Genomic DNA, 56,224 nt, shown 5'->3' with positions numbered 1-56,224 from the left:
CCGATGGTGGGGACGTGGTCGTAGAGGTAGTGGAAATCCTTGAGCGACTGGTGGTTGATGGCCTGCCAGCGCAATTGGTTGTCGACCACCTGTACGCAGGCCACGCTGTGGTCCACCAGCATGGCGAACAGTTCGCGCTCGGCGACGGCGGCCACAATGCGCTGTTCCAGTTCACTGTTCAGGCGTTGCAGGGACAACTCGGCGCGACGGCGTTCGGTGACGTCCTTGAACAGCACGGCCACCTGGCGGCGCTCGGCGGGTTCGATGCGAAAGGTGGTGACCGAGAGCACCCGGCCGGTGGCCACCAGTTCCTGCTCGAAATGCAATGGCTGGCCGGTGCGCAGCACGGCGCCGTAGCGGGCGACCCATTGGTCCGCCTCATCGGCGACCATTTCCCGCAGTTTCTGTCCGACCACGTCGGGAATGCCGGCGTGGCGCGCATAGGCCGCGTTGGCCAGGACATGCACATAGTCGCTCAGCGGGCCATGGGGGCCGTCGAAGAACTCGATGACGCAGAAGCCTTCGTCCATGGTGTCGAACAGCGAACGGTAGAAGTTATCGTCCCGTCCCCGTTGCTGCTGCAACTCCAGTTCCAGCGCGGCATTGCGCTGTTGCAGTTCATGCAGTTGCAGGCGCAGGGCGTTCAGTTCGCTGGGGGGCATGGCGGTATCCGGAGGTGAGGCATGGCGGCACTTTAGCCTGACCGACGGATGACGGCTAGAAGGAGCGCATGATCCTTCCGAGGGTCTCCATGGCTTTTTCCGACTGCTCGTTCCACGGGCTGCCATAGTTCAGGCGGATGCAGTGGCGAAAGCGCCGGGTCGGCGAAAAGATCGGGCCTGGCGCGATGCTGATGCCTTGTGCCAGGGCCATCTGGAACAGCTTCAGCGAATCCATGCGTTCCGGCAGCTCCAGCCACAGGAAGTAGCCGCCGGACGGATGACTGACCCGCACCTGCTCGGGAAAATGCCGGGCGATGGCACCGAGCATGGCGTTCTTCTGCTCTTCCAGGGCGTAGCGCAGGCGCCGCAGGTGGCGGTCGTAGCCGCCGTGTTGCAGGTAGTCAGCGATGGCCGCCTGGGCCGGCATCGAGGCGCACAGCGAGGTCATCAGTTTCAGCCGTTCGATCTTCTGCGCGAAGCGCCCGGCGGCAACCCAGCCGATGCGATAGCCGGGGGCAAGGCTCTTGGCGAAGGAGCCGCAGTGCATCACCAGGCCTTCGGTGTCGAAGGCCTTGGCCGGCTTCGGCGCCTGCTGCGCGTAGTACAGCTCGGCGTAGACATCGTCCTCGATCAGCGGCACCTGGTGCTCGCGCAACAGCGCGACCAGCGCCTGCTTTTTCTCTTCCGGCATGCTTGCGCCCACCGGGTTCTGGAAGTTGGTCATGCACCACACGGCCTTGACCGGGTGCCGCTCCAGGGTCTGCGCCAGCACGCCGAGGTCGAGGCCTTCCCGTGGGTGCACGGGGATCTCCACGGCCTTGAGCTTGAGCCGCTCCAGCACCTGCAGGCAGGCGTAGAACGCCGGTGACTCGATGGCCACCAGGTCGCCCGGTTCGGTTACCGCCTGCAGGCACAGGTTCAGCGCCTCGAGAGCGCCGTTGGTGATCAGCAGTTCCTCCATCGGCAGCATCAGGCCGCCGACCATGTAGCGCAGGGCGATCTGCCGGCGCAGTTGCGGATTGCCCGGCGACAGGTCGGTGACCACCATGCGCGGGTCCATGTCGCGGCTGGCGCTGGCCAGCGAGCGGGCCAGGCGCGGCAGGGGGAACAGCTCCGGGCTGGGGAACGCCGAGCCGAACGGCACGGTGTGCGGGTCCTTGATGGACTGCAGGATGGAGAACACCAGTTCGCTGACATCGACCTCGGTGGATTCGCTGGCCGAGTCACTGATCCGTGGCTCGCTGAACGGCTGCGGTGCGTGGGCGTTGACGAAATAGCCGGAGCGCGGTCGGGCGCGGATCAGGCCACGGCGCTCCAGTAGGTAGTAGGCCTGGAACACCGTGGACGGGCTGACGCCGTAGGTCTGGCTGGCATAGCGCACCGACGGCACCCGCTGGCCGGGGCCCAGGACCCCGGAATAGATCAGTTCGGCAATGTCGTCGGCGAATTTCTCGTAGCGTTTCATCAGGGGCCTGCAGGTTCGAAGTGCGACGCAGTGTAGGTGATCAGCGGTTCAGTGGCGCGACGAAACGGCTGCGGGCCACGGCGCGGATGGCCGGCTCGTCGTCTTCCACCAGCTCGAAGTCCAGTTCCAGCGAACCGCTGCTGGCGCGATCATCCAGCCTGGCCACCGAGACCGGCACTTCGGCCATCTCGCCGGCGGCGATGTCGAGGCGGGTCTTGCCGTGCAGCTCGAACCCTTCGGCGTCGACCAGGCGCAGGGTATAGCGCTGCTGTTCCTGGGTCTTGTTGATGACTTTGAGGATGTAGATGTTCTCGATCTGGCCCAGGGCATTCTCGCGGAACAGACCGCGGTCCTTGATCACGTCCATCGACACCATCGGCCGCTGGTGCAGAGCGATCGCCAGGGCGCCGATCATCACCACCAGCACGGCGACGTAGCCCAGCAGGCGCGGGCGCATCCAGTGCGTATGGCCGCCTTGCAGGCTGTGCTCGGACTTGTAGCCGATCAGGCCGCGGGGGTAGTTCATCCTGTCCATGATGCTGTCGCAGGCGTCGATGCAGGCGGCGCAGCCGATGCACTCCATCTGCAGGCCGTCGCGGATGTCGATACCGGTGGGGCAGACCTGCACGCACATCGTGCAGTCGATGCAGTCGCCGAGGCCGCTGCTCTTGTAGTCGGTGTCCTTCTTGCGCGGCCCGCGGGATTCGCCGCGACGCGGGTCGTAGGCCACGGCCAGGGTGTCCTTGTCGAACATCACGCTCTGGAAGCGGGCGTAAGGGCACATGTGCATGCACACCGCCTCGCGCATCCAGCCGGCGTTGATGTAGGTGGCGCCGGTGAAGAACAGGATCCAGAACAGGCTGACCCCGCCGGCCTGCAAGGTGAACAGCTCGGCGGCCAGGGGGCGGATCGGCGTGAAGTAGCCGACGAAGGTCAGGCCGGTGAGCAGGCTGATGGCCAGCCACAAGGTGTGCTTGGTGGCGCGGCGGGCCAGCTTGTTCGGGCCCCAGGCGGCCTTGTCCAGCTTCATGCGCTGGTTGCGGTCGCCTTCGGTGACTTTCTCGCACCACATGAACAGCCAGGTCCAGGTGCTCTGCGGGCAGGTGTAGCCGCACCAGACGCGGCCGGCGAACACCGTGATGGCGAACAGGCCGAAGGCACAGATGATCAACAGCGCCGACAGCAGGATGAAGTCCTGCGGCCAGAAGGTCGCGCCGAAGATATGGAACTTGCTTTCCGCCAGGTCCCAGAGCACGGCCTGGCGGCCGTCCCAGGTCAACCAGGCCGTGCAGAAGAACAGCAGGAACAGGAAGCCTGCGCCACCCAGGCGCAGGTTGCGGTACAGACCGGTAAAACTGCGGGTGAAGATCTGTCCGTCGCTGGTGGTGGCCTTCTTCTTGTGAGAGGGCTCGGTAATTTCAACGATCTGGACGGGGATAGGTTCGCTCATGGTTCGTCGCTCATCAGGCCTCGATCAGGCCAGAGCACTATGGCGACCCATCTGTTTGCATAACAGGCTCAGGTATTTCTATAAAAACCGTATCAGATCGTCCTTGAAAAGCCTCGGGGCCCTAGATTATCGAGCCCGGGGCGCTGCTCTTCAGATGCCTGCGACCATCCACCGCACCGGCCACGGTGAGCGCATCGGCCTCGGCTTCAGTAATCGGCACGCGCTTGCCGGCGAGTTCGGCGACGGACATGCGCAGGTCTTCGTCGGTGAGTACCTGCACTTCGCTGGCGGCGCCTTCGATGTTCAGGTCTTCGCCGATCAGGGTGCAGCGTTGGGTCTGTTCGTTGATTTCCACGGGCATGGTTGTGTCCTCGATGTTCCTCTGTGGGAGCGAGCCTGCTCGCGAAGGTCGCGACGCAGCCCATACTGTCAATGACCCCGCGCCCGTCGCGGTTACTGGCCCGGCCCGATCAGCGGTCATTTCGCACTTTGCCGTCCCGCTCGTTGTCCATCCCTTAACTTCCCTGACGATGGACATGGCCATGGACGCTTGGTTGCACGAGGTGTGGCTGACCCTGGTGGCGGAATTCGCCGACATCACCGATGCCAAGCAACTGACGCAGGTATCGGTACGGCTGGTGATGGCCGCGCTGCTCGGCGCGGTACTGGGTTTCGAGCGTGAAATGAAGGGCAAGGCCGCCGGAGTACGTACCCACATGCTGGTGGCGATCGGCGCGGCGCTGTTCGTGCTGGTGCCGCGCATGGCCGGGGCCGACGATGCGGCGCTGAGCCGGGTGGTGCAGGGTATCGTTGCCGGGATCGGCTTTCTCGGTGCGGGCACCATTCTCAAGGGCCACGATCAGGACGCCAGCCATGTCAAAGGGCTCACCACGGCGGCAGGCTTGTGGATGACGGCTGCCATCGGTGTCGCCGCCGGCATGGGGCGCGAGGCCACGGCGCTGTTCAGCACGGTGCTGGCGCTGGTGGTGCTGGGGCTGATGCCCTTGGTGGTGAATCGCCTGGAAGGCAAGGACGAGGAGCAGGAAGGGAAAAACTGAAGGGCCGGAATGCACTGAGGGGGAGCCGAAGCTCCCCTCAAAGATTGTCGCGTGCTCTTTTTTTATTGTTGGAGGGCGGCCTGTTGTTGTTTTTGGCAGCCGTTGCCTCTTTGGTGCTTGTGCGATCCCCATCCGGGATCAAGAGCAAACGTATTTTTTTGAGCGCTGATCGACCTTCATCATTGCTGATCCAACCGTGACGGGCGCTACCTTGAGGTAGTTTTATTGTTCTCTGTCTGGTTGCGGGGCACGCCCCCGAAAAGCCATCCACTCCAAAAAAATCAGTTAGCCTCGCCTCTACCGTTTTGTTCTTGTTGTTCGAGAGCCGTTACGTCTTATTTTTATTGGGTTTGCCGCATTTCTTATTGTTGTTGTGCCAGAGATATAGCAGGTGCCGTGCCAACTTTTGAAAACTCAATAAAATCAATGGTTTGCTGGTTTTCGCGAAAAAGCTGGCACGGGGAAATCCGCTGATTTGTTTCCGTGTTACCCGGAATTTCCCTGGGAAGTGTGAAGGCGGTAACACTTTGTGTCAGCGAGGACGCTGTTACCGCCAGGGTGTCAGCAGGCGTTACGGGCGCGGGCCACACGCGAGCCATTGGCTCGGCCGAGCACCGAACTGATGCGCTGGCCGGCGTCGATGAGCTTTTCCAGGTCGATGCCGGTCTCGATGCCCAGGCCCTGGAGCATGTACAGCACGTCCTCGCTGGCGACATTGCCGCTCGCGCCTTTGGCGTAGGGGCAGCCGCCGAGGCCGGCGACCGAACTGTCGAACACGTTGATCCCTTCCAGCAGGCTGGCGTACACGTTGGCCAGGGCCTGGCCATAGGTGTCGTGGAAGTGCCCGGCCAGTTGCGGGCGTGGCACCTGGGCGCCCACCACGTTGAACAGATGACGGGTGGCGCCCGGCGTGCCAGTACCGATGGTGTCGCCCAGGGACACCTCATAGCAGCCCATCTCATACAACTCGCGGGCCACGGCCGCAACCTGGCTGGCGTCGACCTGGCCTTCGTATGGGCAACCCAGCACGCAGGACACGTAGCCGCGCACCCGCACGCCGTGCTTGCGCGCCGCGTCCATGATCGGCACGAAGCGCTGCAGGCTTTCGCTGATGGAACAGTTGATATTGCGCTGGGAGAAGGCCTCCGACGCGGCGGCGAACACCGCCACTTCCTTGACCTGGGCGGCGAGGGCATCCTCGAAGCCGCGCAGGTTCGGGGCCAGCGCGGCGTAGGTGACGCCGGGCTGTTGGCGGATGCCGGCGAACACCTCGGCGGAGCCAGCCATTTGCGGCACCCACTTGGGCGAAACGAAACTGCCGACTTCGACGTAGGACAGGCCGGCGGCGGTCAGGTCGTCCACCAGCCGCACCTTGTCGGCGACGCTGATGGGTTGGGCTTCATTCTGCAGTCCGTCGCGGGGACCGACTTCGACCAGACGAACGGTGGTGGGCAATGGCATGGCTCGGGGTTCCTGTTGGGGCTCAGTGGCCGTTTTTCTGATTGTTCAGGGTGATGTCCAGCGCCTGCTTGCAGCGCTCTTCGGCGGTGTCCAGTTCCAGTTGCATCTGCTGGATGTCGAGCAACTGCTGTTCAAGTTGGGCGCGGCGCTCGGCGATCTTGGCCAGCATGCTGTTGAGCTGCTTGGTGTTACCGCCGGAGGGGTCGTAGAGCTCGATCAGTTCGCGGCATTCGGCGAGGGAGAAGCCGATGCGCTTGCCCCGCAGGATCAGCTTCAGGCTGACCTTGTCGCGGGCCGAATAGATGCGTTCGAGGCCACGGCGCTCGGGGCTCAACAGCCCCTGTTCCTCGTAGAAGCGGATCGCCCGGGTGGTGATGTCCAGCTCGCGGGACAGGTCGGAAATGCTGTAGGTCTGGCTGCTCATTGCGCGGGGCTCGATGATGAAGGCAATGGGCCTAAGCTACTGGCAGGTTGACGTTTACGTCAAGGTCGGGGTGTTGGGCATGGCGATAACTCTGTAGCGCCCTGGAGATCGAGCGCCGCCCGCGCGGCGCATCGCTGGCAACGCCAGCTTGTGTCTTCAAGGCCTCTTAAACTCAGAAGGGTGAGAGCGGTGGATGGCAGACTGAATGCCAGCGGTGCTTAAAGCACGAGTGGGAGCCAAGTCGCCATCCACCTCTCACTCTGACCAGAAGCCCGAACAGTTGGATGAGCGGCAAAACTCGAAATCACAAGCTAGGGATAGGTCAGAGCGCTCTCACTTCTTGAGTGTAAGAGGGCTTGGCGATGATTTCCTACTTTGTTGGTCTCGATGTTTCGAAAGCGACTGTGGATGTGGGGTTTCTTCCTGCGAATTACCCGCAGTTCCAGATCAGTAACGACTCTGATGGCTTCGCTCAGCTGATTGCATGCCTGAACGGGCTTGAAGTCGAGCGAGTACTGCTTGAGGCCACCGGTGGTTATGAGAGGGCTTTGCTCAAGGCCCTGCAGCTAAGCGGTCTTAATGTGGTTCGCGTCAATCCCAAGCGCGCTCGTGACTATGCCAGATCCATGAACAAGCTTGCCAAGACCGACAAAATCGACGCTCGGATGCTGGCGAAGTTTGCCCGAGATATCGAGGACTTGCCGCCGGTTGAGCCTAACCAGGCTCGGGATGAGCTGGGGGAGTTGATCAAGCTGCGAGGCAATCTGGTCAAGGATCGAGACAGCAGCAAGCGCCGGATACAACAAACCACTCAGGCCATAGCTATATCCACCTACACCGATCTCATCGCTTATCTGAACCAGAAAATCAAAGCACTGGATGAGGCGATTGAGAAGGCCTCGAACGCCCTGAATCAGGAGAAAGCCAGTCAGTTGAGATCGGTGAAAGGGATTGGAGTCATTGCGTGCGGCACGCTCATGGCATCGCTGCCTGAGCTCGGAGCCGTGACAGGGCGCAAGATCGCGGCCCTGGTAGGGTTAGCCCCTTACAACAACGACAGCGGCAAGAAGAGCGGCCCCAGATCGATCGAAGGCGGGCGCTATGCAGTGCGCCGTGTGCTCTATATGTCGACCTGGTCAATGGTTCGCCACGATCCGGAAGTCAAAGCCGAATATGAGGCTCTGCGAGCGCGAGGCAAACTTGCCAAGGTCGTTATTGTGGCCTGCATGCGCAAGATCCTGGTACGTCTTAACGCGATGCTGCGAGACGGCACGAAGTGGAAAGAACCGAAATCTCAGATACCCGCAACCTGACAGCAAGCGAGGGCTGATTTACTGAAAAGCGGGCTTCGCCAGCGAAACCGCAATGCGGTATCGCTGGCGAAGCCATGCCTGAAGGGGGCGTTTGAAAAAAATCCTTAAAGACAGTTGCTCCCACATTTGTTGCAACGCGCCATGGCCTGTGGGATTTGAGTTGCTAGCCTTTGGTGCTTGGCGATCTATTGCGGGGAGGCTATTGGGTTCGACTCGATATCGCGTCGTACAAACAAAGCGATCAACCATGGCCTGACAGACATAGGTACGTTGCAACCCATGTGGGAGCGAGCTTGCTCGCGAAGCGCCGCGTGGGCGGCGCTCGATCTCCAGGGCGCAGAAAGCCTCCCGGCTAGCACATGGTCGCTCAATTACCCGACCCGCATCCCCCCGATCACCTCCCACAACCGCGCATCGGCAAAGTCCGCCACCACCAGTTGCGCCCCCGCCTCCAGCAACGCTTCGGGCCGCTGGCTGGTCGCCAGCCCCACGGTAAAGATCCCCGCGCCACTGGCCGCCCGTACCCCTGGCAGCGAGTCCTCGAACGCCAGCGCGTTGCCGGCCTGGGCACCCAGTCGCTCCAGGCCGGTCAGGTAGGGCAGGGGATCGGGCTTGGCCCGAGCCAGTTCCTCGGCGACCAGCACATGCTCGAAACGCCCGCTCAGCCCCAGCGCTTTCAGCATGTGCTCGGCATTGGCCCGCGGTGCATTGGTTACCACGGCCATGCCGATCCGCTGTTGCCCGGCGTACTCCAGCAATTCCAGCAAGCCAGCGGTGGCCTGCAGGGTGGGCGACAGCGCCCGGAAGCGGGCCTCCTTGCGATCGGCAAAGTCCAGGTGTTCGCTAAGCGGGCGGTCGGGGAACAGGTAACGGCACAGATCGGCATTGGCCCGGCCACTGATATGGGCGTCGAATTCGGCTTCGGTGAGGGTGCGGCCTTCTTCGTGCAGCAGTTGCTGCATGGCCAGCAGGTGCAGTTTGTCGGTATCGGCGAGGGTGCCGTCGAGGTCGAACAGCAGGGCATCGAGCATGGAACACATCCGTGGATCAGTGGCCGGCCATGATAACCGCAATGGCACGCCGATCAGTGGGGCTGGTCAGCTTCGCGGGAAAAGAGTACAAATGTGCTCCATGACCACACTCTCTCCAAAACGCGCTGCCATCCTCACCTTCATCCGCGACCGCATCGCCGATAAAGGGCAGCCACCCAGCCTCGCGGACATCGCCCAGGCCTTCGGCTTCGCTTCGCGCAGCGTGGCGCGCAAGCACATCGTGGCCCTCACCGAGGCCGGCTTCATCGAGGTCACCCCCAACCAGGCGCGGAGCATCCGCCTCGCCGGCACACTGCGCCGCCCCGAGGTGCTGGAAATTCCGGTGCTGGGCCAGGTCGCCGCTGGCCGGCCCATCGGCCCGGACGTGGACATCCACGAACAACTGATGCTCGACGCCCACCTGTTCAGCCGTACCCCGGATTACCTGCTGAAAGTCCGTGGCGACTCGATGATCGACGACGGCATCCTCGACGGCGACCTGGTCGGTATCCGCCAGCAGTCCGGTCCCCGCGACGGCCAGATCGTGGTCGCCCGCCTCGATGGCGAGGTGACCATCAAGCGCTTCGAAAAGGCCAACGGTCATTATCGGCTGCTGCCCCGCAACCCGGCTTATCAGCCGATCCTGGTCGGCCCGGATCGCGACTTCGTCATCGAAGGCGTGTTCTGCGGGCTGGTGAGGCGCGACTGATGGGCGCGGTGGTCAGTCTCGACGGGCTGCTCGACACCCGACGGGTGTGGAAGGGCCGGCCGGTCGCCGAGCCCCAGGGCCTGCAGCCCACCGGCCATGCCGCGCTGGATGCGCTGCTGCCCGGCGGCGGCTGGCCAGCGGCGGCGCTCAGCGAGTTGCTGCTGAGCGAAGAGGGCGCAGGCGAACTGCATCTGCTCTGGCCCAGCCTGGCGCGGTTGAGCGCGGCGGGCGAACGCATCGTTCTGGTCTCGCCACCCTTCATTCCCTATCCCCCGGCCTGGCAGGCGGCGGGGGTCGATCTGCGCTGGCTGTCGGTGGTCCAGGCCGACAGGACGCAAAGCTTGTGGGCCGCCGAACAGTGCCTGCGCTCCGGCAGTTGCGGCGCGGTGCTGTGCTGGCCGCAGCGCGCCGATGACCGCGCCCTGCGGCGCCTGCAAGTGGCCGCCGAGACCGGCCAGACCCTGGCCTTTGCCTGCCGCGACCAGGCGGCTGCGCTCAACCCGTCGCCCGCCGCCCTGCGCATCGCCATCGACGCCCGTCCGGCCCAGTGGCGAGTGCTCAAGTGCCGTGGCGGACTGGCACCCAACCGGCCGATCGCCGCACCCGGGCTCGTGGGGTGAGCCATGCTCTGGGCCTGTATCCTGTTGCCACAACTGGCGCTCGACAGCGTCCTGCGCGGGCGTGACGATGCCGACCAGCCGCTGGTATTGCTCAGTGGTCCGGGCAATCGCCGGGTGCTGCAAGCGGTCAACCCGGCCGCCCGCGACCTCGGCCTGCGCGCCGGGCAGACCCTGACCGCCGCCCAGGCGCTGGCCCAGGGTTTCCACACCGCCGAGTTCGACTCCGTCGCCACCGAGCGCCAGCAACAGCTGCTCGCCGCCTGGGCCTACCGGTTCAGCTCCCAGGTCAGCCTGCATTACCCGCGGGCCCTGCTGCTGGAGGTGCAATCGAGCCTCGGCCTGTTCGGGCCCTGGCCACAGTTCGAGGCCCGCTTGCGGGCCGAATTGGCCGCCCTGGGTTTTCGTCACCGTATCGTCCTGGCCAGCAACCCGGTGGCGGCACGCATGTTGGCCAATGCCCATGACGGCCTGGCCGTTACCGACCCCGACGCCACCCGCGCCGCCCTGTCCGCCATGCCCATCGACCGCCTCGGCCTGCCGCCGGAGGCCGCCACGGCGTTCAACCGCATGGGCTTGCGCCAGCTTCACCAGGTGCTGGCGCTGCCACGGGACACCCTGGCCCGGCGTTTCGCGGCACCGGTGCAATTGCATCTGGATCGCCTGCTGGGCCTGCGCGCCATGGCCCTGGACTGCTACCTGCCACCTGACCGTTTCGAGACACGGCTGGAACTGAATTTCGACGTCGAATCCAGTCAGGCGCTGCTGTTCCCGCTGCGGCGGATGATCGACGACCTGGCCGCCTTTCTTGCCGGGCGCGATGCCGGCGTGCAGCGCTTCAACCTGGCCCTGGAACATGCCGAGGGCGCCGATACCCTGATGCCGGTCGGCCTGCTGGCCGCCGAGCGTGATGCCGGGCGCTTGCTGGAGCTGGCTCGCGGGCGGCTCGAGCAGCTCACCCTGCGTGCTCCGGTCCGTACCCTGCGCCTGACCGCCGAAGAGTTGCCGACCTTCGTGCCCCTGGCCGGCGAGCTGTTTACGGCGCGCCCGCAACAGCAGCAAAGCTGGGAACAGTTGCGCGAGCGCCTGCGGGCACGGCTGGGCGACGAGGCGGTGCGCGGCGTGGGCGTGGTGGCCGATCACCGTCCGGAATGTGCCTGGGGCAGCGAGAGCGTGCTGGCGCCGGGTGCGATCCTCAATCCGGTACCGCGTCCCGGCTGGCTGCTGGCCGAGCCCCGCGCCGTGGCGCCAGACAGCGTGCGCCTGCTGGCCGGCCCCGAGCGCATCGAGTCGGGCTGGTGGGACGGTGGTGATGTGCGGCGTGACTATTACCGGGTCGAAACCGACAGCGGTCAGTGCGGCTGGGCCTATTTCCAGGGCGGCGAGCGTGATGTGCTATGGCTGCAGGGCTGGTTTGCATGAGTGCCCCATACGCTGAGCTGCACTGCCTGTCGAACTTCAGTTTCCAGCGCGGTGCCTCCAGTGCCGAAGAGCTGTTCGGACGGGCGAAGCAGCAGGGCTACCAGGCTCTGGCGATCACCGACGAATGCACCCTGGCCGGCATCGTCCGCGCCTGGCAGGCGTCGCTGAAAGTGGAGCTGCCACTGATCGTCGGCAGCGAAGTGCGGATCGAGAACGGTCCGAAACTGGTGCTGCTGGTGGAGAACCTGCGCGGCTACCAGCAATTGTGCGGCCTCATCACCCGAGCGCGGCGGCGGGCGGAGAAGGGCAGCTATCAACTGCTGCGTGAAGATTTCGCCACGCCACCGGACGGTCTGCTGGCGCTGTGGATTCCGGATGACCTCGACGACCCGGCGTCTGGCCAATGGCTGCGTGAGGTGTTCCCCGAGCGCCTGTGGCTGACGGTGCAACTGCACCATGGCCATGACGACCGCCAGCGCCTGGAAAAACTGCTGGCGCTGGCCGCCACCCTGGCGATCCCGGCGGTGGCCAGCGGCGATGTGCACATGCACGCCCGTGGTCGCCGGGCCTTGCAGGACTGCATGACCGCCATCCGTCACCACACCACCGTTGCCGAAGCCGGCCATCGCCTGTTCGCCAACGGCGAGCGGCACCTGCGCAGCCTGGCGCAACTGACCGCGCTGTATCCGCCGCAACTGCTGGAAGAAAGCACGCGTATCGCCACCCGTTGCCGGTTCGATCTCAAGGGTGACCTGAACTACCAGTACCCCCGGGAAGTGGTGCCCGAGGGGCGTACCGCCGCCAGTTGGCTGCGGGAACTCTGCGAGCGACGCATTCCCGAGCGCTGGCCGGACGGCATCAGCGACGCCAACCGCGCCTCGCTGAACAAGGAACTGGACCTGATCACCGAGCTTGAATACGAGTCCTATTTCCTCACGGTTCACGATATCGTCCGTTTCGCCCGCGAGCAGGGCATCCTCTGCCAGGGGCGCGGTTCGGCGGCCAACTCGGTGGTGTGTTTCGTCCTTGGCATCACCGAACTCGACCCCGGCAAGAGCGAGCTGCTGTTCGAGCGCTTCCTGTCCCGGGAGCGCAACGAGCCGCCGGACATCGACGTGGATTTCGAACACGACCGCCGCGAGGAAGTCCTGCAGTACGTGTTCAACCGCTATGGCCGCCACCGTGCGGCGTTGACTGCGGTGGTCAGCAGTTACCACGCCAGCGGCGCGGTGCGGGATATCGGCCGGGTGCTTGGCCTGCCGCCGGACCAGCTCGGTGCCCTGGCCGACTGCTGCGGGCGCTGGAGCGACCGCGTGCCCAGCGCCGAGCGCCTGGTGGAAGCCGGCTTCGACCCGGACAGCCCGCTGCTGCACCGGGTGCTGACCCTCACCGGCGACCTGATGGGTTTCCCCCGGCACCTGTCCCAGCACCCTGGCGGCTTCGTCATCAGCGAGCAGCCGCTGGACACCCTGGTCCCGGTGGAGAACGCGGCGATGGACGAGCGCACGGTGATCCAGTGGGACAAGGACGACCTCGACGCGGTCGGCCTGCTCAAGGTCGATGTGCTGGCCCTCGGCATGCTCAGCGCCTTGCGCCGCTGCTTCGACCTGTACCAGCTGCATCGCGGCCGGCAGCTGACCCTCGCCAGCATTCCCGCCGAGGACAAGCCGACCTACGACATGATCAGTCGCGCCGACACCATCGGCGTGTTCCAGATCGAGTCGCGGGCGCAGATGGCGATGTTGCCGCGGCTGCGGCCAGAAACCTTCTACGACCTGGTGATCCAGGTGGCGATCGTGCGGCCGGGGCCGATCCAGGGCGATATGGTTCATCCGTACTTGCGTCGCCGGAACAATGAAGAGCCGGTGGACTACCCGTCGAAAGCACTCGAGGCGGTATTCAAGCGCACCCTCGGCGTTCCGCTGTTCCAGGAGCAGGTGATGTCCCTGGCCATTGTCGCCGCCGACTTCACCCCCGGCGAGGCCGACGAACTGCGCCGCTCCATGGCCGCCTGGAAACGCCATGGCGGCCTTGAACCCCACCGTATCCGCCTGACCGAAGGCATGTTGCGCAACGGCTACGACCTGGCGTTCGCCGAGCGCATCTTCGAGCAGATCAAGGGTTTCGGCAGCTACGGCTTCCCGGAATCCCATGCGGCCAGTTTCGCCCTGCTGACCTACGCCAGTTGCTGGCTCAAGTGCCATGAGCCGGCGATCTTTGCCTGCGCCCTGATCAACAGTTGGCCCATGGGTTTCTACAGCCCGGACCAGATCCTTCAGGACGCCCGCCGCCATCGTATCGAGATCCGCCCGGTGGACGTGCACCACAGCCATTGGGAGTGCAGCCTGGAGCCGCGGGCGGATGGCGAGCTGGCGCTGCGCATGGGCTTGCGCCAGGTTCGGGGCTTTCGTGAGGAGGACGCCCGGCGCCTGGCGCGGGTGCGGGACGAGCGCGGGTTTCGCGATGTCGCCGACCTGTGCCTGCGGGCCAGCCTCGATACCCGCGCCCGTGACCTGCTGGCCGATTCCGGCGCCCTGGCGGCGCTGGCCGGACACCGCTTCCAGGCACGCTGGGAAGTGGCGGCGGTGCAGTCGCAGTTGCCGCTGTTCGCGGCGCTCGAGCCGACTCCGGAAGTGGCGGTAGACCTGCCCGCGCCGAGTGTCGGCGAAAACCTGTTCGCCGATTACCAGACGGTCGGCACCACCCTTGGCCCGCATCCGCTGACGCTGCTGCGTCGCCGCTTGACGGCCTTGGGTTGTCGCAGTTCCGCGGCGCTGGCGGACGTCGCACACGGTGACCCGATCAGCGTGGCGGGGCTGGTGGTGGGACGGCAGCGGCCGCAGACCGCCAGTGGCGTGACCTTCGTCACCCTGGAAGACGAGTTCGGCATGGTCAACGTGGTGGTCTGGCGCGAACTGGCCGAGCGTCAGCGCCGGGTGCTGGTGGGGTCGCAACTGATGCGGGTGATGGGCCGGCTGGAATTCGCCGATGGCGTGCGCCACCTGATCGCTCGACGCCTGGAAGATCTCAGCCCGCTGTTACACGGGCTGGATGTGCGCAGCCGGGACTTCCACTGATCGCTCAGACCACGGCCAGGCGCTGCTTGCGGGCGGGCGGCGGGAAGGCTTCGTCGAGGGCGCGCAGGTCGTCGTCGCGCAGTTGCAACCGGGCGGCACCGGCATTGAGTTGCACATGGCGCGGCTCAACTGCCTTGGGAATGGCGATCACACCGTCCTGTCGGGTGACCCAGGCCAGGCTCACCTGGGCCGGGGTGGCACCGTGGGCCTCGGCGATCCGGGTCAGCACTGGATGGCGCAGCAGGCGTCCGGCCTGGGCCAGCGGACAGTAGGCCATCACCGGCACGCTGTGCTCGCGGCACCAGGGCAGCAGGTCGAACTCGATGCCCCGCTGTTCGGGGTTGTACAGCACCTGGTTGGTGGCGCAGGCCGGATCGTTCAGTTCCTGCAGGTCGTCGGTGTCGAAGTTGGACACGCCCCAGCGGCCGATCTTGCCGGCGTCGCGCAGGCGTTCGAAGGCTTCGACGGTTTCCTCCAGCGGGTACTGGCCGCGCCAGTGCAGCAGGTACAGGTCGATATGCTCGGTGCCGAGGCGTTGCAGGCTGCGTTCGCAGGCGGCGATGGCGCCTTTGCGGCTGGCGTTGTGCGGGTACACCTTGCTGACCAGGAACACCTCGTCGCGACGACCGACCAGTGCCTGGCCGACGACTTTTTCCGCGCCACCCTCGGCATACATCTCCGCCGTGTCGATCAGGGTCAGGCCGAGGTCGATACCCTGTTGCAGGGCGGCGACCTCACGCTGGCGCAGGCCGGGGTCCTCGCCCATGTACCAGGTGCCCTGGCCGATGACCGGGACCTGTTGGTTGCCGAGTGTCGTAGTGCGCATGAATGTCTCCTTATTCGAATTTGTCGGGGCCGCTGTGCGGCCCTTCGCGAGCAAGCTCGCTCCCACCGGTCAACTCGGTTGTGGGAGCGAGCTTGCTCGCGAAGGGCTGCAAAGCAGCCCCGGTCACAGCAACGCCGGATCGCGGATCCGTTCCAGCAGCACCTCCAGCACCGCTTGCGCCGCCGCCGACAGCTTGTGGTCGGCCAGCAGTATCACCCCGATCCGTCGTTCGATGCTCGGCGCTACCAGTGGCACGCACTGTGCCCCCAGTTCACGCATCTGGCCGATGCACAGCGCCGGCACCGCACTGACGCCCAGGCCGTTGGCGACCATCCGCCCGATGGTGGACAGCTGATGGCTTTCGAACGCCACCGCCAGTTTGCCGTGGTCCGCCGCCACATGCCGCTCCAGCAGCAGACGCACCGCCGACGGGCGTTGCAGGGCGATGAAGTCCTGTTTCAGCAGTTCTTCCCAACTCACTCGAGCCTGCCGGGCCAGGGGCGAGTCGGTCGGTACCACCGCGACGAAACGGTCCAGGTACAACGGCTTGAACTGCAGCGGCTCGCTGGCCTCGGGCTCGAAACCGATACCCAACTCGACCCGCCGGTGACGCACCAGTTCCAGCACCTGTTCGTTGATCACGTCGTGCACCGTGACATTGACCCTTGGGTAACGCTCGCGAAACACCTTGAGCACCGGTGGCAGCAGGTTGCCGGCGAAGGCCGGCATGGCCGCCACCGATACCCGTCCCAGTTGCAGGGTGAAGCGCTGGCGCAGCAGTTCCTCGGTGTTGTCCCAGTCCGCCAGTAGCTGCCGCGCCAGGGGCAGCAGCACTTCGCCCTCCGGGGTCAGGCTGACGCTGCGGGTGGTGCGCGCGAGCAGGGCGCCGCCCAGGTGTTCTTCCAGGCCCTTGATAGTCAGGCTCAGGGCCGGCTGCGACAGGTGCAGGTGCTCGCCGGCCTGGGCGAAGCTCTGGTACGTGGCGACGGCGACGAAGGCCCGCAGTTGCTTGAGATTCATGGATTGTTTTGAATTCCAAATCAATCAATCAGAAAAACAAAATTAACAAATCAGTCGTGCAGGAGGAAGATCGGCTCAACGCTTCCCGACACGCCGTCGGGTTCCTACAACGACAACAAGGCGGATCACATGGCCGGACTGGACAAGCGCGTAGCAACCTATGAACAGGCCCTCGAAGGCCTGACCGACAACATGACGGTACTGGCCGGCGGCTTCGGCCTGTGCGGCATCCCCGAGAACCTCATCGCCGAAATCAAGCGCCGTGGCGTGAGCGGCCTGACGGTGGTGTCGAACAACTGCGGCGTCGACGGGTTCGGCCTGGGCGTGCTGCTGGAAGACCGGCAGATCCGCAAGATGATTGCCTCCTACGTGGGCGAGAACGCCGAGTTCGAACGTCAGTTGCTCAGCGGCGAGCTGGAAGTGGAACTGACCCCGCAGGGCACCCTGGCCGAGAAAATGCGCGCTGGCGGCGCCGGCATCCCGGCCTTCTACACCGCCACCGGCTACGGTACGCCGGTCGCCGAAGGCAAGGAAGTGCGTCAGTTCAACGGTCGCAACTACATTCTCGAAGAAGCCATCACCGGTGACTTCGCCATCGTCAAGGGCTGGAAAGCCGACCACTACGGCAACGTGGTCTATCGCAACACCGCGCAGAACTTCAATCCGCTGGCCGCCACCGCCGGCAGGATCACCGTGGTCGAGGTCGAGGAAATCGTCGAGCCGGGCGTGCTGCTGCCGACCGAGATCCACACCCCGGGCATCTATGTCGACCGGGTCATCGTCGGCACCTTCGAGAAGCGCATCGAAAAACGCACGGTCAAAGCCTGACCCGTCCTTGCACAGAACAATAAAGAGATCCTGACCATGGCACTTACCCGCGAACAAATGGCCCAGCGCGTCGCCCGCGAACTCAAGGACGGCTACTACGTCAACCTCGGCATCGGCATTCCGACCCTGGTGGCCAACTATGTCCCGGCGGACATGGACGTGATGCTGCAATCGGAAAACGGCTTGCTCGGCATGGGCGAATTCCCCACCGAAGGCCAGCTCGATGCCGACATGATCAACGCCGGCAAGCAGACCGTGACCGCCCGCCGCGGCGCGTCGATCTTCAACTCGGCCGAATCCTTCGCCATGATCCGCGGCGGCCATGTCGACCTGACCGTGCTCGGTGCGTTCGAGGTGGACGTGGAAGGCAACATCGCCTCCTGGATGATCCCCGGCAAGCTGGTCAAGGGCATGGGCGGCGCGATGGACCTGGTGGCCGGTGCCGAGAACATCATCGTCACCATGACCCACGCGTCCAAGGACGGTGAGTCCAAGCTGCTGCCGCGTTGCAGCCTGCCGCTGACCGGTGCCGGCTGCATCCGCAAGGTGCTGACCGACCTGGCTTACCTGGAGATCGAGAACGGCGCCTTCATCCTGCGCGAGACGGCGCCGGGGGTGAGTGTCGAAGAGATCATCGAGAAGACCGCCGGGAAACTGATCGTGGCCGATGATGTGAAGGAAATGACTTTCTGATCGTGCCGGGCCTCATCGCTGGCAAGCCAGCTCCCACACCACAGCGCTGTTCTGACGATCCGCGATTGCTTGTGGGAGCTGGCTTGCCAGCGATGAGGCCCGACACGCCCTGAATATACCGAGTTGTAAATGCATTCGCGGGACCGGCCCGGGACAAGGAACCACGCACTCCTTGCTCCGGATCGGTCCCGCGATTGTCTTTTCCTAGGCTTTCACGTCCCGCTCATCCTGCGCCACCACCGCCTGGCACAACTCGATCATCTGCTCGCGCATCCAGCGGTTGGCCGGGTCCTGGTCGGTGCTTTCGTGCCAGTACAGGTGGGTTTCCAGCGGCGGCACGTCGGTCACCGGCAGCGCCGCGTAGTTGAGGTTGTGCCGGCGGGCGAAACGCTCCGGCACGGTCATCACCATGTCGGTCTGCTGCAACACCTGCGACGCCATCAGGTAGTGCTGCGAACGCAGCGCGATGCGCCGCTGCAGGCCCATCTTGCCCAGCGCCAGGTCCACGTAGCCCAGGCCATTGCGCCGGCTGGAAATGTGGATGTGGGTCAGGCTCATGTAGTCGTCGAGGCTGATCTTGTCCTTGGCCATGGGATGGCCCTGGCGCATGGCGCAGACATATTTGTCCTGGATCAGCTTGACGTGGCGTACCTGCGGGTCGGTGTTGAGCGGTGCGTCGACGGCGAAGTCGAGGCGGCCGGCGGCCAGCTCCTTGGTGGTCTCGCGGCGCTTGCACAGGAAGCTCTCGATCACCACCGCCGGAGCCAGGCGGCGCAAACGCTGGAACAGCGGCGGCAGGATCACCGCCTCGGTGAGGTCGGTCATGCTGATGCGGAAGGTCTTGTTGGCCTGCAGCGGGTTGAAGATCCGGCTTTCCTGCACCGACACCCGCAGCAGCGACAGCGCATTGCGCACCGGGCCGATGATGTTCTGCGCCATGGGCGTGGGCACCATGCCCTGGGCAGTACGCACGAACAGCGGGTCGTTGAAGGTTTCGCGCAGGCGGGCGAGGGCGTTGGACACCGCCGGCTGGGTGATGCCGACGATCTGCCCGGCGCGGGTCAGGTTGGCTTCGGTGTAGATGGCGTCGAAGACGATGAACAGATTGAGATCGACCTTGCTCAAGTTCATGGGCACTGCTCTTGTTGGCGTTATGGCGAGATCATATATCGGTTATGAATGTTTATACACGCCGAAAATAGACTAGGTGGATTTTGGCCGGTGATCTAGCATCCGTTTCAGATCCCTTTCACGAAGAAGGTACTGCTCATGGATTTCGCTTACTCCCCCAAGGTCCAGGCCCTGCGCGAACGCGTCACCGCGTTCATGGACGCCTACGTCTACCCGGCAGAGCCTGTGTTCGAGCAGCAGGTCGCCGAGGGTGACCGCTGGCAGCCGACGGCGATCATGGAAGAACTGAAGAACAAGGCCAAGGCCGAAGGGCTGTGGAACCTGTTCCTGCCCGAATCGGAACTGGGCGCCGGCCTGACCAACCTGGAGTACGCGCCGCTTGCAGAAATCATGGGCCGTTCGCTGCTGGGGCCGGAGCCATTTAACTGCTCGGCGCCGGACACCGGCAACATGGAAGTGCTGGTGCGCTACGGCAGCGCCGAGCAGAAACGCCAGTGGCTGGAACCACTGCTGCGGGGCGAGATCCGTTCGGCCTTCGCCATGACCGAGCCCGACGTGGCCTCGTCCGACGCCACCAACATGGCCGCCCGTGCCGAGCGCGACGGTGACGAGTGGGTGATCAACGGCCGCAAATGGTGGACCTCCGGTGCCTGCGACCCGCGCTGCAAGGTGATGATCTTCATGGGCCTGAGCAACCCGGAGAATCCGCGTCACCAGCAGCACTCGATGATCCTTGTGCCCACCGATGCGCCGGGGGTGAAGATCGTTCGTCCGCTTCCGGTGTTCGGCTACGACGACGCGCCCCATGGCCACGCCGAAGTGCTGTTCGAGAACGTGCGGGTGCCTTACGAAAACGTGATTCTGGGCGAGGGCCGTGGTTTCGAGATCGCCCAGGGGCGACTCGGCCCGGGGCGTATCCACCACTGCATGCGTTCGATCGGCATGGCCGAGCGGGCGCTGGAACTGATGTGCAAGCGCTCGGTGGAGCGTACGGCCTTCGGCCGGCCGCTGGCACGGTTGGGCGGTAACGTCGACAAGATCGCCGACTCGCGGATGGAGATCGACATGGCGCGCCTGCTGACCCTGAAGGCGGCCTACATGATGGACACCGTGGGCAACAAGGTGGCCCGCAGCGAGATTGCCCAGATCAAGGTAGTGGCGCCGAACGTGGCCCTGAAAGTGATCGACCGGGCGATCCAGATCCACGGCGGCGCCGGGGTTTCCGGGGACTTCCCGCTGGCCTACATGTACGCCATGCAACGCACCCTGCGCCTGGCCGATGGCCCGGACGAAGTGCACCGCGCGGCGATCGGCAAGTACGAGATCGGCAAGTACGTGCCGAAGGAAATGCTGCGCAGCGGTCACTGATCGTCAGGTTCTGGGGGGAACTGGCGAACCAGTTCCCCCCAGGCTGCAGTGATCAGTTCTCCTTCTGCGCGACCTTCTCATCCCGCGTCTTGAACAACGACAACACCACCCCGCCCGCCAGCAAGCCGAAGGTCACGCCCAGCGACAGCAACGCCGGCACCTTGCCGATGAAACCGTGCAGGAAGATCTTGCCGCCGATGAAGATCAGCACCAGCGCCAGCGCGTACTTGAGGTAGACGAAACGGTGCATCAGCGCCGCCAGGGCGAAATACAGCGCCCGCAGGCCGAGGATGGCGAAGATGTTCGAGGTGTAGACGATGAACGGGTCCTGGGTGATGGAGAAGATCGCCGGCACGCTGTCCACGGCGAACACCAGGTCGGCCAGCTCGATCAGCACCAGGGCGAGAAACAGCGGCGTGGCATAGCGGATCGCCTTCGATTGTCCGGCCGGCACCAGGCGTACGAAGAAATGCGCGCCGTGCAACTGGTCGGTCACCCGCATGTGCCGGCGGATGAACTTGATGAAGGGGTTGTTGGCCAGGTCCGGGTGGGCGTCCTCGCGGCTGAACAGCATCTTCACCCCGGTGACCAGCAGGAAGGCGCCGAACACGTAGAGAATCCAGTCGAACTCCTTCACCAGCGCACTGCCGACACCGATCATGATCGCCCGCAGCACCACCACGCCGAGGATGCCCCAGAACAGCACGCGGTGCTGGTAGCGCCGGGGAATGCCGAAGAAACCGAAGATCATCGCCATGACGAACACGTTGTCCATCGACAGCGACTGTTCCACCAGCAGGCCGGTGTAGAACTCCAGCGCGCTCTGGGCGCCGAGTTCGTACCAGATCCAGCCGCCGAACAGGATCCCCACGCTGAAGTAGCCGGCATACAGCAGCAGGCTTTCGCGCATTTCGATTTCGCGCTGGTCGCGGTGCAGCACCCCGAGGTCGAAGACCAGCAGGGCGATGACGATCAGGATGAAGGCCAGCCAGAGCAGGCTGCTGGTGCCGAGGAACTCGGCGCTGAAAAAATCGTATAGAGCTGTCATGAGCCCCTCCGAAGTCGTAGTTGACGAGCAACTGTGACTCCGACATGGCGGTTGGCTGACCGTCAGAGGGGCCCGGCGTCACATCCTCAAGGCTAGTAGCGGATCGGGCGGCGGGACGGACGAGAGCGTTACAAGTTCTTACAGGGCCTTCGGATATTTCCCTCAATACGCTTCTTCAATAGACCCAGGCTTCCACCCGGCGATTGCGGATGCGGCCCTGGGTGTCGGTGTTGGCGGCCACCGGCAGCTCGGCGCCGAGGCCGATGACGTCACGCAGGGTGACGTCGTGCTTCGCCAGTTCGCGACGTACCGCCATGGCCCGCAGGCGCGACAGCAGATCGGCGCGGCGAGCATCGTCCTTGGCGTCGCCGAAGCCCACCAGCACCACTTTGCGGTCGAGCTTGCGGTGCTGTTGCAGGTAGTCCACCAGCCGCTGGATATCCCGCAGCGCCTTGTTGTCGAGGGTGGCGCTGCCTTCCTGGAAACGGAAGTTCACCGACAGCCGCCGCGCCTCGCCGAGCAGGTGGCGATAGCGTGGCGGCAGGTCGGCCTGGGGTTGTTCGCTGAGCGGGCGTACCTGCTGGCCGATGAAGCCGGTGGCGGTGACGATGGCCTGGCCGCGAGGGCTCTGGGTGAACTCCAGCAGGGCTTTGGCCAATGGGTTGTGCTGCGCCGGCGGCAGGTAGAAATACAGGCGGCGGGACAGTGGATAGTCCTCGCTGGCGATCTGCTCCGGGCTGGGCAGCATGGCCCGTGATGCGCCGTCGGCCACTGCCAGCACCCGCGCACCGTGGACGGTGGCCAGGCTGCTGAAACCGATGGCCCCGCGATCGTTGCGCACTGCGTCGGCCAGCTGCTCGCCGGACTCGAAGCGCCGGGCGCTGCCGGCCAGGGCCTGATGGTGGGGATCGAGCACCAGGGTCTTGAAGGTTTCCCAGGTGCCGGAGCGGTCGTCGCGGGCATAGAGCTGGATCGGCCCGCCGCCCACGCCGAGTTCATCCCAGGTGGTGATGCGTCCGGCAAAAATCTGTGCCAGTTGTTCGGTGGTCAGTTGCGGCAGCGGATTGTCCGGGTGCACCAGCACCGCCACGCCATCGAGGCCGATGACCTGCTCGGCCTCGGCGCTGGTGAGGTTCCCCAGGGCCTGGAGTTCGGCCTGCTCGCTGTCCTTGATCGGCCGCGAGGCGGCGGCGAGGTCGGCGGTGCCGTTCTTCAGTGCGGCAAAGCCGGTGCTGGTGCCGTGGGCCGCGATATCGACGCGCTGCACCTGGCCGTGCTGGTCGCTGCCCTGGACCCGCACTTCATTGGCGATTTCTGTGGGCAAAACCTCGATGTCGTGCAGGCCACGCTCTTCCAGCAGACCGCGAACCAGCGCCGGTGCCAGTGCCGCGCCAATGGTGTTGGAACCCTGGATACGCAAGGTGTCGGCGAACGCCTGTGGCGTGAGCAGCAGCAGGAGAAGGGCGCAGAGGCGGGTCATTGCCGGCAGAGACTCTGGAAACAAAGGTGTCGGCAGATTAAGACAGGCAGGTGACCGAAAGATGACAGTCTGGAGGGCGGGGGACCGCGTGGCGATCCCCCGAATGGATCAGCTCAGCTCAAGCCAGATCGGCGCATGGTCCGACGGCTTTTCCATCCCGCGCAGCTCGTAGTCCACGCCTGCGGCCTTCACCCGCGGCAACAGCCCGTGGGAGGCGAGGATCAGGTCGATCCGCAGGCCGCGCTTGGGCGCGTCCTCGAAGCCGCGGCTGCGGTAGTCGAACCAGCTGAACTGATCCACCACTTCCGGGTACAGGTGGCGGAAGCTGTCGGTCAGGCCCCAGTTCTTCAGGCGGGCCATCCACTCGCGCTCCTCGGGCAGGAAACTGCACTTGCCGGTTTTCAGCCAGCGCTTGGCGTTGTCCGGGCCGATGCCGATATCGCAGTCTTCCGGCGAGATGTTCACATCGCCCATGACCACCAGCGGCTGGTCGTTCTTGAACTGGTTTTCCAGCAGCGCCTGCAGGTCGGCGTAGAAACGCTGCTTGGCAGGGAACTTGGTGGGGTGGTCGCGGCTTTCACCCTGGGGGAAGTAGCCGTTCATAATGGTGATGGGGTTGCCCTCAGCGTCGGCGAAGGTGCCCCAGATGAAGCGGCGCTGGGCGTCTTCTTCGTCGGTGGAAAAGCCCTTGAACAGGCTCAGCGGTGCCTGGCGCGAGAGCAGGGCAACGCCGTAGTGGCCTTTCTGGCCGTGGAAGTGCACGTGATAGCCCAGGGCCTGGACTTCGGCCAGCGGGAACTGCTCGTCCGAGACCTTGGTTTCCTGCAGGCCGATGACGTCGGGCTGGTGCTTGTCGATCAACGCCGCCAGTTGATGGGGCCGGGCGCGCAGGCCGTTGATGTTGAACGAGACGATCTTCATGGAAACGGGGTCCTGGGTAAAAGGCTGGATGCTAGCCGACATCGGGGGAGCAGGCCAACCGGTGATGTGGTTGGCGGTGGTCTCATGGCTGCGGTCCGGCTCCAGCGAGCAGTGTCTATACTCCAGCCCAATCAAGAAGGAACGTTGGCGCCGCTCGCGATTCAAAGAGCCATGCCCGACTGCCATCAGGAGATCCGTGTCCATGCCTGAATCCACCCCCGCACCGGCCGAAGTCCGTCTGCTCGACAGCGGCTACAGCCGCGAGGCACGTTCGCTGCTCTATCACGCCTACCGTCACGAACCCACCTACGGCTATCTGTTCGAGTCCGAGCGCGCCGGCTTCGACCAGCGCATCCGGGCGCTGGTGCGCGAGCGGGTACGTCAGCATTTCTTCCAGGAGCAACCGGCAATCGGCCTGCTGGTGGATGATCGGCTGATCGGTATTGCCCTGATCTCGCCGCCGGTGCGCCGGCTGGGGGTTACCGAAAGCTGGGCCTGGCGCATGCGCATGGTGCTTTCCACCGGTTTTCGCTGCACCCGTCGCTACCTCGACTACCGAGCCGCGCTCATTGCCTGCCTGCCCGGCGATGCCGTGCACGTATTGCCGATGCTGGGTATCCACCCGCAATTCCAGGGCCGGCACTACGGCGAGCAACTGCTGGCAGCGGTGCACGATTGGTGCGCCGAGGACGAAAACTCCCACGGTGTGGTGCTGGACACCGGCAACGAGCATTACCTGGCGTTCTACCAGCGTCAGGGTTATGAGGAGATCGGCGAGATCGCCGTCGGGCCGATCCGCGAGCATGTGTTCTTTCACCCGGGCCCGCAGCGGCTCGATCTGGCCCGGGCGTGACGCAGGCTTGATCCAGACGGTTTTCGGGTTCCAGCCTTTCGCCCGGCTCTGGTAGCATCCGCGCCTATGACGTATTCAGGACGCTTCACCTGCGGTTTGATCCTGTGCCTGGCCAGCAGCTTCGCGGCTGCGGCGCCCAGTGAACTGGTCATCCGCATCAAACCCGCCAACAACGACCTCAAGGCCAACGTCGAGGGCTATATCGGCAGCCTCGGCGAGCGTGACGAAGAAGCGCTGTTGCGCTTCAGCCGCGGTGCCGAGGAACAGGCGCGCAAGGCCGCCCAGGCGCTGGGTTACTACCAGGCGCAGATCGACAGCGAGGTGCTGCCACCCCGCGCCGACGACAAGGGCCCGCGCCTGCGCCTGAACATCGAGCCCGGCGAGCCGATCCGGTTGCGCAATGTCAGCGTGCGCATCGAAGGCCCGGCCAGCCAGCTCAAGTCCTTCCGGATCCCCGACAGCCGCGCGCTGCGCAGCGGCGAAGTGCTCAACCACGGGCACTACGAAGACGCCAAGCGACTGATCCAGAACCAGGCCTCGCGCTACGGTTTCTTCAAGGGGCATTTCACCCGCAATCGCCTGGCCGTGGACCCGGCCGCCGGGGTTGCGGACATCGAACTGGTCTACGACAGCGGCCCGCGCTACAGCCTGGGCCGCGTGCAGTTCGAAGGCGACGCGCCGTTCGACGATGACCTGCTGCAGCGCATGGTGCCATTCAAGGAAGGTACCCCCTACGATTCCGAACTGATCGCCGAACTCAACAACGCCCTGCAGTCCAGCGGCTACTTCGAAGGCGTGCGCGTCGATGCCGCGCCGACCGCCGCAGTGGGGCAGAGCATCCCCGTGGATGTCCAGTTGCAGACCCGCAAGCCGCGGACCATGAGCCTGGGCCTCGGCTTCTCGACCGACGTCGGTCCTCGTGGCAAGGCCGGCTGGACCCGCCACTGGGTCAATCCCCAGGGGCACAGCTACGGCATCGAGACCGAGCTGTCGGCGCCCCGGCAGAACGTCGGCCTGTGGTACGACGTGCCCCTCGATCCGCCGCTTACCGACAAGCTGCGCTACGCCGGTGGCTATCAATATGAAGAGATCGCCGGCACCGATACCCTCAGCAAGCTGCTGACGGTCGGCCCGGAGTGGCACAGCAAGTTGCCCAGCGGCTGGCAGCGGGTGGTGTCGCTGAAATGGCAGCGCGAGGAGTATCGCCTCGGCGACGACTCCGGCCTCAGCACCCTGTTGATGCCGGGCGTCAGCTACACCTACCTGCGCAGCGACAACCGCATTGACCCGCACAACGGCTACCGCCTGCAATTCGACGTGCGGGTGGCCAAGGAAGGACTGTTGTCCGACACCAACCTGCTCAACGGCACGGTGCTGCTCAAGGGCCTCACCACCGTGGCGCAGAATCATCGTTTCCTCGGCCGGGTGCAATTCGGCGGCAGTGCCACCAACGGCTACAAGTCGGTACCGCCGTCGCTGCGCTTCTTCGCCGGTGGCGACCAGAGCGTGCGTGGCTACGATTACCAGACCCTGTCGCCGACCAACAGCGATGGCGACCGCATCGGCGGCCGCTACATGGTTGCCGGCAGTGCCGAGTACCAGTACCAGATCGCCGACAAGTGGCGGCTGGCGACCTTCGTCGACCAGGGCAACGCCTTCAACAACCTCGAATTCCCCAGTCTCAAGACCGGCGTCGGTTTTGGCGTGCGCTGGGTGTCGCCGGTGGGCCCGCTGCGCCTGGACCTGGCCAAGGCGCTGGATGACGACGGCGGAATTCGCTTGCACTTCTCGATGGGGCCGGAGCTTTGAAGCAGGTATCGAAATGGATTGCGATCAGCCTGTTCGCGTTGCTGGTTCTGCTGCTCGTGACGCTGGGGCTGGTGCTCGGCACCCAGGCCGGCAGCCGCTGGGCGCTGGGGCTGGTACCGGGTCTGGAGGTGGACGGCTTCCAGGGTACCCTCGCCGGACAATGGCAGGCAAAGACCCTGGTCTGGCAGAGCGGCGGCGACCGCGTCGAACTGGTGGCGCCGCTGCTGGAGTGGACGCCGGGTTGTCTGCTGCGCCGTACCCTGTGCGTGGACAAACTGCATGCCGCCCAGGTCGAACTGACCTTCGCTCCGACTGAAACCGACCCGGACAGCGGCCCGCTGAAACTCCCCGAACTGGACCTGCCACTGGCCATCGAGCTGGGCGAAGTGCAGGTCGGCACGTTGCGCCTGGACGGTGCCGAACAGCTAAGCGGCCTGACGCTCGCCGCCCACTGGACCCGCGACGGGCTGAAGATCGACAGCCTCGACCTCAAGCGTGAAGACATCCACCTGACGCTCCAGGGGCTGCTGCAACCGGGCGGCGACTGGCCGGTGCAAGCCGAAGGGCAGTTGCAACTGCCACCCGTGGACGGTCAGCCCTGGCAACTGGCATTGCAGGTCAAGGGCGAGTTGCAGAACAGCCTCGATCTGCTGGCCGACAGCAGCGGTTATCTGCAAGGTCGTCTCAGCGGTCAGTTGCAGCCGCTGGCCGAAAACCTGCCGGCGCAGGTGCGCCTGAGCGCCACCGGCTTCAAGGCGGCGGACAGCCTGCCGGATACCCTGCGTTTCGAACAGCTTGAACTCACCGCCCATGGCGACCTCAAGGCCGGCTATCAACTGATCGGCGCCGGTAACCTGGCGGCAGAGCAGGGGCCTGTCAACCTGGCCTTGCGCGGGAAGGTCGATGCCAGGGGCGCCGAGGTGGCCGGCCTCGACCTGACCGCCACCCCCGAGCAACGCCTGGCCCTGACCGCCAGTGCCAACTGGGAACAGGCGCTGACCGCCAAGGCCACCCTGGATTGGCAGGACTTCCCCTGGCTGCGCCTTTATCCGCTGGAGCAACCGCCACAGGTTCAGTTACGTCGGCTCAAGGCCCAGGTGCAGTACAACGACGGCAACTACGAAGGCGATTTCGCCGGAGACCTCGATGGCCCGGCCGGTGCGTTCAAACTGAGCAGCCCGTTCAAGGGCGATCTGGGCAAGGTCAGCCTGCCGCAACTGGTGCTGGAAGCCGGGCAGGGCAAGGCGGCCGGCAGTGTCAGTGTCGCCTTCGCCGACGGCGTGGCCTGGGACGCGGCACTGGATCTGTCGCAACTGAACCCGGCCTACTGGCTGGCAGAGATGCCCGGCACGCTCGCCGGACCGCTGCGCAGCAAGGGCGAAGTGAAGAACGAAAAGCTCAGCCTGAATGCCGATCTCGACCTCAAGGGCCGTCTGCGCGGCCAGCCGGCAGTGCTCCAGCTCAAGGCCGAAGGCGCCGGCGAGCAATGGACCCTGGGGACGCTTCAGGTACGCCTGGGCGACAACCAGATTGTCGGCAGCGGCAGCCTGCAACAACGCCTCGCCGGGCAGATCGACCTCAACCTGCCACGTCTCGGTCAGCTCTGGCCGCAATTGCAGGGCCAGATCAAGGGCCGGCTCGACGTGGCCGGGACGCTCCAGGCGCCACAAGGCCAGTTGAAACTGCAAGGGCAGCAACTGATCCAGGCAGACAATCGCCTGCAGGCACTTACTCTCGACGCCCGTCTCGATGGCAACCAGAAAGCCCTGATCGACCTCACGGCCAGCGGTATCCGCGCTGGCGAGACCGCCCTGGGCACGCTGACGGCCAAGGGGCAGGGCGATATCCGCCAGCAGCAACTGGACCTGGCGCTGGAGGGGCCGCAACTCAAGCTCGACCTTGGCCTCGACGGTCAGTGGGACAAGGTCAAGGGCAACTGGCGTGGCCGTCTGGCCAAGGGCGAGGTCCAGGCCGGTGGCCAGGACTGGCGTCTGCAGGCTCCGGCCACGCTGCAACGGCTGGCCAATGGGCAGATCGACTTTGGTGCCCACTGCTGGCGCTCCGGCCCTGCCAGTCTGTGCGGCGACGAGCAGCGTCTGGCACCCGACCCGCGCATCCGCTACCACCTCAAGCAATTCCCGCTGCAGAGCCTGGCGCAATGGCTGCCCAAGGACTTCGCCTGGCAGGGCCAGCTCAATGCCGATATCAATCTCGATCTGCCGGCCAATGGCCCGAAAGGTACGGTGCAGGTGGATGCCAGTGGCGGCACCCTGCGTATCCGCGAGAAAGGCCAGTGGGTTGATTTCCCTTATCAAACCCTGCGTCTGGACAGCACCCTGGGCCCGCGCCGTGTCGATACCCGCGTCGATTTTCGCGGCGGGCGGCTGGGTGAGTTGAGCCTGTTCGCACGTATCGATCCGGTGGCGCGCAACAAGCCCCTGAGCGGCGACTTCCGCCTCAGCGGTCTGGACGTGGCGGTGGCCCGTCCGTTTCTGCCGATGGTCGAGCGGCTGGCCGGGCAACTGAATGGCAGCGGGCAGATTTCCGGTACGCTGCTGGCGCCACTGGTCAATGGCAATCTGGTGCTGTCGGGCGGCGAGGTGGCGGGCGCCGAATTGCCGGTCAGTCTGGAAGGCCTGACGCTGCGGGCGCTGATCGCCGGTGAGCAGGTGCAACTTTCCGGTGACTGGCGCAGCGGCGAGGCGGGGCAAGGGCACTTGAGCGGCGAGATCGGCTGGGGCCGGGCACTGGCGGTGGACCTGGCGCTGCAAGGCCAGCGCCTGCCGGTCAACGTCGAACCCTACGCCGCGCTGGAAGTGGCGCCGGACCTGAAGATCAGCCTGCAGGGCGAGCGCCTGGCGGTGACCGGCAAGGTGCTGGTGCCCAAGGGCAAGATCACCGTGCGCGAATTGCCGCCGTCCACCGTCAAGGTCTCCGAGGACACGGTGATCGTCGGGCACCAGACCGAGGAAGGCAAAGCGCCGATGCAGGTGGCGATGGATGTCGATGTCCAGGTGGGGCAGGAGAAGCTCTCGTTCAGCGGTTTCGGTCTCACCGCGAACCTGCTCGGCCATGTGCATATCGGCGATAACCTCGATACTCGCGGTGAACTCAGTCTGGCCGACGGCCGTTACCGCGCCTATGGCCAGCGTCTGACCATCCGCCGCGCCCGCCTGTTGTTCGCAGGCCCCATCGATCAGCCGTACCTGGATATCGAGGCAATCCGCAAGACCGATGACGTGATTGCCGGCATCCGCCTCAGCGGCAGCGCTGAACAGCCGACCACCCAGGTGTTCTCCGAACCGGCCATGAGCCAGGAACAGGCACTGTCCTACCTGGTGCTCGGCCGTCCGCTGAGCACCACGGGCGAAGACAACAACATGCTGGCACAGGCGGCGTTGGGTCTGGGGCTGGCGGGCAGTGCCGGCATCACCGGCAGCCTGGCGTCGAGCCTGGGCATCGAAGACTTCCAGCTCGATACCGAAGGCAGCGGCAACAGCACCAGCGTGGTGGCCAGCGGCAACCTGACCGAGAAACTGAGCCTGCGCTATGGGGTCGGGGTGTTCGAGCCGGCCAATACCATTGCCCTGCGCTACATGCTCAGCAAGCGACTGTACCTGGAGGCGGCCAGTGGCCTGGCCAGCTCGCTGGACATTTTCTACAAGCGGGATTTCTAGCGCACGGTGGCAGCGTCGATGAATTCGTTGCTGGACGGCGGGGGCTCGTCAGGAGGCGTGGGACGGCGTGCCGGCGAGATCAGGTGCGTGTACTCCTCGATCAAGCGGTTCAGCGCCTCTGGTGGCTCACAGGCCTGGAACTGCATGCGGATCTGCACTTCGTCAGGGTCACGGGCCTCGCCCTGGCGGCGCGTTTGCTGGCCGACCTTGACGAAGAACCGCTGGTGGCTGGCATCCGGGCACGATTCCCGGGCCGGGCGCGTGTTCTGAACCTTCACCGACAAGTCCACCTGCATTCGCTCCAGGGCCAGCCCTCGGGGGGCGACCAGGGCGATGAGCGGAATTTTCAGCTTGTGCTGGTCATCCACCGCCACCTCCACCATTTTGGCTTTCATCGGCGTGCCCAGCGCTTGCGGGTCATAGTCGAAGAACTGGTCGAACAGGCGAATGTACTGCTGGGCTATCAGGCTGGTAGTGGCGGATGCGGCCTCCTGCAGGCCGCGGGTGATCTCGCACAGGTCGCTGGAAGCGAGGGGTTCCTTGGGCGGGTGTTGGTCCATGGGCGACGTTCCTTATCCGGCTGACGGGAGGCCCCGCCGACGAGGCGGGGCGGGTAGCGGGCGATCGCCGAGGCGTCAGGCCTGTGGCGGTTGTTGGCCTTGTCGTTCCTTGTTCGGGTCGGGCAACTTGTTGTCGGCGGGCAGGTTGTCTTTGTCGCGGACCTCGGTATTGGCCAGCGTGATGGGTTTGGTGGCGGCATCGGTCAGGAATTCGATGACCCTCATCAGCGCTTCGGGTGGGTCCTGACGCCGGACCCGGGTGCTGATCGCGTAGCGGGCGCGGGTATCGGTCTTGCGGGTCTGGGCAGACTTGTGGCTCACCTGGCCGCGCACATCCACCTTGAACGGGCCCCAGCCCAGCGAGGCGCCGAACTCCAGCGAGCCTGCCGTTTCGCTGCTGCTTTCGGCTTGCTGGCTGATGGTCAGCTCGAAGTCGATGGTGCCTTCCTCGATCGCGATGTTGGGGTGGGAGACCGCCGCCAGCAGCGGAATCTGCATCTTGCGTGAAACGGTTCCCTTGTAGAGGCCTTGCTCGTCGGTCAGGGCTTCGTCGTAGTCGAACTGGATGGCGACAGCCTTGCCGTCCTGGATGCAGACGCCCATCAGGAAGTCGGCGTAGGATTTGCTGGCCGTGACCTGGGCCTGGATCATGGCCTGCAAGGGGCCGGAGATCATCCGGTCCAGGGGAAGGGCGTTCATCACCGAGCCTATGAGGCCGTTGTCGATAGTAGCCATTTAGAATGTCCTTTTCGGGTTGCGCGTGATCAGCGCGGGTATGCCAGGTGCGGCAACGTTCAGGGGTCAGTGGGCTTGCGCCTCCTGACGGCGGATGTTGCCGATCTGGCGCAGGCTAAGGCCGTACTTGTTGGCCAGGACGCTGCGCGAGAGTCCGTTGGAGCTCTCTTGCTGGATACGCTGGTTGCGTAGCTGACGGTTGAAGTGATCGCACTTGGGAATTTCCAGTGCCATGCCGGCATAGCGCTGGATCAGGGCTGCGAGGGCTTCTGGCGGGAGGATCTCCGCCAGGGAGGTGCGCTCGCTGTGCTTGGGAATGTACTTGGGCCGTCCGCCATAGATGCTGGTCAGGCGATAGGCATGTTCGATGCCGATACAGTCGATGAGCATCCGCAGTGATTGCGGAAGTTGCTCGATGTCGATTCGCTTCAGTTCACAGGGTTGCATGATGACTTCCTTGTTGGCGTGGAGAGCAAAGGTTGGCCACTGGGTCGGGTCCTGCCGGGCTGGGACGTGCGCTCGATGCAAAGCGCGTGGGGCGCGGGCCTGATCAACTGGCGTGTCACGATTCTCGGCCAGCAGACCCACTGCCGCTAGGTGACAAGCGGGTCATAGTTGGTAGCCAACAAGTCAAAGCCTTGTAAGTTTTCTGGTAGGGCGAGGTAGGCTGGCACGCCGTTTTTTTTTGCAGGTCGCGCCAGTGCGGCATGTCAGCCGTCAGGGCTGTCGCGAGGGTTGGAAACACTGCCTCAAGGACAGGGTTTGCTTAAGAGCAGGCTGACCTGGCCCATGTGAGTGCCACTGGACTGGTTTTGCGCAAGGGTGCGCCAGTCGACCCACAGGCAGATGGCGCTGAGGGCCGCCCCCTTGTCCATGCCCAGTACCTGAGGCTGGAAATCGCGTCGATACAGGGCCTGTGTGGTGCCTTCCGGGGTGACGGAGTCGGCGTGGCTGAGGGTGGCGCGCACGTGCTCGGCGATCTGCGGGTGGCTGAGGGTGAAGTGGGGGGTATCGCCTGGCGTCAGGTGTCTGGCATCACGGGTGCGTTGCCAGAGCTGCTGCCATTGACTGCTGCCGGCGCTGGTGGCGAGGGTCGCGCCGAGGGCGCGCAGGCTGGATTCGGACTGGTTTTCGGTATTCAGTGCGTGACTGTCGAGTGTGGCGAGCAGCGCGAGGCTGGCGAACAGCATACGGATAGGCATGGGGTTGGCTCCTGAAAAGGGCGCGGGGCCCGGCGCCTGCCATGCTTGCAATTGTCCGTGGTCTAAAAAACCGGGAAAACATCCTCTGCCAGAAGACGGCGAGGTATCATGGCGCCCGGCCATTTCCGGGCCGTCACCACAGCTGTCGCAAGGATTTTCCAATGACTCAAGGGCAACGCCTGAAATACTCGGTCCTGATGACCCTCGTCGTACTGGCCTCGATGCTGGGCCTTTCCTGGCTGCAGAACCAGGGCGTGATCAGCGAGAAGCAGTTCCAGTACATCGCCATGGGCATTGCCGTGGTCTTCGTGGTCATCAACGGCATCATGCGCCGCAAGGTCAAGCCCTGAGGCATGAGGCCAGGGCGGCCGGCGAATGCCGGCCGATCGCTCAACGGGCCTGCTCGAGAACCGCACGGGCCTGGGGGTTGAGGCTGTAGCATTTGTCGCTGCCCATGCTGATCACGCCTTCGACGCACAGGCGCTTGAGCACCTCGCGCACGCTCAGGAACGACAGCGGGATGTCGAGCTTTTCCAGTTGGCTGTGGATGCCCCGCACACCGATGCTGCGGCCATCACGGTCAGCCATGTGCAAGGCGTCGATGACCTTGAGGCGGATCAGGCTGGTGCGCAGGCCGAACACCCGCAGCAGCTCGCGGATCTGTTCGTTGCCGGCGCGCTCCTCGGTTTCCGGGGCCGGGTTCTTGACCTGCAGCGGGGCGTTGACCTTGCGTCTGTAACGCAGCGGCTGAGTCGGTTGTTGCTGGTTATACATACGAAAAACTCCCTTTTCAGAGCCTGTCTGTCCTGCGTTCAAATGACGCTCTCAATCTATAAGACGAATGAGCGCCGCAAATCTGCAACTTTCACGGAAAAAAATTCCGTGTTCTTACCTGTAACGAAGCAGGAGCCGCTTTACCGTAAATTTTTCATCTGGACTTCGTTCATTCAGGATGCCCCCATCCTGATCGGCAGGAGTCCGCGTGATCACCTTCTCTTCCTTTTCCAGATGTTGCATTGCCACCGTACTGATGGGTCTGAGCCTGTCTGCCGGGGCCGAGCCGCATGCCGAAATCCGCCGCACCACGTTCGGTGTGCCGCACATCCTTGCCAGCGACGATCGCGGGCTGGGCTACGGCATCGGTTACGCCTACGGGCAAGACAACCTGTGTCTGCTGTCCAGCGAAGTGCTGACGGTGAACGGCCAGCGTTCGCGGTTTTTCGGTCCTGAAGAGAAGACGCTGGAGCAGCGGGAAAACCTCACCAGCGATCTCTTTTTCACCTGGCTCAATACGCCGACGGCCGTTTCGGCCTTCTGGCAGGCACAGCCGGCGCCGATCCAGGCACTGCTCGAGGGCTATGCCGACGGTTTCAATCGCGCTCTGGCGCAGCGCAAGGCCGAGGGCCTGCCCGAGGAATGCTGGGACGCTGAATGGCTGCGGCCGATCACGGCATTCGACCTGGTCAAGCTGACCCGGCGCCTGCTGGCAGAGGGTGGTGTGGGCCAGTTCGCCGAGGCCGTGGTGGGTGCCACGCCGCCGACGGCGGCCGCGGTCCGGCAGTCAACGAAGGACTTCTCGCTCGCCCTGGCGCGCCAGCAACGCTTTGCCCTGGAGCGAGGCAGCAATGCCGTGGCGGTGGGGCGCGAGCGTTCCGTCAACGGGCGCGGCCTGTTGCTGGCCAACCCGCATTTCCCCTGGAGCGGCGGCATGCGCTTCTACCAGATGCACCTGACCATTCCCGGCCAGCTGGATGTGATGGGGGCCGCGCTGCCGGGGTTGCCCGTGGTGAATATCGGCTTCAACCGTCATCTGGCCTGGACCCACACCGTCGACACCTCACGGCATTTCACCTTGCATCGCCTGCAACTGGACCCGCAGAACGCCACCCGCTACCTGTTCGACGGTCAGTCGCTGCCGCTCGAGCGGCAGGCGCTGAGCGTTACGGTGAAGGGTGCGGACGGCCAGTTGCACGAGGTTAGCCGGGAGATCTTCAGCAGCCGTTTCGGGCCGGTGGTGCAGTGGCCTGGACGCCTGGACTGGACCCCGCACATGGCATTCAGCCTGCAGGATGCCAACCTCGGCAACACCCGGGTGCTGCAGCAGTGGCACGCCATCAACCAGGCCGACAGCCTCGCCGCCTTGCAGGCCTCGGTACAGCGCCTGCAGGGCATTCCCTGGGTCAACACCCTGGCGACCGACGCCGGCGGCCAGACCCTGTACCTGAACCAGTCGGTGGTGCCCTATGTCGATGCCGAACTGCTCAAGCAGTGCAGCGATCCGGCGGCAGGGCTGGAGATGATCGTGCTCGACGGCTCGCGTAGCGCCTGCAACTGGAAGGTCGATGCACGGGCGGCGCAGCCCGGCATTTTCCCGGTGCAACTGCAGCCGCAGTTGAGCCGTGAGGACTTTGTCCAGCATTCCAACGACAGCGCCTGGCTGGTCAACCCGGCGCAACCGCAAACCGGTTTCTCGCCGCTGGTCAGCCGCGATGGACTGCCGCTGGGTCCACGTACCCGCTTCGCCCTGACCCGCCTGGAGCAGCCGGGCAAGCTCGGCGCCGAAGACCTCAAGCACATGGTCATGGACGATCAGGTCTATCTGGCCGACGTGCTGCTGCCAGACCTGCTCAAGTGGTGCGCGGGGGCAGGCGACGAGGCATCGATCAAGGCCGTCTGCGCCAGTCTGGCGAGCTGGGACGGCCGGGCCGGTCTCGACAGCGGGCTGGGCTTCGTGCACTTCAAGTTCATCGTCCAGGCGCTGCTGGAAGAGGGCGGGTTCTGGCGAGTGGCGTTCAACCCGGCCGATCCCTGGTATACACCGCGTGGCCTGGCCTGGGAGCGGGCGGAGGTTGCCGCGGGCTTGCGCGAAGCGGTGCGGGCGTCGGCGGCGAACGTGGCCGAGGCGGGTCTGTCTGCCGAGAGTACCTGGGGCCAGATCCAGCAGGCTGCCGACGGCACGCCGATCCATGGCGGGCCGGCCAATCTTGGTGTGTACAACGCGATCCAGAGCATGCCGGTAGCGCCGGGCAAGCGCCTGGTGGTCAGTGGTACCAGCTACCTGCAACTGGTGACCTTCGACGATCAGGGACCCAAGGCCGAAGGCCTGCTGGTGTTTTCCCAGTCCAGCGAGGCCGCTTCGCCCCATGCCAGTGACCAGACCCGCGCCTTCTCCGCCCGGCAGTGGTACCCGACGCCTTTCACCGAGGCGCAGATCAAGGCTGACCCGCAGTACCGCGCGCAGGTGATCCGCGCCGACGACCAGAAGGGGCTGGCGGCGCAGCGTGAGGCTGCCGGCCAGGCGCCGCGTGGTTAAGCGTTGACGTCGCGCATCAGCAAGCCGAAGGCCAGGTCCGCCTGTTCGGGGACGGGCAGGTAGACGGTGTGGCCATCGCCGGGGGCGACCTGGATCGGCTGGCCCTTGCGGTCCCGCAGCTCGGAAAGGTCGAAGTGAAAGTTGCCGCCCGGGGTCATCAGCTCGAGGTGATCGCCGACGGCGAAGCGGTTTTTCACCTGAACTTCCGCCAGACCCTCGACCCGCCCGCCAGTCAGCTCGCCGACGAATTGCTGGCGATCGGAGACCGAGTTGCCGCGCTGGTAGTTCTGGTACTCGTCATGCACATGGCGACGCAGGAAGCCTTCGGTGTAGCCGCGCTGGGCCAGTGACTCCAGGTCGAGCATCAGCGAGCGGTCGAAGTCGCGACCGGCCACGGCGTCATCGATGGCCTGGCGATAGACCTGGGTGGTGCGGGCGCAGTAGAAGTGCGACTTGGTTCGTCCCTCGATCTTCAGCGAGTGCACGCCCATGCGCGTCAGTCGCTCGACGTGCTGCACGGCGCGCAGGTCCTTGGCATTCATGATGTAGGTGCCGTGCTCATCTTCGAACGCCGGCATGTCCTCGTCCGGACGATTGCTTTCCTGCAGCAGGAATACCTGCTCGGTGGGCGCGCCGATACCCAGGGTCGGGTCCACTTCCCGGACGATCTCGCCGGTTTCGTTTTCGGTCGCCTCGCTGGCGGTGTATTTCCAGCGACAGGCGTTGGTGCAGCTGCCCTGGTTGGCATCGCGGCGATTGAGGTAGCCAGACAGCAGGCAGCGGCCGGAGTAGGCCATGCACAGGGCGCCGTGGACGAACACCTCCAGCTCCATCTCCGGCACTTGCTGGCGAATTTCCTCGATTTCTTCCAGCGACAGCTCCCGCGACAGGATCACCCGGGTCAGGCCCAGGCTCTTCCAGAACGCCACGCTGGCCCAGTTCACGGTGTTGGCCTGCACCGAGAGGTGGATCGGCATCGCCGGAAAGTGCTGGCGCACCAGCATGATCAGGCCTGGGTCAGACATGATCAGGGCATCCGGGGCCATGGCGATCACCGGTTCCAGGTCTTTCAGGAAGGTTTTCAGCTTGGCGCTGTGCGGGGCGATATTGACCACCACGTAGAACTGCTTGCCCTGGGCCTGGGCTTCCTTGATGCCGAGCGCCAGGTTGGCATGGTCGAACTCGTTGTTGCGCACCCGCAGGCTGTAGCGTGGCTGGCCGGCGTACACCGCGTCGGCGCCGTAGGCGAAGGCGTAGCGCATGTTCTTCAGGGTGCCGGCGGGGGCGAGCAGTTCGGGCTTGGTCAGTTCGGTCATGATCGGGTCGGGGCAAAAGGCGCGGATGCTACGCCAGTGCCGTCCTGGATTTATTGATCTGGAGCAAGGGCACTTTCTTCGAGGCGCCGTGCACTAATGCTCAGGACGCAAAAGGAGTGCACATGAGCGAAACGGCGGTTCAAAAGAAAACCCTGGTCGGGTTGCTGGTACTGGTGACCCTGGCCTTCATCTGGATTCTCCTGCCGTACTACGGCGCTGTGTTCTGGGCGGTGATCCTCGGCATTCTCTTCGCGCCGATGCAGCGGCGCCTGGTGCTGCGCCTGAGCCAGCGGCGCAACCTGGCGGCGGGCCTGACCCTGCTGACCTGCCTGCTGATCGCGGTGTTGCCGATGATCATCGTCAGCGGCCTGCTGGTGCAGGAAGGGTCGACGCTGTACAAGCGCATCGAAAGCGGCGAGCTGGACATCGCCGGCTACATCGAACACTTCAAGGACGTGTTGCCGCCGTTCCTGCAGAACGGCCTGGAGCGCATGGGCATCGGTGACCTGGCGGGACTGAGGGACAAGATCGCCAAGGGGGCCATGGAAGGCAGTCAGTTCTTCGCCAGCCAGGCCTACAGCTTCGGCCAGAGTACCTTCGAGCTGCTGGTGAGCCTTGGCGTGATGCTGTACCTGGTGTTCTTTTTCCTGCGTGACGGGCCGGAGCTGGTGCGTCGCATCCGTCAGGCGATTCCCCTGGCCGAGCAGCAGAAGCGTCGGCTGCAACTGAAGTTCAACCGCGTGGTGCGGGCGACGGTCAAGGGCAATCTGCTGGTGGCCATCGCCCAGGGTGCGCTGGGCGGGCTGATCTTCTGGATCCTGGATGTGCCGAGCCCCTTGCTGTGGGCGGTGCTGATGGCGTTCCTGTCGCTGCTGCCGGCGGTGGGCGCGGGCATCGTCTGGGCGCCGGTGGCGGTGTACTTCCTGTTCAGCGGCGCGGTATGGCAGGGCGTGGTGCTGATCGCGTTCGGCGTGGGCGTGATCGGTCTGGTAGACAACCTGCTGCGGCCCTTGCTGGTGGGCAAGGACACGCGGATGCCCGATTACCTGGTGCTGGTCTCGACCCTGGGCGGGCTGGCGGTATTCGGCATCAACGGCTTCGTGATCGGGCCGTTGATTGCCGCGCTGTTCCTGTCGAGCTGGGATATCTATATGGGGACGCGCCCTCAGGTGCAGTTGCCGCCGTGAGGCGGCCAGCCCCTCAGCGGAAGCTGTACGAAACCCCCGCATACACGCCGAATCCTTCACCCGGCACCGAGCGGGCCATGTCCGCGCCGGCATCGTTGTAGGTGGGCACGACAATGGCCGCGTAACGCTTGTTGGTCAGGTTGCGCAGGTCCAGCCAGGTCTGCCAGTCCTGCTTCGGTGCGTTGTAGCCCAGGGTTGCGCCGAGCAGGGCGTAGGCATCGGCGTGGTAGCTGTTGGCGTAGTCCACCTGGACTTTCGACGCCATATGCGTGTTGACCCCGGCATAGAACCCGCTCGGCAGGTCGAAGCGCAGTTCGGCCTGGTAGTAATGCATTGGCAGGCCCGGCAGGCGGTTGTCGTCGAAGACCTTGTCGTCGCGGTAGTGGAAGTCGCTGAAGGTGTAGGCCTGACGCAGGGACAGCTTGCCGACTGCCGTGCGCTCCCAGAGCAGGCTGTCGAGGGACGCTTCGACGCCCTGGTGGATGGTGGGGCTGGCGTTGAATTCAACGGCAGTGGTGTCTGGTTGAATCTGCACGGATAGCAGTTCGTGCCGTACTTGGGCAAAGAACCAAGCCAGGTCCCACTGCCCAAACCGGGAATCTCCCCTTGCACCCAGCTCCAGAGCCGTGGCTGTCTGGTTTCTCATTTCAATCGGTTGCGTTCTGGTTGGCTCGCTCCAGACGAGAGACCAAGGGTGTGGCGGTTCTACCGAACGGCTAAGGTTTCCGTATACCTGAAGTGCGGGAGAAAGGTCATAGCGTAGCCCGATTCGAGGGGCGTAGTCCCAGTCATGCATGGTGACTTTACCGCCAGAGGTCGGAACGGAAACATCACTTTCGCGGCGGGTATAGATAGCCGCCAGGCCACTGGTCAGCCAAAGATCCGGAACCAGTTCGAGTTCGTTGCTGACGTGCACTACGGTGTCGGATCCCTGATAGGAGTACTCGCGTCTTTTCTCACCCACTACACCGCCCACTCGCGAGTACTCAGAGGCGCCACTATTGGGCAGATGCTTGGTCGTCCGCCAGCCGATGGTGGTCTTGCTCTCGTGACCGAACAGCGTGTGGCGACGCTGGTAGTTCAAGGTGCCGCTGACATCGCTGTAGGCCACCTTCAGACGCATCGGGCCTTCGCGCAGGTCCATGGGATAGTCGTGGTACACCAGCCCCGCTTCCAGTTGCGAATCGTCGTCGAGGTAGAAGGTGGTCTTGTTGCCTACCCAGGTGCTGCCCGGCTGCGGGCGGCTGTCGTCACGGCTCAGGTAGGACGGGTTGGCATCGCGAGGATGGTGCTTGATCTGGTCCTTGGTCAGGCGCCCGGCCAGGTCGTTCTCGGTTTCCCGGTAGCGCAGGTAGAAGCGGGTTTCCAGGTTGGGATTGAAGCGATAGCCGACGTTGGCCGCGATGCCCTTGCTGCTGCCGCTGCTGTGGTCCTGGTAGCCGTCGTACTCGGAGTCGGTCAATGCCACGTAGTAGTCCAGGTCGCCCAGTACCTGGCCGGAGCTGATCTGGCGTTTTGCATAGCCGCGACTGCCGACTTCATAGCGCAATTGCAGCGGTGCGGCGTCGTGACCGGTGTGGGTTACGTAATCGAGTGCACCACCCAGCGCCAGGGCGCCGCGGTCGAAGCCGTTGGCTCCGCGCAGCACGTCGGCGCGGCTCAGCCACAGAGGCTCGAAGAGTTCGTAAGGCGTGCCGCCAGGCCCTGTCAGCGGCAGGCCGTCGAGCATGACGTAGGTGCCGGAACCGTGGGCACCGGGCGCGCGATTGAGACCGGAGCCGCGAATCGACAGTTTGATGCCATCGTTGCCCGCGGACTGGGCGAATACCCCGGGCTGGTAGGCCAGCACATCCTGGTTGGTGGCGACCCGGCCTTGTTCGACTCGGTTCATGTCCACCAGATTGGTCCCTCCCGGAACACGCTGCAGGTCTTCGCGTGCGGCTTGCAGCTCACTGTGTTCCTGTTCCTGAATCACCGTCTGGTTCAGTTCGACACGCTCGGCAGCCTGGGCGGCACCGCCATTGACAAGGGTGAGGCCAAGCAGGCACAGGGACGAATGCAGGGGCAAGGGGGACGGCATCTTACAGCTCCAACGGGTTTGGTCTGGCGGCATTGTGAGATCAGACGAACGAAGGCGCTGCAGAATCACCATAAAATTCTGTGACTTATGCAGGAGGCCGGCTTTGTGAGTTGTAGCCTCGATAGCTACAAGGCGTGCGACTAGTCCTGCTCAGGGGTGTCTCCGTATGGTCTTCCCATCGTTAACCCGCCTGGTGATCCCGGGCCCAGTACAGGGAATGAACATGCCATCCAACATTGCAACCCGCCCCGTCGCCGCTATCGAGCCACCTTCGCTGACCCGTCGTGAAGAGCAGGTCCTGTTCTGGTGCTCCTGCGGAAAAACTTCATGGGAAATTTCCAGGATCCTCGACTGCCGGGAGTCCACGGTGAATTTCCACGTCGGCAATGTACTGCGCAAGCTGTCCGTCCATACCCGGGTCGAGGCGGTGATCAAGGCACTGCGTTACGGACTGCTGTCCCAGTCCTCGGGAGACGCCCGATGACAGCTTGTCATGCCAGTCGGGGCACTGATGTCTCGCGCCGTTATCTGTTGGACAGTGATCCGTTCTGGCCAGCGATCGACCTCGGCGTGATGCGCGAGCGCCTGGGGCTTTCTGCCGAGGTCGGTCATGCGCGGCTCGAGGTGGCCGTGCGGGTAGCGGCGGCGAGGGTGGCCGACGAGTTCGCCTCATGGCGTCTTGCATTGCGCGGACGAGGCTACAGGACATTGATGGACCTGCCCGGTGACGGCAGTCGGCCGTCGCTGGCCCAGCTTTACTGGCGCGCGGTCAGGGAGGCGACCCGGTTCGAACTGGAGAGGCATCTGAGCCTGACGGAGCAACCGGAGCGAGGAACAGGCCATGAGTGATCCGACTTCGGCGAGCTTGTCCAGCTTGCTGGTGGGGCTAGGGCTGGCCTCGGCCTTGCCAGCGGTGGACGCGGACGCGGTGTTTGGTGCCTTGCTCGGTGCCTGGCTGGTAGCCAGTACCCGCGGCTTTCTCAAAGCCTGGCAGCGGATGGGCTCACTGTTTCTATCGGCGGGTGTGGGCTATCTGTTCATGCCGTTGTTTCGCTCCATCGCACCGTTTCTGTCCAGTGGCGAGGCGGCATTCATTGGCGCGGTGGTGGTGATTCCGATCGTCATCAAGGTGATGATCTGGCTCGATGGTGCCGATTTGCGGGAAATCATCCAGCGACTGAGGGGGGGAAGCTGAGGGCGTTACGGGTTCAGGGGCGAGAGCCGTCCGGAGATCTCCTCCACCTGGCGTTCCAGCTCGCGCATCCGCTGTCGGTCCTGGATGGCCTGGATGATGACCTGCTGATCCACCGGGCCGAGCAGGCGCAATTGGGCGATCACCTGGCTTTCCCACGCCGGGTCGAGCAGGGCGTTCATGCTGTGCTGGGCATGGGCACGAAACTTCGGGCCTTCACCCACGAGCAACCAGTCCAGGGAGATGGCATGTTTCTCAGCAAGGTCTACGCAAATTGCGTAAGGAATGCTGTCGCGGCCTTTCCAACTGCTTACGGTTTGCGGACTGACGCCAAGTGCTGAAGCAAGGCCTGAATCGGTGGTTGACTGGGTTACGAGCTTCATCCTGGCCAGAACCGCGGCAAATCCATTAATACTCATAACGAGTAATCCTATGACGTCCTGATATAATGCACGGCAAAAAATATGCAAAACGCATTGTCTCTCTTTGCAACATCGAGCACTACTCGTTTGGGGAAATTAAACGTCAGAAATTTCCATGATTGATATAGGAAATTTCTTGATTAAGTGTTTTGAGCTTACAGGAGATTGGAATAGGAATGAATTACCGTCAGAGCGGCACCATGAGTTGTCCTGGACGTCCGGCCCTTGAACGGCCTGTTTTGTCGAGGGGGCTGCAATGAGTACCTACAAGCTCGTGTGTCCCCATTGTCAGAGCCGTATGCGCATTCGTACCAGCGAGGGGCGGCATATTTTCCTCCGGGTCGCTTACCTGCAGTGCACCACCGAAGCGTGTGGCTGGTCGGTGCGGGCCGAATTCGAAATGACCCATGAGCTGTCGCCCAGTGGCATGCCCAATCCTGATGTGCACTTGCCCCGGGCCGATACTGAATTGCGCCGGGCCGCCTTGCGACCCGCTTCCACGGAGGGGGGCTTGGGGCTCTAGAGTCGAAGGCTGGGCGGTGGAAAAGGGATGCCCATCGGCGTGATGTTCCCTTCTGAGGAACGGCCAGGGAGGAAGGCTAAAATGCTGCAGAAACGAAACACCCCGCCGAAGCGGGGTGTTTGTCTTTAAGCGGACAATCAGCCGATCAGTTGCAGACCGGCGTGTTGCACCATGTCCAGCAGCGGCTGCGGGTAGACACCGAGTACGAAGGCCAGGATCGCGATGGCCAGCAGCATGACGCCGCCGGTGCGTTGTTCCCAGTTCAGCGGGGCATCGTGGCGACGCAGATTAGGCTCGATCAGGTACAGGGTGACCATGACGCGCAGGTAGTAGAACACGCCAATGGCACTACCGATCACCAGGGCACCGACCAGCCACCACAGTTGCGACTCGACGCCGGTGGCGATGATGTAGAACTTGCCGATGAAGCCGGCGGTCAGCGGGATACCGGCCAGCGACAGCATCATCACGGTCAGTACGGCGGTCAGGTAAGGACGGCGCCAGAACAGGCCGCGGTACTCGTACAGGGCGTCCGCGTCACGGCCGTTGTACGGCGAGGACATCAGGGTGATCACGCCGAAGGCGCCGAGGCTGGTGATGACGTAGGTCACCAGGTACACGCCGATGGCTTCCAGCGCCAGACCTTTGCTCGCCACCAGGGCGATCAGCAGGTAGCCGAAGTGGGCGATCGACGAGTAACCCAGCAGACGCTTGAGGTTGCTCTGGGTCAGGGCCAGCAGGTTGCCGACCAGGATCGAGGCGACGGCGATCACCGACAGCACGGTGGTCAGCACGCCGCTGCTGGCAGCAGGGGAGAGCATGAACAGGCGCACCACGACGGCGAACACGGCGACCTTGGACGCAGTGGCCAGGAACGCGGCAACCGGGGCCGGAGCACCTTCGTACACGTCCGGCGTCCACAGGTGGAACGGCACCAGCGACAGCTTGAAGGCCAGGCCGACCAGCATCATGCCCAGGCCCAGTTGTGCCATCAGGCTTGGCAGGTTGGTGGTGGCCAGGGCCTTGCCGATGCCTTCGAAGCTCAGGCTGCCGGCGTCGCTGTAGAGCAGCGCCATACCGAACAGCAGGAACGCGGAACCGGCGGCCGAGAGCACCATGTACTTGATGCCGGCTTCCAGCGAACGCTTGTTGAAGAAGGCGTAGGCCACCAGGCCGTAGACCGGCACCGACAGCAGTTCCAGACCGATGAACAGACCTGCCAGGTGCTGCGCGCAGACCAGCACCAGACCGCCCAGGGCAGCCATGAGGATCAGCAGGTACAGCTCTTCGCGGTTGCCCGGGTAGCCTTTGCCGCCATCGCCCAGGTAAGCGTGGGCGAGGGTAACGCAGGCCAGGGTGGCGACCAGGATCAGCGCCATGTACAGGCAGGCGAACTTGTCGACGGTCAGCAGCGGGGTGACCGCCAGTGGAACGATCTTCAGGACCGGCAGGATCGACAGCAGCGCCAGGTTCAGGCCCACGGTCGACAGCAGGAAGGTTTGCGAGTGGTTGCGACGCCAGGCGATCGCCAGCATCACCACGACAACGGTGATGGTGGTGATCAGCAGCGGCGCAAGCGCGATAAAGTGTTGAATCGTCAGGTCCATAGCGCTCTTACCGGGCCGAAGCGAGTTGAGTGAAAGCGGTACCGAGCCACTGCTGCACACCGCTCATGGTGGCGGCAGAGGTGTCGAGGAACGGCTGCGGGTACACGCCCAGCAGGATCAGCAGGCCAGCCAGGCCCAGCACCATGATCATTTCGCGGCTGTCCATGCCGGCCAGCACTTCTTCCGATTTGGCCGGACCGAAGTAGGCGCGGTGGATCATGATCAGCGAGTAGACCGAACCGAACACCAGGCCGGAAGTGGCGATGACGGTGACCCACGGCGCGCTGACGAAGCTGCCGATCAGGATCAGGAACTCGCCGACGAAGTTGCCGGTACCCGGCAGGCCCAGAGAGGCCGCGGCGAAGAACAGGCTGATGGCCGGCAGGTAGGCGATGCGGTGCCACAGGCCACCCATCTGGCGCATGTCACGGGTGTGCAGGCGCTCGTACAACTGACCGCTGAGGATGAACAGTGCCGCCGCCGACAGGCCGTGAGCCAGCATCTGGATGACCGCGCCTTGCAGGGCCTGCTGGCTGCCGGAGTAGATGCCGATCAGCACGAAGCCCATGTGCGAAACGCTGGAGAACGCGATCAGACGCTTGATGTCGGTCTGGGCGAAGGCCAGGAAGGCACCGTAGAAGATCCCGATCAGACCCAGGGTCATGGCGATCGGCGCGAACTCGGCCGAGGCGTTCGGGAACAGCGGCAGGGCGAAGCGCAGCAGGCCGTAGGCCGCGGTCTTCAGCAGGATACCGGCGAGGTCGACGGAACCGGCGGTCGGTGCCTGGGCGTGCGCGTCAGGCAGCCAGGAGTGGAACGGCACCACCGGCAGCTTCACGGCGAAGGCGATGAAGAAGCCGAGCATCAGCAGGTATTCGGTACCGGCCGGCAGTTCGGCCTTCAGCAACTGGGTGTAGTCGAAGGTGATCACACCGGTGTTGTTGTAGTTCACCAGCACCAGGCCGAGGATCGCCACCAGCATGATCAGGCCGCTGGCCTGGGTGAAGATGAAGAACTTGGTCGCTGCGTAGATCCGGGTCTTCTTGCCGTCCGAGGAGCTGTGACCCCAGAGCGCGATGAGGAAATACATCGGCACCAGCATCATTTCCCAGAAGAAGAAGAACAGGAACAGGTCCAGGGCCAGGAACACACCGACCACGCCGCCGAGGATCCACATCAGGTTGAGGTGGAAGAAGCCGACGTGGCGCTGGATCTCTTTCCAGGAGCAGAGCACCGAGAGCACACCGAGCAGGCCGGTGAGCAGGATCATCAGCAGCGACAGGCCGTCGAGGGCCAGGTGCAGGCTGATGCCGAAGCGCTCGATCCACAGGACCTTGAATTCAACGGTCCATTCTGGCGCGGCACCCGGAGCGGGGGCGAGGGTGTAGTCCCCGTTGGCCCACAGCCAGAGGCCGATACCAAGCAGCAGGGACATGGTCAGCAACGCGATCCAGCGTGGCAGGGTGGCGCCGAAGCGCTCGCCCAGCCAGCACAGAAGGCCGCCGATGAAGGGGATCAGGATCAGCCAAGGCAAAATCATGACGGGCTCAATTCCTTTCGCAAAGTCGCAAGGTTCATATCAGACCGCAGCCATCAAAACGGCACCGAGCACGAGCACGGCACCCACGGCGATCGAAGCGGTGTACCAGCGCAGCTGACCGGTCTCGGTCTTGCTCATGGCAGCGTGACCGCCGCGCGCCATGCGCGGGATCAGGCCGATGGTGCGGTCCACCGGATCGCGGCGCAGGATATGGCTGATCAGCAGGTAAGGTTTGACGAACAGCTTGTCGTAGATCCAGTCGAAGCCCCAGGCCGCGAACCACCAGGCCGACAGGACGCGGCCGATGCCGCTGTTGGCAATGGCGGTGACCAGGCGACGCTTGCTGAGGAACAGTACCGCGGCCAGCAGGATACCGGCGATGGCGATGGCGCCCGAGGCGATTTCCAGGCTGTGCTTGGCTTCGCCGCCGGCATGGCCCGCGCTTTCCGGCAGTACGCCAGCCAGCGGTGGGTGGATCCAGGCGCCGACGAAGGTCGACAGGACGATCAGCACGCTCAGTGGCAGCCAGTGCGAAATGCCGTGGCCGGCATGGGCTTCGGTCTTGGCTTCGCCATGGAAGGCGATGAAGATCAGGCGGAAGGTGTACAGCGAGGTCATGAACGCACCTACCAGGCCCGCGTACAGCAGGCCGGTGTTGCCGCTGGCGAAGGCCTCCCAGAGGATCTCGTCCTTGGAGTAGAAACCGACGGTCAGCAGCGGCAGGGCGGCCAGGGCGGCACCACCGACGACGAAGCTGGCATAGGCCAGGGGCAGTTTCTTCCACAGGCCGCCCATCTTGAAGATGTTCTGCTCGTGGTGGCAGGCAACGATCACCGCGCCGGAGGCAAGGAACAGCAGGGCCTTGAAGAAGGCGTGGGTCATCAGGTGGAAGATCGCCGCGTCCCAGGCGCCAACGCCCAGGGCCAGGAACATGTAGCCGATCTGGCTCATGGTCGAGTAGGCGAGGATACGCTTGATGTCGGTCTGCACCAGCGCGGCGAAGCCGGCCAGTACCAGGGTGACACCACCGACCACGCCAACCAGGTGCAGTACGTCCGGCGCCAGGGCGAACAGGCCGTGGGTACGGGCGATCAGGTAGACGCCCGCGGTCACCATGGTCGCGGCGTGGATCAGTGCCGACACCGGAGTCGGGCCGGCCATCGCGTCCGCCAGCCAGGTCTGCAGCGGCAGTTGCGCGGATTTACCGACGGCACCGCCGAGCAGCATCAGGGTTGCCAGGACCATCCAGGTGTCGCCCGCCTGGAACTTCTGCGGCGCCAGGACCAGCAGTTCCTGCACGTTCAGGGTGCCGAGCTGCTGGAACAGGATGAACAGGCCGATGGCCATGAACACGTCGCCGATGCGGGTGACGATGAAGGCTTTCAGTGCCGCGTTACCGTTGTTGCGGTTGCTGTAGTAGAAACCGATCAACAGGTAGGAGCACAGGCCCACGCCTTCCCAACCGAAGTAGATGAACAGCAGGTTGTCGCCCAGGATCAGGAACAACATGCTGGCAATGAACAGGTTGGTATAGGAGAAGAAGCGCGAGTAGCCGGTTTCGCCACGCATGTACCAGGAGGCGAACAGGTGGATCAGGAAGCCGACGCCGGTGACCACGCCCAGCATGGTGACCGACAGGCCATCCAGGTACAGGGTGAAGTTCGGCGCGAAGCCGTCAACCGACATCCACTGCCACAGCAGTTGGCTGTACGCGCCGCCTTCCGGAGGCGCGACGTTGAACTGCCAGATCACGTAGGCGGCGACGGCGGCCGACAGGCCCACCGAGCCGACACCGATCAGTGCCGACAGGTTCTCCGAGAAACGACCGCGGGAGAACGATAGCAGCAGGAAGCCGATCAGGGGGAATACGAAAGTCAGGAAGAGAAGGTTCATCCGCGCATCTCACTGGCTGCATCGATATCGAGAGTGTGGAAGCGGCGATACAGCTGCAGCAGGATCGCCAGGCCGATACTGGCCTCGGCGGCTGCCAGGCTGATCACCAGGATGAACATCACCTGTCCATCCGGCTGGCCCCAGCGGGCGCCCGCCACGATGAACGCCAGTGCCGAGGCGTTCATCATGATTTCCAGACTCATCAGCACGAAAAGAATGTTGCGGCGGACCATCAGGCCGACCAGACCGAGACTGAACAGGATGCCGGCGACGGCCAGGCCATGTTCCAACGGGATTGCAGGCATGTGATTACTCCTTCGCCTCGTTGCGGCCGACGTGGAAGGCCGTGACCGCCGCAGCGAGCAGCAGCATGGAGGCCAGTTCGACTACCAGCAGGTAAGGACCGAACAGGCTGATGCCGACCGCCTTGGCGTCGACGGTGGTGTGACCGATGGCGGCACCGCTCTGCTGGGCGAACAGCACGTACAGCAGTTCAGCCAGCAGCAGCACGGCCAGGACCACGGGGCCCAGCCAGATGCCTGGCTTGAGCCAGCCACGTTCCTGGGCGACCGAGGCCGGCCCCAGGTTGAGCATCATCACCACGAAGACGAACAGCACCATGATGGCGCCGGCGTAGGCGATCACTTCCAGGGCGCCCGCGAACGGCGCGCCGAGGGAGAAGAAGGTCATGGCCACGGCGATCAGCGAAATGATCAGGTAGAGCAGGGCGTGCACGGGGTTGGTGTTGGTGATCACCCGAAGGGTGGACACCACAGCGACACCGGATGCGAAATAGAAAGCGAATTCCATCTTTCTTCCTTAAGGGAGCAAGCTCTTCACGTTGATCGGCTCGGCTTCGTTCTGGGCAGCGCCTTTCGGCTTGCCGGCAACGGCCATACCTGCAACACGGTAGAAGTTGTAGTCAGGGTTCTTGCCTGGTCCTGCGATCAGCAGATCTTCTTTCTCGTACACCAGGTCCTGACGTTTGAACTCGGCCATTTCGAAATCCGGCGTGAGCTGGATCGCGGTGGTCGGGCAGGCTTCCTCGCAGAGGCCGCAGAAAATGCAGCGCGAGAAGTTGATACGGAAGAACTCCGGATACCAGCGTCCATCTTCCGTTTCGGCTTTCTGCAGCGAGATGCAACCCACCGGGCAAGCCACGGCACACAGGTTGCACGCTACGCAGCGCTCTTCGCCATCGGGGTCGCGGGTCAGCACGATACGGCCACGGTAGCGTGGCGGCAGGTAGACCGGCTCTTCCGGGTATTGCAGGGTGTCGCGCTTGCGGAACCCGTGGGAGAACACCATCACCAGGCTGCGCAGCTGGGTGCCGGTGCCTTTAACGATGTCGCCAATATATTTGAACATGGGTCAAATCCTCACTGGGCCGCAACAGCTGGCGTGTTGAGCAACACGATCGCAGCGGTCACCAGCAAATTGATCAGGGTCAGCGGCAGGCAGAACTTCCAGCTGAAGTCCATCACCTGGTCATAGCGCGGGCGCGGGATCGAGGCGCGCAGCAGGATGAACAGCATGATGAAGAAGCCGGTTTTCAGGGCGAACCAGAGGAACGGAACCTGCGGCAGGATGCCGAACGGACCGTGCCAGCCACCGAAGAACAGCGTTACCAGCAGCGCCGAGACGAGGATGATGCCGATGTATTCACCGACGAAGAACATGCCCCATTTCATGCCGGCATACTCGATGTGGTAACCGTCGGCCAGTTCCTGTTCCGCTTCCGGCTGGTCGAACGGGTGACGGTGAGTCACGGCCACGCCAGCGATGAAGAAGGTACAGAAGCCGAAGAACTGCGGAATGATGAACCACAGGTTCTGGGCCTGGTACTCGACGATGTCGCGCATGTTGAACGAGCCGACCTGGACCACCACGCCCATCAGCGCCAGGCCCATGAACACTTCATAGGATACGGTCTGGGCCGAGGCACGCAGGCTGCCGAGCAGGGCGTACTTGTTGTTCGACGACCAGCCGGCGAAGAGCACGGCGTAGACCGACAGACCGGCCATGGCGAAGAAGAACAGCAGGCCGATGTTCAGGTCCGCGACGCCCCAGGTCGGGGTGATCGGGATGATCGCGAAGGCGATCAGCAGTGCGCTCATGGCCACGACAGGCGCCAGGGTGAAGATCATGCGGTCGACGAAAGGCGGGTTCCAGTCTTCCTTGAAGAACATCTTCAGCATGTCGGCGGCGATCTGGAACATGCCGAACGGGCCAACGCGGTTCGGACCGTAACGGTCCTGCCACCAGCCCAGCAGACGGCGCTCGACGAAGCTGAGCAGCGCGCCGCAGACCACCACCGCCAGCAAGACCACGACGGCCTTGACGACAGTGATGATCACATCGATCACTTCGGGGGTGAACCAGGTCATTGTGCTGCCTCCTGCAGGCCTTCGACGGATGCACCGAAGATGGCTGGCGGAATGCCGGCCAGGCCTTTCGGCAGGGCAACCAGGCCTGCGCCCAGTTCTTCATTGATGCGCAGCGGCAGGCGCAGGCTGACGCCGGCGACGTTGAGGCTGAGCAGGGCACCTTCGTTGACGCCCAGGCGGTCGGCTTCGGCCTTGGCCAGTGCTACGTAAGGCTGCGGGATGCGCTCTTGCACCGGAGCTGCGCGGGACGAATTCTCCTCGCTGCCGAACAGGTGGTAGAACGGCACGGCCTGCCAGGTGCCGCGAGCCGGAGCGAAGGCGCCCGGAACCGCGGAGAACCAGTTCAGGCGGTCGCCCTGGGACTCGATCAGGCGGGTACCCGGATCACCGGCACGCAGGTGGCCACCGACCTCGTCCTGGAACTTGTTCCAGGCTTGCGGCGAGTTCCAGCCCGGAGACCAGGCGAATGGCACCTGCGAGCGTGGTTCGGCGGAGCCCGAGTAACCTTCCATGGAGAAGGCGAAGGCGGTGTCCTTGTCCTGCGGGGTACGCGGCTCGTGCACGCTGATGTTGGCGCGCATGGCGGTACGACCGGAGTAGCGCAGCGGCTCGCGGGCCAGCTTCATGCCCTTGATGCGGAACGCGGCGGACGGTGCAGCGTTGACGATGCCGGCCAGTTGCGGCGCGGCCGCGGCGGTCGCGCTGGTGACGTGGTCCAGCTGGGTCCAGTCCACCGGCTTGTTCAGCAGTGTGGCACGCAGCGCGTGCATCCAGCGCCAGCCTTCGTGAACCAGGATGCTGCTGTCCAAGTAGGTCGGATCGAAGACCTGGAAGAAGCGCTGGGCACGGCCTTCCTGGCTGACCAGGGTACCGTCGCCTTCGGCGAACGAGGCGGCCGGCAGGACCAGGTGGGCGCGGTCGGTGGTGGCGGTCTTGGAGTGGTCGGCGACGATCACGACCTTGGCGGCGGCCAGGGCGGCGTCGACCTTGGCGGCGGCAACGCGGCTGTACAGATCGTTTTCGAGGACGACGATGGCGTCGGCCTTGCCGGCGATCACGGCGTCCAGTGCGGCGTCCACCGAGTCGCCACCGAGCATGGCCATGCCGATGCTGTTGGCTTCAGGAACCACCAGGCTGAGGGAACCGGCCTTGTCGCGCAGCTTCAGGGCCTTGGCGATGTTGGCGGCGGCTTCGATCAGCGCCTTGGAGCCCAGCGAGCCACCGGACACGATCAGCGGACGCTTGGCAGCGACCAGGGCATCGGCGATGCGCTTGGCCAGCTCCAGGGCTTCGTTGTCCAGGCCTTCGACGGCCGGAGCGCTCGGGTCGATGGCATGGGCCACGGCGAAGCCCAGGCGAGCGAGGTCGGCGGGAGCGGCGTGCACGCACTCTTCGGCGACGTCATCGAGCTTGGTTTCGGCCAGGCTGGCGATGAACAGCGGGTACAGGGCGTGCTGGCCGATGTTCTTCACCGCAGCGTCGAGCCACGGCTGGACTTTCATCGCTTCGGCCATGGCCTCGGCCTTGCCCTTGGTGGCCTGGCGCACGGCCAGGGCGACGCGGGCAGCGGTCTGGGTCAGGTCTTCACCGAGGACGAACACGGCGTCGTGGTCTTCGATGTCGCGCAGGGTCGGCACCGGCAGCGGGCTGTCGTTCAGCACCTGCAGGGCCAGGCGCACGCGCTCCAGTTCGCCGGCTTCCATACCGGAGTAGAAGTACTCGGCACCCACCAGCTCGCGCAGGCCGTAGTTGCTTTCAAGGCTGGCGCGTGGCGAACCGATACCGACGATGGTACGGCCGCGCAGCAGGTCGGCGGCCTTGTCCAGAGCGGCGTCCAGGCTCAGCTTGGAGCCGTCGGCCAGCAGTGGCTGGCGTGGACGGTCGGTGCGGTTGACGTAGCCGTAGCCGAAGCGGCCACGGTCGCAGAGGAAGTACTGGTTGACCGAGCCGTTGAAGCGGTTCTCGATCCGGCGCAGTTCGCCGTAGCGTTCACCGGGGCTGATGTTGCAGCCGCTGGAGCAACCGTGGCAGATGCTCGGGGCGAACTGCATGTCCCACTTGCGGTTGTAGCGCTCGGAGTGGGTCTTGTCGGTGAACACACCGGTCGGGCAGACCTCGGTCAGGTTGCCGGAGAACTCGCTCTCCAGGGCACCGTCCTCGACGCGGCCGAAGTAGACGTTGTCGTGGGCACCGTAGACGCCCAGGTCGGTACCGCCGGCGTAGTCCTTGTAGTAGCGCACGCAGCGGTAGCAGGCAATGCAGCGGTTCATCTCGTGGGCGATGAACGGGCCGAGTTCCTGGTTCTGGTGGGTACGCTTGGTGAAACGGTAGCGGCGCTCGTTGTGGCCGGTCATTACCGTCATGTCCTGCAGGTGGCAGTGACCGCCTTCCTCGCAGACCGGGCAGTCGTGCGGGTGGTTGGTCATCAGCCATTCGACGACGCTGGCGCGGAACGCCTTGGATTCCTCGTCTTCGATGGAAATCCAGGTGCCGTCGGAGGCAGGGGTCATGCAGGACATGACGATGCGACCACGGGTGTCGTTCTCGTCGTTGTACTGCTTGACCGCGCACTGCCGGCAGGCGCCGACGCTACCGAGCGCCGGGTGCCAGCAGAAATAGGGGATGTCGAGGCCGAGCGACAGACAGGCCTGTAACAGGTTGTCTGCACCGTTGACTTCGAGCGCTTTGCCGTCTACGTGGATAGTGGCCATGGTTCAAAGTTCTTCGTTGGCCCGCATGTGCGGGCGTGGCTAATGGAAATCGGTGTGCCTGCGGCTCGCGCGGCATCAATGCCGGGCAAGCCTGCGAAGCGGGCGGATGGCACGGACCATCCGCGTTTCATCTTGTTATGCGCCAACCACGATCGGGGCCGGGATTGGCTTGGCCAGGCTCGGGCTCAGGGCGGCGCTGCCAGGGGCTGCGACACCGGCCTCGAACTCGTGGCGGAAGTATTTGATGGCACTGCCCAGCGGCTCGACGGCGCCCGGTGCGTGGGCGCAGAAGGTCCGGCCCGGGCCGAGGAAATTGACCAGACCCAGCAGGGTCTCGATGTCCTCGGCGCGGCCCTGGCCTTTTTCCAGGGCGCGCAGCATCTTCACGCTCCAGGGCAGGCCGTCGCGGCATGGGGTGCACCAGCCGCAGGATTCGCGGGCAAAGAACTCTTCCATGTTGCGCAGCAGCGAGACCATGCTGATGCTGTCGTCCACCGCCATGGCCAGGCCGGTACCCATCCGGGTGCCTACCTTGGCGATGCCGCCGGCGTACATTTGTGCATCCAGGTGCTCGGGGAGCAGGAAGCCGGTACCGGCGCCGCCTGGCTGCCAGCACTTGAGTTTGTAGCCGTCGCGCATGCCGCCGGCGTAGTCCTCGAACAGCTCGCGGGCGGTGACGCCGAAGGGCAGTTCCCACAGGCCCGGGTTCTTCACCTTGCCGGAGAAGCCCATCAACTTGGTGCCGTGGTCCTCGCTGCCTTCGCGGGCCAGCGACTTGTACCAGTCGACGCCGTTGCCGACGATGGCCGGCACGTTGCACAGGGTCTCGACGTTGTTCACGCAGGTCGGCTTGCCCCAGACGCCGACGGCGGCAGGGAAGGGCGGCTTGGAACGCGGGTTGGCGCGACGGCCTTCCAGCGAGTTGATCAGTGCGGTTTCTTCACCGCAGATGTAGCGACCGGCGCCGGTGTGGACGAACAGCTCGAAGTCGAAGCCACTGCCCAGGATGTTCTTGCCCAGCAGGCCGGCGGCCTTGGCTTCATCGATGGCACGGTTCAGGTTGCGGGCGGCGGTGGTGTATTCGCCACGCAGGAAGATGTAGCCGCGGTAGGCTTTCAGCGCACGGGCGCTGATCAGCATGCCCTCGACCAGCAGATGGGGCTGTTGCTCCATCAGCATGCGGTCCTTCCAGGTGTTCGGCTCCATTTCGTCCGCGTTGCACAGCAGGTAGCGGATGTTCATGGATTCGTCTTTGGGCATCAGGCCCCATTTGACGCCGGTGGGGAAGCCCGCACCGCCGCGGCCCTTGAGGCCGGAGTCCTTGACGGTCTGGACGATATCGTCCTGGGACATCTGCGCCAGCGCAGTGCGGGCGGCTGCGTAACCGTTCTTGGCCTGGTACTCGTCGAGCCACACCGGCTCGCCGTCGTCACGCAGGCGCCAGGTCAGCGGATGGGTCTCGGCGCTGCGCGCAATGCGGTTGGCCGGGCCGAAGGAAGTGATGGTCATACGTAACCCTCCAGCAGTTTGGCAACACCGGCCGGCTGTACGTCACCGAAGGTGTCGTCGTCGATCATCAGGGCCGGGGCCTTGTCGCAGTTGCCCAGGCAGCACACGGGCAGCAGGGTGAAGCGGCCGTCCGCAGTGGTCTGGCCGAGGCCGATGCCCAGCTCGCTCTGGATCTGGCCGACTACGGACTCGTGGCCGCCGATGTAGCAGACCATGCTGTCGCAGACGCGGATGATGTGGCGGCCGACCGGCTGACGGAAGATCTGGCTGTAGAACGTGGCCACACCCTCGACGTCGCTGGCAGGGATGCCGAGGACTTCGCCGATGGCGTGGATGGCGCCGTCCGGCACCCAGCCACGTTCCTTCTGGACGATCTTCAGGGCTTCGATGGACGCCGCGCGCGGGTCCTCGTAGTGATGCATTTCGTGCTCGATGGCCGAGCGCTCGGTTTCGCTCAGGGCGAAACGGTCAGTCTGGATAAGCGTGCTGTTCATGCTTAGCGGTCCACGTCAGCCATAACGAAGTCGATACTGCCCAGGTACGCGATGAGGTCCGCGACCATGCTGCCGCGGATCACCGACGGGATCTGCTGCAGGTGCGGGTAGCTCGGCGTGCGAATCCGGGTGCGGTAGCTCATGGTGCCGCCGTCGCTCGTCAGGTAGTAACTGTTGATGCCCTTGGTCGCCTCGATCATCTGGAAGGATTCGTTGGCCGGCATGACCGGGCCCCACGAAACCTGCAGGAAGTGGGTGATCAGGGTTTCGATGTGCTGCAGGGTGCGCTCTTTCGGCGGCGGCGTGGTCAGCGGGTGATCCGCCTTGTACGGGCCTTCCGGCATGTTGCGCAGGCATTGGTCGATGATGCGGATACTCTGGCGCATCTCCTCGACACGGACCATGCAGCGATCGTAGGCATCGCCGTTGTGGGCCAGCGGTACTTCGAACTCGAAGTTCTCGTAGCCGGAGTAAGGACGGGCCTTGCGCAGGTCGAAGTCCAGGCCGGTGGAACGCAGGCCGGCACCGGTAACGCCCCAGGCGAGGGCTTCCTTGGTGTTGTACTGGGCGACACCGATGGTGCGGCCCTTGAGGATGCTGTTCTGCAGGGCCGCCTTGGTGTACTCGTCGAGGCGCTTGGGCAGCCATTCGACGAAGTCTTTCACCAGTTTGTCCCAGCCGCGTGGCAGGTCGTGGGCGACGCCGCCGATGCGGTACCAGGCCGGGTGCAGGCGGAAGCCGGTGATGGCCTCGATCACGGTGTAGGCGCGCTGACGGTCGGTGAAGGTGAAGAACACCGGGGTCATGGCGCCGACGTCCTGGATGTAGGTACCCAGGAACAGCAGGTGGCTGGTGATCCGGAAGAACTCGGCCAGCATGACGCGGATGGTGTCGACCTTCTGCGGTACCTTGATGCCGGCCAGCTTCTCGACCGCCAGTACGTACGGCAGGTTGTTCATCACGCCGCCGAGGTAGTCGATACGGTCGGTGTACGGGATGAAGCTGTGCCAGGACTGACGCTCGGCCATCTTCTCGGCACCACGGTGGTGGTAGCCGATGTCCGGGACGCAGTCGACGATCTCTTCACCGTCCAGTTGCAGGACGATACGGAACGCACCGTGGGCGGACGGGTGGTTGGGGCCAAGGTTGAGGAACATGTAGTCCTCGTTCGCGCCCTGACGCTTCATGCCCCAGGCTTCGGGGTTGAAGC

The 56,224-nt window shown here is 64.4% G+C and carries 51 protein-coding genes (2 of these 51 only partly in view); 19 read left to right on the top strand and 32 right to left on the bottom strand.

Annotated features, from left to right (window positions below; all coding sequences use genetic code 11):
* The 4 genes from AC05QJ_RS21855 to AC05QJ_RS21840 form a co-directional block, all read right to left on the bottom strand.
* Positions 1-662 carry the 5' portion of a PAS domain-containing protein gene (locus AC05QJ_RS21855; RefSeq protein ID WP_476743363.1) on the bottom strand. Its footprint begins 1,423 nt before the window's first position, so the window shows 662 of its 2,085 coding nt (coding positions 1-662); its start codon is at positions 660-662; its stop codon lies off the left edge, out of view.
* A gap of 55 nt (positions 663-717) precedes the next feature.
* Positions 718-2,127, bottom strand: coding sequence for a GntR family transcriptional regulator MpaR (gene mapR, locus AC05QJ_RS21850; RefSeq protein WP_476743362.1), 1,410 nt, complete (start codon positions 2,125-2,127; stop codon positions 718-720).
* A 40-nt stretch (positions 2,128-2,167) separates the two neighbouring features.
* Positions 2,168-3,577: a cytochrome c oxidase accessory protein CcoG gene (ccoG, locus tag AC05QJ_RS21845; RefSeq protein ID WP_476743361.1), complete on the bottom strand. Its 1,410-nt coding sequence runs from the start codon at positions 3,575-3,577 to the stop codon at positions 2,168-2,170.
* Between the two features lie 121 nt (positions 3,578-3,698).
* On the bottom strand, positions 3,699-3,938 hold the full coding sequence (locus AC05QJ_RS21840; protein ID WP_476743360.1) for a DUF3203 family protein: 240 nt from the start codon (positions 3,936-3,938) through the stop codon (positions 3,699-3,701).
* 181 nt (positions 3,939-4,119) lie between these two features.
* Here AC05QJ_RS21840 and AC05QJ_RS21835 point away from each other — a divergent pair, with 181 nt between their 5' ends.
* Positions 4,120-4,635, top strand: coding sequence for an MgtC/SapB family protein (locus tag AC05QJ_RS21835; protein WP_476743359.1), 516 nt, complete (start codon positions 4,120-4,122; stop codon positions 4,633-4,635).
* Between the two features lie 561 nt (positions 4,636-5,196).
* On the opposite strand, the gene AC05QJ_RS21830 is transcribed toward AC05QJ_RS21835, so the two are convergent.
* Together AC05QJ_RS21830 and AC05QJ_RS21825 are read right to left on the bottom strand one after the other, a co-directional pair.
* A complete protein-coding gene (locus tag AC05QJ_RS21830; RefSeq protein ID WP_476743358.1) occupies positions 5,197-6,096 on the bottom strand; it encodes a hydroxymethylglutaryl-CoA lyase in 900 nt (299 codons plus the stop codon).
* A gap of 22 nt (positions 6,097-6,118) precedes the next feature.
* Positions 6,119-6,520: a MerR family transcriptional regulator gene (locus tag AC05QJ_RS21825; protein ID WP_476743357.1), complete on the bottom strand. Its 402-nt coding sequence runs from the start codon at positions 6,518-6,520 to the stop codon at positions 6,119-6,121.
* 362 nt (positions 6,521-6,882) lie between these two features.
* Between AC05QJ_RS21825 and AC05QJ_RS21820 the strand changes: the two genes are divergently transcribed.
* Positions 6,883-7,833, top strand: coding sequence for an IS110 family transposase (locus AC05QJ_RS21820; protein ID WP_476743356.1), 951 nt, complete (start codon positions 6,883-6,885; stop codon positions 7,831-7,833).
* 371 nt (positions 7,834-8,204) lie between these two features.
* On the opposite strand, the gene AC05QJ_RS21815 is transcribed toward AC05QJ_RS21820, so the two are convergent.
* Positions 8,205-8,864, bottom strand: a complete 660-nt coding sequence (locus AC05QJ_RS21815; protein WP_476743355.1) for an HAD family hydrolase — start codon at positions 8,862-8,864, stop codon at positions 8,205-8,207.
* A 91-nt stretch (positions 8,865-8,955) separates the two neighbouring features.
* On the opposite strand from AC05QJ_RS21815, the gene lexA reads away from it, so the two are divergent.
* The 4 genes from lexA to AC05QJ_RS21795 are packed head-to-tail and all read left to right on the top strand — an operon-like array spanning position 8,956 to position 14,689.
* Complete coding sequence (gene lexA, locus AC05QJ_RS21810; RefSeq protein ID WP_476743354.1) at positions 8,956-9,573, top strand: transcriptional repressor LexA; 618 nt, start codon at positions 8,956-8,958, stop codon at positions 9,571-9,573.
* A complete protein-coding gene (gene imuA / locus AC05QJ_RS21805; protein ID WP_476743353.1) occupies positions 9,573-10,193 on the top strand; it encodes a translesion DNA synthesis-associated protein ImuA in 621 nt (206 codons plus the stop codon). Before lexA ends, imuA begins: the two co-directional genes overlap by 1 nt.
* Before the next feature lie 3 nt (positions 10,194-10,196).
* On the top strand, positions 10,197-11,612 hold the full coding sequence (locus AC05QJ_RS21800) for a Y-family DNA polymerase (RefSeq protein WP_476743352.1): 1,416 nt from the start codon (positions 10,197-10,199) through the stop codon (positions 11,610-11,612).
* Positions 11,588-14,689: an error-prone DNA polymerase gene (locus AC05QJ_RS21795; protein ID WP_476743351.1), complete on the top strand. Its 3,102-nt coding sequence runs from the start codon at positions 11,588-11,590 to the stop codon at positions 14,687-14,689. The genes AC05QJ_RS21800 and AC05QJ_RS21795 overlap by 25 nt, the downstream gene beginning before the upstream one ends.
* Positions 14,690-14,693: 4 nt before the next feature.
* Here AC05QJ_RS21795 and AC05QJ_RS21790 read toward each other — a convergent pair whose 3' ends face one another.
* Positions 14,694-15,515: an aldo/keto reductase gene (locus AC05QJ_RS21790; RefSeq protein ID WP_476743350.1), complete on the bottom strand. Its 822-nt coding sequence runs from the start codon at positions 15,513-15,515 to the stop codon at positions 14,694-14,696.
* Between the two features lie 123 nt (positions 15,516-15,638).
* Positions 15,639-16,535 carry a LysR family transcriptional regulator gene (locus AC05QJ_RS21785; RefSeq protein ID WP_476743349.1) on the bottom strand — a complete coding sequence of 299 codons (897 nt, stop codon included), beginning with the start codon at positions 16,533-16,535 and terminating at the stop codon, positions 15,639-15,641.
* Positions 16,536-16,664: 129 nt separating this feature from the next.
* On the opposite strand from AC05QJ_RS21785, the gene AC05QJ_RS21780 reads away from it, so the two are divergent.
* Positions 16,665-17,363 (top strand): CoA transferase subunit A, encoded by a 699-nt coding sequence (locus tag AC05QJ_RS21780; protein WP_476743348.1) that lies wholly within the window; start codon positions 16,665-16,667, stop codon positions 17,361-17,363.
* Positions 17,364-17,399: 36 nt separating this feature from the next.
* A complete protein-coding gene (locus tag AC05QJ_RS21775; protein ID WP_476743347.1) occupies positions 17,400-18,056 on the top strand; it encodes a CoA transferase subunit B in 657 nt (218 codons plus the stop codon).
* A 204-nt stretch (positions 18,057-18,260) separates the two neighbouring features.
* Here AC05QJ_RS21775 and AC05QJ_RS21770 read toward each other — a convergent pair whose 3' ends face one another.
* Positions 18,261-19,187, bottom strand: a complete 927-nt coding sequence (locus AC05QJ_RS21770) for a LysR family transcriptional regulator (protein WP_476743346.1) — start codon at positions 19,185-19,187, stop codon at positions 18,261-18,263.
* A 138-nt stretch (positions 19,188-19,325) separates the two neighbouring features.
* Between AC05QJ_RS21770 and AC05QJ_RS21765 the strand changes: the two genes are divergently transcribed.
* A complete protein-coding gene (locus AC05QJ_RS21765; RefSeq protein WP_476743345.1) occupies positions 19,326-20,555 on the top strand; it encodes an acyl-CoA dehydrogenase in 1,230 nt (409 codons plus the stop codon).
* Positions 20,556-20,607: 52 nt separating this feature from the next.
* Here AC05QJ_RS21765 and AC05QJ_RS21760 read toward each other — a convergent pair whose 3' ends face one another.
* From AC05QJ_RS21760 to xthA, 3 genes are all read right to left on the bottom strand, one after another.
* Positions 20,608-21,603 carry a TerC family protein gene (locus tag AC05QJ_RS21760; RefSeq protein WP_476743344.1) on the bottom strand — a complete coding sequence of 332 codons (996 nt, stop codon included), beginning with the start codon at positions 21,601-21,603 and terminating at the stop codon, positions 20,608-20,610.
* 175 nt (positions 21,604-21,778) lie between these two features.
* Positions 21,779-23,083, bottom strand: coding sequence for a substrate-binding domain-containing protein (locus tag AC05QJ_RS21755; RefSeq protein ID WP_476743343.1), 1,305 nt, complete (start codon positions 23,081-23,083; stop codon positions 21,779-21,781).
* A 108-nt stretch (positions 23,084-23,191) separates the two neighbouring features.
* Positions 23,192-24,004 (bottom strand): exodeoxyribonuclease III, encoded by an 813-nt coding sequence (gene xthA / locus AC05QJ_RS21750; RefSeq protein WP_476743342.1) that lies wholly within the window; start codon positions 24,002-24,004, stop codon positions 23,192-23,194.
* 202 nt (positions 24,005-24,206) lie between these two features.
* On the opposite strand from xthA, the gene AC05QJ_RS21745 reads away from it, so the two are divergent.
* The 3 genes from AC05QJ_RS21745 to AC05QJ_RS21735 all read left to right on the top strand — a co-directional run bounded on the left by AC05QJ_RS21745 (position 24,207) and on the right by AC05QJ_RS21735 (position 30,343).
* Positions 24,207-24,857 carry a GNAT family N-acetyltransferase gene (locus tag AC05QJ_RS21745; protein ID WP_476743341.1) on the top strand — a complete coding sequence of 217 codons (651 nt, stop codon included), beginning with the start codon at positions 24,207-24,209 and terminating at the stop codon, positions 24,855-24,857.
* A gap of 66 nt (positions 24,858-24,923) precedes the next feature.
* Entirely contained in the window at positions 24,924-26,666 is a 1,743-nt protein-coding gene (locus AC05QJ_RS21740; RefSeq protein WP_476743340.1) for an autotransporter assembly complex protein TamA, read from the top strand.
* A gap of 17 nt (positions 26,667-26,683) precedes the next feature.
* Positions 26,684-30,343: a translocation/assembly module TamB domain-containing protein gene (locus AC05QJ_RS21735; protein ID WP_476747985.1), complete on the top strand. Its 3,660-nt coding sequence runs from the start codon at positions 26,684-26,686 to the stop codon at positions 30,341-30,343.
* Here the strand turns inward: AC05QJ_RS21735 and AC05QJ_RS21730 are convergent.
* The 4 genes from AC05QJ_RS21730 to AC05QJ_RS21715 all read right to left on the bottom strand — a co-directional run bounded on the left by AC05QJ_RS21730 (position 30,340) and on the right by AC05QJ_RS21715 (position 32,840).
* Entirely contained in the window at positions 30,340-30,903 is a 564-nt protein-coding gene (locus AC05QJ_RS21730; protein WP_476743339.1) for a DUF2589 domain-containing protein, read from the bottom strand. The genes AC05QJ_RS21735 and AC05QJ_RS21730 overlap by 4 nt on opposite strands.
* A 75-nt stretch (positions 30,904-30,978) precedes the next feature.
* Positions 30,979-31,638, bottom strand: coding sequence for a DUF2589 domain-containing protein (locus AC05QJ_RS21725; RefSeq protein ID WP_476743338.1), 660 nt, complete (start codon positions 31,636-31,638; stop codon positions 30,979-30,981).
* Between the two features lie 66 nt (positions 31,639-31,704).
* Positions 31,705-32,085: a Mor transcription activator family protein gene (locus AC05QJ_RS21720; RefSeq protein WP_476743337.1), complete on the bottom strand. Its 381-nt coding sequence runs from the start codon at positions 32,083-32,085 to the stop codon at positions 31,705-31,707.
* Positions 32,086-32,387: 302 nt separating this feature from the next.
* Positions 32,388-32,840: a hypothetical protein gene (locus tag AC05QJ_RS21715; RefSeq protein WP_476743336.1), complete on the bottom strand. Its 453-nt coding sequence runs from the start codon at positions 32,838-32,840 to the stop codon at positions 32,388-32,390.
* Between the two features lie 161 nt (positions 32,841-33,001).
* Between AC05QJ_RS21715 and AC05QJ_RS21710 the strand changes: the two genes are divergently transcribed.
* A complete protein-coding gene (locus AC05QJ_RS21710; RefSeq protein ID WP_476743335.1) occupies positions 33,002-33,190 on the top strand; it encodes a hypothetical protein in 189 nt (62 codons plus the stop codon).
* A gap of 40 nt (positions 33,191-33,230) precedes the next feature.
* Here the strand turns inward: AC05QJ_RS21710 and AC05QJ_RS21705 are convergent, their stop codons facing one another.
* Positions 33,231-33,614, bottom strand: coding sequence for a fe2+ zn2+ uptake regulation protein (locus AC05QJ_RS21705; protein WP_476743334.1), 384 nt, complete (start codon positions 33,612-33,614; stop codon positions 33,231-33,233).
* Between the two features lie 208 nt (positions 33,615-33,822).
* Here AC05QJ_RS21705 and pvdQ point away from each other — a divergent pair, with 208 nt between their 5' ends.
* Positions 33,823-36,153: a bifunctional acylase PvdQ gene (gene pvdQ / locus AC05QJ_RS21700; RefSeq protein WP_476743333.1), complete on the top strand. Its 2,331-nt coding sequence runs from the start codon at positions 33,823-33,825 to the stop codon at positions 36,151-36,153.
* On the opposite strand, the gene trhP is transcribed toward pvdQ, so the two are convergent.
* The gene (gene trhP, locus AC05QJ_RS21695) at positions 36,150-37,469 is read right to left on the bottom strand and encodes a prephenate-dependent tRNA uridine(34) hydroxylase TrhP (protein ID WP_476743332.1); all 1,320 of its coding nucleotides are present in this window, start codon (positions 37,467-37,469) and stop codon (positions 36,150-36,152) included. The two genes, pvdQ and trhP, sit on opposite strands and share 4 nt — an antisense overlap.
* Before the next feature lie 122 nt (positions 37,470-37,591).
* Between trhP and AC05QJ_RS21690 the strand changes: the two genes are divergently transcribed.
* The gene (locus tag AC05QJ_RS21690; RefSeq protein WP_476743331.1) at positions 37,592-38,656 is read left to right on the top strand and encodes an AI-2E family transporter; all 1,065 of its coding nucleotides are present in this window, start codon (positions 37,592-37,594) and stop codon (positions 38,654-38,656) included.
* A 13-nt stretch (positions 38,657-38,669) separates the two neighbouring features.
* Here the strand turns inward: AC05QJ_RS21690 and AC05QJ_RS21685 are convergent, their stop codons facing one another.
* Complete coding sequence (locus AC05QJ_RS21685) at positions 38,670-40,736, bottom strand: TonB-dependent receptor family protein (protein WP_476743330.1); 2,067 nt, start codon at positions 40,734-40,736, stop codon at positions 38,670-38,672.
* A 223-nt stretch (positions 40,737-40,959) separates the two neighbouring features.
* Between AC05QJ_RS21685 and AC05QJ_RS21680 the strand changes: the two genes are divergently transcribed.
* The 3 genes from AC05QJ_RS21680 to AC05QJ_RS21670 are packed head-to-tail and all read left to right on the top strand — an operon-like array spanning position 40,960 to position 41,931.
* On the top strand, positions 40,960-41,220 hold the full coding sequence (locus AC05QJ_RS21680; RefSeq protein WP_476743329.1) for a helix-turn-helix domain-containing protein: 261 nt from the start codon (positions 40,960-40,962) through the stop codon (positions 41,218-41,220).
* Positions 41,217-41,585 (top strand): head completion/stabilization protein, encoded by a 369-nt coding sequence (locus AC05QJ_RS21675; protein WP_476743328.1) that lies wholly within the window; start codon positions 41,217-41,219, stop codon positions 41,583-41,585. Before AC05QJ_RS21680 ends, AC05QJ_RS21675 begins: the two co-directional genes overlap by 4 nt.
* Entirely contained in the window at positions 41,578-41,931 is a 354-nt protein-coding gene (locus AC05QJ_RS21670; protein ID WP_476743327.1) for a putative holin, read from the top strand. The genes AC05QJ_RS21675 and AC05QJ_RS21670 overlap by 8 nt, the downstream gene beginning before the upstream one ends.
* A gap of 5 nt (positions 41,932-41,936) precedes the next feature.
* Here the strand turns inward: AC05QJ_RS21670 and AC05QJ_RS21665 are convergent, their stop codons facing one another.
* A complete protein-coding gene (locus tag AC05QJ_RS21665) occupies positions 41,937-42,347 on the bottom strand; it encodes a helix-turn-helix domain-containing protein (RefSeq protein WP_476743326.1) in 411 nt (136 codons plus the stop codon).
* A gap of 259 nt (positions 42,348-42,606) precedes the next feature.
* Between AC05QJ_RS21665 and AC05QJ_RS21660 the strand changes: the two genes are divergently transcribed.
* The gene (locus AC05QJ_RS21660; protein ID WP_476743325.1) at positions 42,607-42,873 is read left to right on the top strand and encodes an Ogr/Delta-like zinc finger protein; all 267 of its coding nucleotides are present in this window, start codon (positions 42,607-42,609) and stop codon (positions 42,871-42,873) included.
* Between the two features lie 137 nt (positions 42,874-43,010).
* Here AC05QJ_RS21660 and nuoN read toward each other — a convergent pair whose 3' ends face one another.
* The 11 genes from nuoN to nuoC all read right to left on the bottom strand — a co-directional run.
* A complete protein-coding gene (nuoN, locus tag AC05QJ_RS21655; RefSeq protein ID WP_476743324.1) occupies positions 43,011-44,480 on the bottom strand; it encodes an NADH-quinone oxidoreductase subunit NuoN in 1,470 nt (489 codons plus the stop codon).
* 7 nt (positions 44,481-44,487) lie between these two features.
* On the bottom strand, positions 44,488-46,020 hold the full coding sequence (gene nuoM / locus AC05QJ_RS21650; RefSeq protein WP_476743323.1) for an NADH-quinone oxidoreductase subunit M: 1,533 nt from the start codon (positions 46,018-46,020) through the stop codon (positions 44,488-44,490).
* Positions 46,021-46,059: 39 nt separating this feature from the next.
* The gene (gene nuoL, locus AC05QJ_RS21645) at positions 46,060-47,913 is read right to left on the bottom strand and encodes an NADH-quinone oxidoreductase subunit L (protein ID WP_476743322.1); all 1,854 of its coding nucleotides are present in this window, start codon (positions 47,911-47,913) and stop codon (positions 46,060-46,062) included.
* The gene (gene nuoK / locus AC05QJ_RS21640; protein ID WP_476743321.1) at positions 47,910-48,218 is read right to left on the bottom strand and encodes an NADH-quinone oxidoreductase subunit NuoK; all 309 of its coding nucleotides are present in this window, start codon (positions 48,216-48,218) and stop codon (positions 47,910-47,912) included. The genes nuoL and nuoK overlap by 4 nt, the downstream gene beginning before the upstream one ends.
* Before the next feature lie 4 nt (positions 48,219-48,222).
* Positions 48,223-48,723 carry an NADH-quinone oxidoreductase subunit J gene (gene nuoJ / locus AC05QJ_RS21635; RefSeq protein WP_476743320.1) on the bottom strand — a complete coding sequence of 167 codons (501 nt, stop codon included), beginning with the start codon at positions 48,721-48,723 and terminating at the stop codon, positions 48,223-48,225.
* A gap of 9 nt (positions 48,724-48,732) precedes the next feature.
* Positions 48,733-49,281, bottom strand: coding sequence for an NADH-quinone oxidoreductase subunit NuoI (nuoI, locus tag AC05QJ_RS21630; RefSeq protein WP_476743319.1), 549 nt, complete (start codon positions 49,279-49,281; stop codon positions 48,733-48,735).
* A gap of 11 nt (positions 49,282-49,292) precedes the next feature.
* The gene (nuoH, locus tag AC05QJ_RS21625) at positions 49,293-50,300 is read right to left on the bottom strand and encodes an NADH-quinone oxidoreductase subunit NuoH (protein WP_476743318.1); all 1,008 of its coding nucleotides are present in this window, start codon (positions 50,298-50,300) and stop codon (positions 49,293-49,295) included.
* Entirely contained in the window at positions 50,297-53,011 is a 2,715-nt protein-coding gene (nuoG, locus tag AC05QJ_RS21620) for an NADH-quinone oxidoreductase subunit NuoG (protein ID WP_476743317.1), read from the bottom strand. The genes nuoH and nuoG overlap by 4 nt, the downstream gene beginning before the upstream one ends.
* 135 nt (positions 53,012-53,146) lie before the next feature.
* Positions 53,147-54,520 carry an NADH-quinone oxidoreductase subunit NuoF gene (nuoF, locus tag AC05QJ_RS21615; RefSeq protein WP_476743316.1) on the bottom strand — a complete coding sequence of 458 codons (1,374 nt, stop codon included), beginning with the start codon at positions 54,518-54,520 and terminating at the stop codon, positions 53,147-53,149.
* Positions 54,517-55,014 carry an NADH-quinone oxidoreductase subunit NuoE gene (gene nuoE, locus AC05QJ_RS21610; protein ID WP_476743315.1) on the bottom strand — a complete coding sequence of 166 codons (498 nt, stop codon included), beginning with the start codon at positions 55,012-55,014 and terminating at the stop codon, positions 54,517-54,519. Before nuoE ends, nuoF begins: the two co-directional genes overlap by 4 nt.
* 2 nt (positions 55,015-55,016) lie before the next feature.
* Positions 55,017-56,224 carry the 3' portion of an NADH-quinone oxidoreductase subunit C/D gene (gene nuoC, locus AC05QJ_RS21605; protein ID WP_476743314.1) on the bottom strand. The gene runs 574 nt beyond the window's last position, so only the last 1,208 of its 1,782 coding nucleotides appear in the window; its start codon lies off the right edge, out of view — the gene reads right to left on this strand; it ends in the stop codon at positions 55,017-55,019.

Source organism: Pseudomonas sp. TUM25319 (assembly GCF_056388475.1).
This window is presented reverse-complemented; position numbering and strand designations above follow the sequence as displayed.

Coding starts and splice junctions, on each gene's coding strand:
- nuoL (WP_476743322.1), bottom strand. CDS start 47,913: ATGAACCTTCTCTTCCTGACTTTCGTATTCCCCCTGATCGGCTTCCTG.
- xthA (WP_476743342.1), bottom strand. CDS start 24,004: ATGAAGATCGTCTCGTTCAACATCAACGGCCTGCGCGCCCGGCCCCAT.
- nuoN (WP_476743324.1), bottom strand. CDS start 44,480: ATGGACCTGACGATTCAACACTTTATCGCGCTTGCGCCGCTGCTGATC.
- nuoM (WP_476743323.1), bottom strand. CDS start 46,020: ATGATTTTGCCTTGGCTGATCCTGATCCCCTTCATCGGCGGCCTTCTG.
- AC05QJ_RS21715 (WP_476743336.1), bottom strand. CDS start 32,840: ATGCCTATCCGTATGCTGTTCGCCAGCCTCGCGCTGCTCGCCACACTC.
- AC05QJ_RS21730 (WP_476743339.1), bottom strand. CDS start 30,903: ATGGACCAACACCCGCCCAAGGAACCCCTCGCTTCCAGCGACCTGTGC.
- AC05QJ_RS21775 (WP_476743347.1), top strand. CDS start 17,400: ATGGCACTTACCCGCGAACAAATGGCCCAGCGCGTCGCCCGCGAACTC.
- AC05QJ_RS21840 (WP_476743360.1), bottom strand. CDS start 3,938: ATGCCCGTGGAAATCAACGAACAGACCCAACGCTGCACCCTGATCGGC.
- AC05QJ_RS21740 (WP_476743340.1), top strand. CDS start 24,924: ATGACGTATTCAGGACGCTTCACCTGCGGTTTGATCCTGTGCCTGGCC.
- AC05QJ_RS21720 (WP_476743337.1), bottom strand. CDS start 32,085: ATGCAACCCTGTGAACTGAAGCGAATCGACATCGAGCAACTTCCGCAA.
- AC05QJ_RS21820 (WP_476743356.1), top strand. CDS start 6,883: ATGATTTCCTACTTTGTTGGTCTCGATGTTTCGAAAGCGACTGTGGAT.
- imuA (WP_476743353.1), top strand. CDS start 9,573: ATGGGCGCGGTGGTCAGTCTCGACGGGCTGCTCGACACCCGACGGGTG.
- AC05QJ_RS21670 (WP_476743327.1), top strand. CDS start 41,578: ATGAGTGATCCGACTTCGGCGAGCTTGTCCAGCTTGCTGGTGGGGCTA.
- trhP (WP_476743332.1), bottom strand. CDS start 37,469: ATGACCGAACTGACCAAGCCCGAACTGCTCGCCCCCGCCGGCACCCTG.
- AC05QJ_RS21785 (WP_476743349.1), bottom strand. CDS start 16,535: ATGAATCTCAAGCAACTGCGGGCCTTCGTCGCCGTCGCCACGTACCAG.
- AC05QJ_RS21825 (WP_476743357.1), bottom strand. CDS start 6,520: ATGAGCAGCCAGACCTACAGCATTTCCGACCTGTCCCGCGAGCTGGAC.
- nuoG (WP_476743317.1), bottom strand. CDS start 53,011: ATGGCCACTATCCACGTAGACGGCAAAGCGCTCGAAGTCAACGGTGCA.
- AC05QJ_RS21690 (WP_476743331.1), top strand. CDS start 37,592: ATGAGCGAAACGGCGGTTCAAAAGAAAACCCTGGTCGGGTTGCTGGTA.
- AC05QJ_RS21685 (WP_476743330.1), bottom strand. CDS start 40,736: ATGCCGTCCCCCTTGCCCCTGCATTCGTCCCTGTGCCTGCTTGGCCTC.
- AC05QJ_RS21660 (WP_476743325.1), top strand. CDS start 42,607: ATGAGTACCTACAAGCTCGTGTGTCCCCATTGTCAGAGCCGTATGCGC.
- AC05QJ_RS21665 (WP_476743326.1), bottom strand. CDS start 42,347: ATGAGTATTAATGGATTTGCCGCGGTTCTGGCCAGGATGAAGCTCGTA.
- lexA (WP_476743354.1), top strand. CDS start 8,956: ATGTGCTCCATGACCACACTCTCTCCAAAACGCGCTGCCATCCTCACC.
- AC05QJ_RS21725 (WP_476743338.1), bottom strand. CDS start 31,638: ATGGCTACTATCGACAACGGCCTCATAGGCTCGGTGATGAACGCCCTT.
- ccoG (WP_476743361.1), bottom strand. CDS start 3,577: ATGAGCGAACCTATCCCCGTCCAGATCGTTGAAATTACCGAGCCCTCT.
- AC05QJ_RS21680 (WP_476743329.1), top strand. CDS start 40,960: ATGCCATCCAACATTGCAACCCGCCCCGTCGCCGCTATCGAGCCACCT.
- nuoK (WP_476743321.1), bottom strand. CDS start 48,218: ATGCCTGCAATCCCGTTGGAACATGGCCTGGCCGTCGCCGGCATCCTG.
- AC05QJ_RS21790 (WP_476743350.1), bottom strand. CDS start 15,515: ATGCGCACTACGACACTCGGCAACCAACAGGTCCCGGTCATCGGCCAG.
- AC05QJ_RS21710 (WP_476743335.1), top strand. CDS start 33,002: ATGACTCAAGGGCAACGCCTGAAATACTCGGTCCTGATGACCCTCGTC.
- nuoH (WP_476743318.1), bottom strand. CDS start 50,300: ATGACCTGGTTCACCCCCGAAGTGATCGATGTGATCATCACTGTCGTC.
- AC05QJ_RS21705 (WP_476743334.1), bottom strand. CDS start 33,614: ATGTATAACCAGCAACAACCGACTCAGCCGCTGCGTTACAGACGCAAG.
- AC05QJ_RS21745 (WP_476743341.1), top strand. CDS start 24,207: ATGCCTGAATCCACCCCCGCACCGGCCGAAGTCCGTCTGCTCGACAGC.
- AC05QJ_RS21765 (WP_476743345.1), top strand. CDS start 19,326: ATGGATTTCGCTTACTCCCCCAAGGTCCAGGCCCTGCGCGAACGCGTC.
- nuoJ (WP_476743320.1), bottom strand. CDS start 48,723: ATGGAATTCGCTTTCTATTTCGCATCCGGTGTCGCTGTGGTGTCCACC.
- AC05QJ_RS21835 (WP_476743359.1), top strand. CDS start 4,120: ATGGACGCTTGGTTGCACGAGGTGTGGCTGACCCTGGTGGCGGAATTC.
- AC05QJ_RS21770 (WP_476743346.1), bottom strand. CDS start 19,187: ATGAACTTGAGCAAGGTCGATCTCAATCTGTTCATCGTCTTCGACGCC.
- nuoE (WP_476743315.1), bottom strand. CDS start 55,014: ATGAACAGCACGCTTATCCAGACTGACCGTTTCGCCCTGAGCGAAACC.
- AC05QJ_RS21800 (WP_476743352.1), top strand. CDS start 10,197: ATGCTCTGGGCCTGTATCCTGTTGCCACAACTGGCGCTCGACAGCGTC.
- nuoF (WP_476743316.1), bottom strand. CDS start 54,520: ATGACCATCACTTCCTTCGGCCCGGCCAACCGCATTGCGCGCAGCGCC.
- nuoI (WP_476743319.1), bottom strand. CDS start 49,281: ATGTTCAAATATATTGGCGACATCGTTAAAGGCACCGGCACCCAGCTG.
- AC05QJ_RS21755 (WP_476743343.1), bottom strand. CDS start 23,083: ATGACCCGCCTCTGCGCCCTTCTCCTGCTGCTGCTCACGCCACAGGCG.
- mapR (WP_476743362.1), bottom strand. CDS start 2,127: ATGAAACGCTACGAGAAATTCGCCGACGACATTGCCGAACTGATCTAT.
- AC05QJ_RS21830 (WP_476743358.1), bottom strand. CDS start 6,096: ATGCCATTGCCCACCACCGTTCGTCTGGTCGAAGTCGGTCCCCGCGAC.
- AC05QJ_RS21795 (WP_476743351.1), top strand. CDS start 11,588: ATGGCTGCAGGGCTGGTTTGCATGAGTGCCCCATACGCTGAGCTGCAC.
- AC05QJ_RS21815 (WP_476743355.1), bottom strand. CDS start 8,864: ATGCTCGATGCCCTGCTGTTCGACCTCGACGGCACCCTCGCCGATACC.
- AC05QJ_RS21675 (WP_476743328.1), top strand. CDS start 41,217: ATGACAGCTTGTCATGCCAGTCGGGGCACTGATGTCTCGCGCCGTTAT.
- AC05QJ_RS21760 (WP_476743344.1), bottom strand. CDS start 21,603: ATGACAGCTCTATACGATTTTTTCAGCGCCGAGTTCCTCGGCACCAGC.
- AC05QJ_RS21780 (WP_476743348.1), top strand. CDS start 16,665: ATGGCCGGACTGGACAAGCGCGTAGCAACCTATGAACAGGCCCTCGAA.